The 57,094-nt window shown below is 53.1% G+C and carries 56 protein-coding genes, 4 tRNA genes, 1 pseudogene and 1 other annotated feature (2 of these 62 running past the window's edge); of the genes and pseudogenes, 24 read left to right on the top strand and 37 right to left on the bottom strand.

All coding sequences use genetic code 11. The features are described from left to right. Together F822_RS13980 and F822_RS13970 are read left to right on the top strand one after the other, a co-directional pair. Nucleotides 1–78 carry the end of an MMPL family transporter gene (locus tag F822_RS13980; RefSeq protein ID WP_025040105.1) on the top strand. It extends 2,610 nt beyond the left edge of the window, so 78 of the gene's 2,688 nt are visible here — the last part of the coding sequence; its start codon lies beyond the left edge, outside the window; the stop codon is at nt 76–78. Between the two features lie 634 nt (nt 79–712). After that, entirely contained in the window at nt 713–1,351 is a 639-nt protein-coding gene (locus tag F822_RS13970) for a pentapeptide repeat-containing protein (protein WP_036574765.1), read from the top strand. Between the two features lie 65 nt (nt 1,352–1,416). Here F822_RS13970 and F822_RS13965 read toward each other — a convergent pair whose 3' ends face one another. The 4 genes from F822_RS13965 to F822_RS13950 all read right to left on the bottom strand — a co-directional run bounded on the left by F822_RS13965 (nt 1,417) and on the right by F822_RS13950 (nt 6,845). Further along, nucleotides 1,417–3,798 carry a Tex family protein gene (locus F822_RS13965; protein WP_025040108.1) on the bottom strand — a complete coding sequence of 794 codons (2,382 nt, stop codon included), beginning with the start codon at nt 3,796–3,798 and terminating at the stop codon, nt 1,417–1,419. 359 nt (nt 3,799–4,157) lie between these two features. Beyond that, nucleotides 4,158–4,673: an NlpC/P60 family protein gene (locus F822_RS13960; RefSeq protein WP_025040109.1), complete on the bottom strand. Its 516-nt coding sequence runs from the start codon at nt 4,671–4,673 to the stop codon at nt 4,158–4,160. 477 nt (nt 4,674–5,150) lie between these two features. After that, entirely contained in the window at nt 5,151–6,503 is a 1,353-nt protein-coding gene (gene astB / locus F822_RS13955) for an N-succinylarginine dihydrolase (protein WP_025040110.1), read from the bottom strand. A gap of 39 nt (nt 6,504–6,542) precedes the next feature. Further along, nucleotides 6,543–6,845: a hypothetical protein gene (locus F822_RS13950; RefSeq protein ID WP_025040111.1), complete on the bottom strand. Its 303-nt coding sequence runs from the start codon at nt 6,843–6,845 to the stop codon at nt 6,543–6,545. Nucleotides 6,846–7,171: 326 nt separating this feature from the next. On the opposite strand from F822_RS13950, the gene F822_RS13945 reads away from it, so the two are divergent. After that, complete coding sequence (locus F822_RS13945; RefSeq protein WP_156304434.1) at nt 7,172–7,933, top strand: hypothetical protein; 762 nt, start codon at nt 7,172–7,174, stop codon at nt 7,931–7,933. Nucleotides 7,934–8,068: 135 nt separating this feature from the next. On the opposite strand, the gene F822_RS13940 is transcribed toward F822_RS13945, so the two are convergent. The 4 genes from F822_RS13940 to F822_RS13930 all read right to left on the bottom strand — a co-directional run bounded on the left by F822_RS13940 (nt 8,069) and on the right by F822_RS13930 (nt 11,186). Further along, nucleotides 8,069–8,443 carry a VOC family protein gene (locus tag F822_RS13940; protein ID WP_025040113.1) on the bottom strand — a complete coding sequence of 125 codons (375 nt, stop codon included), beginning with the start codon at nt 8,441–8,443 and terminating at the stop codon, nt 8,069–8,071. 75 nt (nt 8,444–8,518) lie between these two features. Then, complete coding sequence (locus F822_RS13935) at nt 8,519–10,303, bottom strand: ABC1 kinase family protein (protein WP_025040114.1); 1,785 nt, start codon at nt 10,301–10,303, stop codon at nt 8,519–8,521. A 134-nt stretch (nt 10,304–10,437) separates the two neighbouring features. Further along, nucleotides 10,438–10,653 carry a hypothetical protein gene (locus F822_RS15495; RefSeq protein WP_156304433.1) on the bottom strand — a complete coding sequence of 72 codons (216 nt, stop codon included), beginning with the start codon at nt 10,651–10,653 and terminating at the stop codon, nt 10,438–10,440. A 14-nt stretch (nt 10,654–10,667) separates the two neighbouring features. After that, nucleotides 10,668–11,186 carry an HNH endonuclease gene (locus tag F822_RS13930; protein ID WP_231623525.1) on the bottom strand — a complete coding sequence of 173 codons (519 nt, stop codon included), beginning with the start codon at nt 11,184–11,186 and terminating at the stop codon, nt 10,668–10,670. Nucleotides 11,187–11,880: 694 nt separating this feature from the next. On the opposite strand from F822_RS13930, the gene F822_RS15490 reads away from it, so the two are divergent. Beyond that, nucleotides 11,881–12,312: a hypothetical protein gene (locus tag F822_RS15490; RefSeq protein WP_156304432.1), complete on the top strand. Its 432-nt coding sequence runs from the start codon at nt 11,881–11,883 to the stop codon at nt 12,310–12,312. A gap of 567 nt (nt 12,313–12,879) precedes the next feature. Here F822_RS15490 and F822_RS13915 read toward each other — a convergent pair. The 3 genes from F822_RS13915 to gltX form a co-directional block, all read right to left on the bottom strand. Continuing rightward, a tRNA-Glu gene (locus tag F822_RS13915) sits at nt 12,880–12,955 on the bottom strand. Nucleotides 12,956–13,003: 48 nt separating this feature from the next. Further along, nucleotides 13,004–13,079 (bottom strand) — tRNA-Ala (locus tag F822_RS13910). Between the two features lie 131 nt (nt 13,080–13,210). Next, entirely contained in the window at nt 13,211–14,608 is a 1,398-nt protein-coding gene (gene gltX, locus F822_RS13905) for a glutamate--tRNA ligase (RefSeq protein ID WP_025040117.1), read from the bottom strand. A gap of 181 nt (nt 14,609–14,789) precedes the next feature. Between gltX and F822_RS13900 the strand changes: the two genes are divergently transcribed. From F822_RS13900 to F822_RS15650, 3 genes are all read left to right on the top strand, one after another. Next, nucleotides 14,790–14,864 (top strand) — tRNA-Val (locus F822_RS13900). Between the two features lie 359 nt (nt 14,865–15,223). Continuing rightward, on the top strand, nt 15,224–15,751 hold the full coding sequence (locus F822_RS15655; RefSeq protein ID WP_197272834.1) for a Fic family protein: 528 nt from the start codon (nt 15,224–15,226) through the stop codon (nt 15,749–15,751). A gap of 10 nt (nt 15,752–15,761) precedes the next feature. After that, nucleotides 15,762–16,271: a Fic family protein gene (locus tag F822_RS15650; protein WP_197272833.1), complete on the top strand. Its 510-nt coding sequence runs from the start codon at nt 15,762–15,764 to the stop codon at nt 16,269–16,271. 481 nt (nt 16,272–16,752) lie between these two features. Here the strand turns inward: F822_RS15650 and F822_RS13890 are convergent. Further along, nucleotides 16,753–17,362, bottom strand: a pseudogene (locus tag F822_RS13890) (DUF932 domain-containing protein). Nucleotides 17,363–17,976: 614 nt separating this feature from the next. Between F822_RS13890 and F822_RS16075 the strand changes: the two are divergent. Beyond that, complete coding sequence (locus tag F822_RS16075) at nt 17,977–18,183, top strand: AAA family ATPase (protein WP_082204657.1); 207 nt, start codon at nt 17,977–17,979, stop codon at nt 18,181–18,183. Here F822_RS16075 and F822_RS13885 read toward each other — a convergent pair. Continuing rightward, complete coding sequence (locus F822_RS13885; RefSeq protein ID WP_025040119.1) at nt 18,144–19,895, bottom strand: UvrD-helicase domain-containing protein; 1,752 nt, start codon at nt 19,893–19,895, stop codon at nt 18,144–18,146. The genes F822_RS16075 and F822_RS13885 overlap by 40 nt on opposite strands. Beyond that, the gene (locus F822_RS13880) at nt 19,888–21,714 is read right to left on the bottom strand and encodes an ATP-dependent nuclease (RefSeq protein WP_082204720.1); all 1,827 of its coding nucleotides are present in this window, start codon (nt 21,712–21,714) and stop codon (nt 19,888–19,890) included. The genes F822_RS13885 and F822_RS13880 overlap by 8 nt, the downstream gene beginning before the upstream one ends. Before the next feature lie 400 nt (nt 21,715–22,114). Here F822_RS13880 and F822_RS15900 point away from each other — a divergent pair, with 400 nt between their 5' ends. Beyond that, nucleotides 22,115–22,237 carry a hypothetical protein gene (locus tag F822_RS15900; protein ID WP_269430515.1) on the top strand — a complete coding sequence of 41 codons (123 nt, stop codon included), beginning with the start codon at nt 22,115–22,117 and terminating at the stop codon, nt 22,235–22,237. Between the two features lie 120 nt (nt 22,238–22,357). Here the strand turns inward: F822_RS15900 and F822_RS16070 are convergent, their stop codons facing one another. The 4 genes from F822_RS16070 to F822_RS13855 all read right to left on the bottom strand — a co-directional run bounded on the left by F822_RS16070 (nt 22,358) and on the right by F822_RS13855 (nt 24,767). Then, nucleotides 22,358–22,654, bottom strand: coding sequence for an abortive infection family protein (locus F822_RS16070; protein WP_051536582.1), 297 nt, complete (start codon nt 22,652–22,654; stop codon nt 22,358–22,360). 478 nt (nt 22,655–23,132) lie between these two features. Beyond that, a complete protein-coding gene (locus tag F822_RS13865; protein ID WP_025040121.1) occupies nt 23,133–23,471 on the bottom strand; it encodes a type II toxin-antitoxin system PemK/MazF family toxin in 339 nt (112 codons plus the stop codon). Next, on the bottom strand, nt 23,456–23,698 hold the full coding sequence (locus F822_RS13860; RefSeq protein WP_025040122.1) for a ribbon-helix-helix domain-containing protein: 243 nt from the start codon (nt 23,696–23,698) through the stop codon (nt 23,456–23,458). The genes F822_RS13865 and F822_RS13860 overlap by 16 nt, the downstream gene beginning before the upstream one ends. Nucleotides 23,699–23,948: 250 nt before the next feature. After that, a complete protein-coding gene (locus tag F822_RS13855) occupies nt 23,949–24,767 on the bottom strand; it encodes a lipase family protein (protein ID WP_025040123.1) in 819 nt (272 codons plus the stop codon). Nucleotides 24,768–25,028: 261 nt separating this feature from the next. Between F822_RS13855 and F822_RS13850 the strand changes: the two genes are divergently transcribed. Then, on the top strand, nt 25,029–25,259 hold the full coding sequence (locus F822_RS13850; RefSeq protein ID WP_025040124.1) for an NUDIX hydrolase: 231 nt from the start codon (nt 25,029–25,031) through the stop codon (nt 25,257–25,259). A 300-nt stretch (nt 25,260–25,559) separates the two neighbouring features. Here the strand turns inward: F822_RS13850 and F822_RS13845 are convergent, their stop codons facing one another. Both F822_RS13845 and F822_RS13840 read right to left on the bottom strand, forming a co-directional pair. Then, nucleotides 25,560–25,973 (bottom strand): pyridoxamine 5'-phosphate oxidase family protein, encoded by a 414-nt coding sequence (locus tag F822_RS13845; protein ID WP_197272832.1) that lies wholly within the window; start codon nt 25,971–25,973, stop codon nt 25,560–25,562. 531 nt (nt 25,974–26,504) lie between these two features. Next, nucleotides 26,505–28,196: an SWIM zinc finger family protein gene (locus F822_RS13840; RefSeq protein ID WP_197272831.1), complete on the bottom strand. Its 1,692-nt coding sequence runs from the start codon at nt 28,194–28,196 to the stop codon at nt 26,505–26,507. 378 nt (nt 28,197–28,574) lie between these two features. Here F822_RS13840 and F822_RS13835 point away from each other — a divergent pair, with 378 nt between their 5' ends. Both F822_RS13835 and F822_RS13830 read left to right on the top strand, forming a co-directional pair. Continuing rightward, the gene (locus tag F822_RS13835) at nt 28,575–29,444 is read left to right on the top strand and encodes a c-type cytochrome (RefSeq protein WP_025040126.1); all 870 of its coding nucleotides are present in this window, start codon (nt 28,575–28,577) and stop codon (nt 29,442–29,444) included. Between the two features lie 222 nt (nt 29,445–29,666). Continuing rightward, on the top strand, nt 29,667–30,056 hold the full coding sequence (locus F822_RS13830) for a LapA family protein (RefSeq protein ID WP_025040127.1): 390 nt from the start codon (nt 29,667–29,669) through the stop codon (nt 30,054–30,056). A 401-nt stretch (nt 30,057–30,457) separates the two neighbouring features. Here F822_RS13830 and F822_RS13825 read toward each other — a convergent pair whose 3' ends face one another. Then, the gene (locus tag F822_RS13825; protein ID WP_025040128.1) at nt 30,458–30,964 is read right to left on the bottom strand and encodes an REP-associated tyrosine transposase; all 507 of its coding nucleotides are present in this window, start codon (nt 30,962–30,964) and stop codon (nt 30,458–30,460) included. 297 nt (nt 30,965–31,261) lie between these two features. Here F822_RS13825 and F822_RS13820 point away from each other — a divergent pair, with 297 nt between their 5' ends. Continuing rightward, nucleotides 31,262–32,548 carry a PA0069 family radical SAM protein gene (locus F822_RS13820; protein ID WP_025040129.1) on the top strand — a complete coding sequence of 429 codons (1,287 nt, stop codon included), beginning with the start codon at nt 31,262–31,264 and terminating at the stop codon, nt 32,546–32,548. Between the two features lie 104 nt (nt 32,549–32,652). Here F822_RS13820 and dnaQ read toward each other — a convergent pair whose 3' ends face one another. The 3 genes from dnaQ to F822_RS13805 are packed head-to-tail and all read right to left on the bottom strand — an operon-like array spanning nt 32,653 to nt 34,728. Further along, nucleotides 32,653–33,399, bottom strand: coding sequence for a DNA polymerase III subunit epsilon (dnaQ, locus tag F822_RS13815; protein ID WP_025040130.1), 747 nt, complete (start codon nt 33,397–33,399; stop codon nt 32,653–32,655). Between the two features lie 46 nt (nt 33,400–33,445). After that, the gene (rnhA, locus tag F822_RS13810) at nt 33,446–33,958 is read right to left on the bottom strand and encodes a ribonuclease HI (protein ID WP_025040131.1); all 513 of its coding nucleotides are present in this window, start codon (nt 33,956–33,958) and stop codon (nt 33,446–33,448) included. Next, nucleotides 33,955–34,728: a class I SAM-dependent methyltransferase gene (locus F822_RS13805; RefSeq protein ID WP_025040132.1), complete on the bottom strand. Its 774-nt coding sequence runs from the start codon at nt 34,726–34,728 to the stop codon at nt 33,955–33,957. The genes rnhA and F822_RS13805 overlap by 4 nt, the downstream gene beginning before the upstream one ends. A gap of 155 nt (nt 34,729–34,883) precedes the next feature. Between F822_RS13805 and gloB the strand changes: the two genes are divergently transcribed. The 7 genes from gloB (at nt 34,884) to pgl (ending at nt 41,368) form a co-directional block, all read left to right on the top strand. Next, nucleotides 34,884–35,675 (top strand): hydroxyacylglutathione hydrolase, encoded by a 792-nt coding sequence (gloB, locus tag F822_RS13800; protein WP_025040133.1) that lies wholly within the window; start codon nt 34,884–34,886, stop codon nt 35,673–35,675. A 441-nt stretch (nt 35,676–36,116) separates the two neighbouring features. After that, entirely contained in the window at nt 36,117–37,247 is a 1,131-nt protein-coding gene (tal, locus tag F822_RS13795; protein ID WP_025040134.1) for a transaldolase, read from the top strand. 47 nt (nt 37,248–37,294) lie between these two features. Further along, on the top strand, nt 37,295–38,200 hold the full coding sequence (gene gnd / locus F822_RS13790; protein ID WP_025040135.1) for a phosphogluconate dehydrogenase (NAD(+)-dependent, decarboxylating): 906 nt from the start codon (nt 37,295–37,297) through the stop codon (nt 38,198–38,200). Nucleotides 38,201–38,730: 530 nt separating this feature from the next. Next, nucleotides 38,731–39,171, top strand: a complete 441-nt coding sequence (locus tag F822_RS13785; protein ID WP_082204655.1) for a hypothetical protein — start codon at nt 38,731–38,733, stop codon at nt 39,169–39,171. A 392-nt stretch (nt 39,172–39,563) separates the two neighbouring features. Continuing rightward, nucleotides 39,564–40,028 carry a hypothetical protein gene (locus tag F822_RS13775; RefSeq protein WP_025040138.1) on the top strand — a complete coding sequence of 155 codons (465 nt, stop codon included), beginning with the start codon at nt 39,564–39,566 and terminating at the stop codon, nt 40,026–40,028. Between the two features lie 139 nt (nt 40,029–40,167). Next, on the top strand, nt 40,168–40,572 hold the full coding sequence (locus tag F822_RS13770) for a DoxX family protein (RefSeq protein ID WP_025040139.1): 405 nt from the start codon (nt 40,168–40,170) through the stop codon (nt 40,570–40,572). 73 nt (nt 40,573–40,645) lie between these two features. Then, nucleotides 40,646–41,368 carry a 6-phosphogluconolactonase gene (pgl, locus tag F822_RS13765; protein ID WP_025040140.1) on the top strand — a complete coding sequence of 241 codons (723 nt, stop codon included), beginning with the start codon at nt 40,646–40,648 and terminating at the stop codon, nt 41,366–41,368. A gap of 44 nt (nt 41,369–41,412) precedes the next feature. On the opposite strand, the gene F822_RS13760 is transcribed toward pgl, so the two are convergent. Continuing rightward, nucleotides 41,413–42,054: a helix-turn-helix transcriptional regulator gene (locus F822_RS13760; RefSeq protein WP_025040141.1), complete on the bottom strand. Its 642-nt coding sequence runs from the start codon at nt 42,052–42,054 to the stop codon at nt 41,413–41,415. 214 nt (nt 42,055–42,268) lie between these two features. Between F822_RS13760 and F822_RS13755 the strand changes: the two genes are divergently transcribed. After that, complete coding sequence (locus F822_RS13755; RefSeq protein ID WP_025040142.1) at nt 42,269–42,697, top strand: hypothetical protein; 429 nt, start codon at nt 42,269–42,271, stop codon at nt 42,695–42,697. 59 nt (nt 42,698–42,756) lie between these two features. Here the strand turns inward: F822_RS13755 and F822_RS13750 are convergent, their stop codons facing one another. Continuing rightward, nucleotides 42,757–43,539 carry an N-acyl homoserine lactonase family protein gene (locus F822_RS13750; protein ID WP_025040143.1) on the bottom strand — a complete coding sequence of 261 codons (783 nt, stop codon included), beginning with the start codon at nt 43,537–43,539 and terminating at the stop codon, nt 42,757–42,759. A 57-nt stretch (nt 43,540–43,596) separates the two neighbouring features. Further along, on the bottom strand, nt 43,597–43,908 hold the full coding sequence (locus tag F822_RS13745; RefSeq protein ID WP_025040144.1) for a hypothetical protein: 312 nt from the start codon (nt 43,906–43,908) through the stop codon (nt 43,597–43,599). A gap of 418 nt (nt 43,909–44,326) precedes the next feature. Here F822_RS13745 and F822_RS13740 point away from each other — a divergent pair, with 418 nt between their 5' ends. Further along, complete coding sequence (locus F822_RS13740) at nt 44,327–44,737, top strand: nitrosocyanin (RefSeq protein ID WP_025040145.1); 411 nt, start codon at nt 44,327–44,329, stop codon at nt 44,735–44,737. A 637-nt stretch (nt 44,738–45,374) separates the two neighbouring features. On the opposite strand, the gene F822_RS13730 is transcribed toward F822_RS13740, so the two are convergent. The 9 genes from F822_RS13730 to F822_RS13700 all read right to left on the bottom strand — a co-directional run bounded on the left by F822_RS13730 (nt 45,375) and on the right by F822_RS13700 (nt 52,109). Continuing rightward, a complete protein-coding gene (locus F822_RS13730) occupies nt 45,375–45,881 on the bottom strand; it encodes a nucleoside deaminase (protein ID WP_197272830.1) in 507 nt (168 codons plus the stop codon). Between the two features lie 195 nt (nt 45,882–46,076). Further along, entirely contained in the window at nt 46,077–46,475 is a 399-nt protein-coding gene (locus F822_RS13725; protein ID WP_025040148.1) for a transposase, read from the bottom strand. A 19-nt stretch (nt 46,476–46,494) separates the two neighbouring features. Next, the gene (locus tag F822_RS16115; RefSeq protein WP_503487519.1) at nt 46,495–46,782 is read right to left on the bottom strand and encodes an integrase core domain-containing protein; all 288 of its coding nucleotides are present in this window, start codon (nt 46,780–46,782) and stop codon (nt 46,495–46,497) included. Then, complete coding sequence (locus tag F822_RS16110; protein WP_503487518.1) at nt 46,748–46,945, bottom strand: DDE-type integrase/transposase/recombinase; 198 nt, start codon at nt 46,943–46,945, stop codon at nt 46,748–46,750. The genes F822_RS16115 and F822_RS16110 overlap by 35 nt, the downstream gene beginning before the upstream one ends. A 51-nt stretch (nt 46,946–46,996) precedes the next feature. Beyond that, the gene (locus F822_RS16105) at nt 46,997–47,392 is read right to left on the bottom strand and encodes an IS3 family transposase (protein WP_503487517.1); all 396 of its coding nucleotides are present in this window, start codon (nt 47,390–47,392) and stop codon (nt 46,997–46,999) included. After that, nucleotides 47,318–47,434: a sequence feature (AL1L pseudoknot), on the bottom strand. It overlaps the preceding gene by 75 nt. A 734-nt stretch (nt 47,435–48,168) precedes the next feature. Beyond that, on the bottom strand, nt 48,169–49,785 hold the full coding sequence (locus F822_RS13715; RefSeq protein WP_025040149.1) for a dihydroxyacetone kinase subunit DhaK: 1,617 nt from the start codon (nt 49,783–49,785) through the stop codon (nt 48,169–48,171). Nucleotides 49,786–50,160: 375 nt separating this feature from the next. Next, nucleotides 50,161–50,236: transfer RNA gene (locus tag F822_RS13710), tRNA-Asn, on the bottom strand. A gap of 311 nt (nt 50,237–50,547) precedes the next feature. Then, entirely contained in the window at nt 50,548–50,703 is a 156-nt protein-coding gene (locus tag F822_RS15480; RefSeq protein ID WP_156304431.1) for a hypothetical protein, read from the bottom strand. A 242-nt stretch (nt 50,704–50,945) separates the two neighbouring features. Continuing rightward, nucleotides 50,946–52,109 (bottom strand): PEP-CTERM sorting domain-containing protein, encoded by a 1,164-nt coding sequence (locus F822_RS13700; protein ID WP_025040151.1) that lies wholly within the window; start codon nt 52,107–52,109, stop codon nt 50,946–50,948. Between the two features lie 299 nt (nt 52,110–52,408). On the opposite strand from F822_RS13700, the gene F822_RS13690 reads away from it, so the two are divergent. Then, nucleotides 52,409–55,111 carry a tetratricopeptide repeat protein gene (locus F822_RS13690; RefSeq protein WP_025040153.1) on the top strand — a complete coding sequence of 901 codons (2,703 nt, stop codon included), beginning with the start codon at nt 52,409–52,411 and terminating at the stop codon, nt 55,109–55,111. A 481-nt stretch (nt 55,112–55,592) separates the two neighbouring features. Here the strand turns inward: F822_RS13690 and F822_RS13685 are convergent, their stop codons facing one another. Continuing rightward, on the bottom strand, nt 55,593–55,820 hold the full coding sequence (locus F822_RS13685) for a hypothetical protein (protein WP_025040154.1): 228 nt from the start codon (nt 55,818–55,820) through the stop codon (nt 55,593–55,595). A gap of 274 nt (nt 55,821–56,094) precedes the next feature. On the opposite strand from F822_RS13685, the gene F822_RS13680 reads away from it, so the two are divergent. Continuing rightward, a protein-coding gene (locus F822_RS13680) for a vanadium-dependent haloperoxidase (protein ID WP_025040155.1) crosses the window boundary here: on the top strand, nt 56,095–57,094 show its 5' portion. 239 nt of this gene lie beyond the right edge of the window; the window shows 1,000 of its 1,239 coding nt (coding positions 1–1,000); it begins with the start codon at nt 56,095–56,097; its stop codon lies off the right edge, out of view.

The following is a 57,094-nucleotide window of genomic DNA, read 5'->3' as shown; positions in this document are numbered from 1 at the left end:
ATTCTTCCTGCGCTTAGTAAGCTGATATTAAGGAAGGTAACCAGCGGCGATGTACTGGATAAAACAGTCGCACCCTAGTCCTGCTCCCCTGAAAGGCGACCGCCAGCAGGCTTACCCACAGACTCAGCCTCTTCGCATGATCCTGAATCCGGTAGTTGACCGCTCATTTGCCACCTCATTTGTCAACTAAGCGCTATCACTGAAAAGATGATAGTGGGTTACCGCACAGAACAGAAACGCCAGCAGTGCCACGCTTCATATCAGGATGTGTCAAAAAATATAATGAAAAGATCCACACCGCCGGCCTTACCAGGGACCACGACCTGTTTCTCGAGGGCTCAACGATGAAAAGGCAAGTGTACATTGCGATGGCGGCAGGGGTGCTCTCAGCATTGATGCTGACCGGTGGTTGCAGCAATCGCAGAGTCGAAGATGAAGTCTGGTCCGTTGACTGATACGCAACCCCCAACTGTATCAACGCAAGCCGCGTGGAAAACGGTTTGAAATCCGCAACCGTCTGGGGTGAAGGGAAAGAAGAAGTGAGGACATCGGCATCGGCGGACGACTAGCGTCACGATGTTATTGGAGGCAGGCCGAACCGTAAGAACGTACAGCCCATGGTTGCGCTGTCTTCCGTGGGTGCCGGATGCAGGGAAATGTTGCCTCACTCCATGCAACGTCTGCTCAAAATTTTATCGAGACGGAGGAATCCATGATTTGCCGCCTGATTATACTTGCTGTTTTATTCACCGTACGCACAGTAGCGGCTGCGGAAATTAATGGTTGTACCATCACGTCAGCTACGCTTTGTACGGAAATGGATCTTAGCGGCGCGAATCTGCGCAATGCCGATCTCGCTCGAGCAGCGCTTCGCCAGTCCGATTTTACCGGCGCCGACATGCGGAGCGCGAATTTGTTCAACGCCGACATGGTGCTGGTCAATCTCAACAGCGCAAATCTCGGTGGAGCCATGCTGAATGAGGCGGATATGAGAAACGCTACCCTGATAGGCACCCGGCTCACTGGGGCGCGATTGAATGGCGCCAGTCTTAAAAGTGCCGATTTGACGGGAGCGGACTTTACCAGCGCAGAGCTTAAAGGCGCCAATTTGAACGGTGCAAATCTCACCAGGGCGAAATTTGGCAATGCCGAGCTTCAACGGGCAGATTTATCAGGTTCCGTGATGAATGGAGCAGACTTCCGTGGCGCCAACATGGCCGGGGTAAACCTGAACAATGCATCGTTGCAGGGCGCCGATCTCAGGGGAGCCACTCTCAACGATGTCGATTTTTCCAATGCGGACACGAGCGGCTGTAATGGATGCCCGCGTGTCAAGAAAACCAGCCAATGACGTAACCGGCGTCATGTGTAATACAGGGCGTTATTCCGACATCCTCAGATTGGATGGGTATAGCCCTATCTCTTCAGCTTTGCAAACGCTGCAGCCATGGCTGTATTTGCCAAGGGTTCCCGCTTCTGTTCGTTTTTCTGCCCATTTTTCTGCGCACCTTTCTGCTGAGCCCGGGCTGAATTGTCTTTCGGGTTGATTCTTTGTTCCCGCATTCCGTCGCGGCTGGCTGGTTGTGCCGCGTTATCCGTCAGGCGCATGGTCAGCGCAATCCGCTTGCGCTTTTCATCGATCTCCACCACCTTGACCTTGACAATCTGGCCTACCTTGACCACGGTATGCGGATCTTTCACGAATTTGTCGGCAAGTGCGGAAATATGCACCAGCCCATCCTGATGCACGCCAACGTCGACGAACGCTCCGAACGCGGCGACATTGGTCACCACACCCTCCAGGATCATATCCGGGCGCAGGTCCTTCATTTCGTTCACGCCCTCTTTGAATGTCGCGGTAGTAAACTCCGGACGGGGGTCGCGGCCCGGCTTTTCGAGCTCACCCAGAATATCGCTGATGGTGGGTATGCCGTATTTCTCGTCCGTATACCTGGCCGGATTCAATGATTTCAGCAGGTCGCCATTACCGATGAGCGACTTGATATCCTGCTTGAGGTCGGCAATGATCTTTTCCACGAGCGGATATGCCTCGGGATGCACGGCGGAGGCATCCAGCGGATTGTCGCCGTTCATGATACGGAGAAAACCTGCCGCCTGTTCAAAGGTTTTGTCACCCAGGCGCGGCACGTTGCGCAAAGCCCCGCGCGAGGTGAACACGCCTTTCATGTCGCGATACGCGACAATGCTTTGCGCCACGGTACTGTTAAGCCCGGAGACGCGTTCCAGAAGAAGTGATGAGGCCGTGTTGACGTCCACGCCAACCGCGTTGACGCAGTCTTCCACCACTGCGTCGAGCGAACGCGCCAGTTGGGTTTGTGCAACATCGTGCTGGTATTGGCCGACGCCGATGGATTTGGGGTCGACCTTCACCAGTTCTGCCAACGGGTCCTGCAAACGGCGTGCAATGGATACCGCGCCGCGCAACGATACATCCATGTCGGGCAGTTCGCGCGAGGCGAATTCCGAAGCGGAATAGACCGATGCGCCCGCTTCCGACACGACGATGGAGGTCAGCTTGAGTTCCGGGCGCAGCTTGATCAGGTCTCTTGCCAGCTTGTCGGTTTCACGCGATGCTGTGCCATTGCCAATGGAAATCAGCGATACCTGGTATTTTTCAGCCAGCTTTTCCAGAACATGAAGCGAGCCCTCCCAATCGTTCCTGGGCTGGTGCGGATAAATAACGGCGGTATCCATGACCTTGCCGGTCGCATCCACCACCGCGACCTTTACCCCGGTACGTACGCCGGGATCGAGGCCCATCGTGACACGCGGCCCGGCGGGTGCGGCCAGTAGCAGTGCTTTCAGATTACGCGCAAAGACATCGATCGCCTCGGCTTCGGCGCGCTTGCGCAGCGCCCCCATCAGTTCGGTTTCAAGATGGAGGAAACTTTTCACCCGCCAGGTCCAGCGTACAGTGTCGCTCAGCCATGCGTCAGCCGCGCGATTCTGGTTCCTGATACCAAACTGCATGGCAATGCGGGCTTCGCAGGGGTTATGCGGCGCATCCCATTTCGGCCTTTCCGCTTCGGAATCCAGCCGCAAGGCAACGTGCAGGATTTCTTCGCGGCGGCCCCGGAACATAGCCAGAGCGCGATGCGAGGGGATGGTGTTGATCGCTTCGGAATAGTCGAAATAATCGGCGTACTTGGCGCCCGCCTCCTCCTTTCCCTTGACGATTCGGGACTCGACCATGCCATGCGCCAGCAGATATTCCCGCAGCCACTGGAGCAGCACTGCGTCTTCGGCAAAACGCTCCATGAGGATTTGCCGTGCGCCCTCGAGTGCTGCCTTGGTATCTTCCACACCGGGATTGTCGCCTTGCTCAGTGGCGAAAGCGGGCTTCAGGTATTTTCCGGCCTCTTCCTCGGGTTGCAGCGTCGGGTTGGCCAGCAATGCATCCGCCAGCGGCTCAAGCCCGGCCTCCAGCGCGATTTGCGCCTTGGTGCGCCGCTTCTTCCGGAAAGGCAGATAAAGATCTTCCAGCCGCGTCTTGTCTTCCGCCTGCATGATTGAAGCCAGCAAGGCCGGCGTCATCTTGCCCTGCTCTTCAATGGACGTGACGATAGCAGCGCGCCTGTCTTCCAGCTCGCGGAGGTAACCCAGCCGCTCTTCCAGCAGCCGTAACTGGGTATCGGTCAGCCCGCCCGTGGCTTCCTTGCGATACCGTGAAATAAAAGGAACGGTCGCGCCTTCATCCAGAAGGGCGATAGCAGCGGCAATCTGGGGTGGCTTGGCGACGAGTTCAAGGGACAGGCGTTGTTCGATGGATGGCAGCATAGCGGCGAAGCATACCATGCCTGTGCCGGAGGGAACTACCTGGCTGTCGATTCCCATGCGCCGGCATTATCGCCAGGTTCTGTAGTCGTAAGGAAAACAGGGTGGTCGGATTATGCTCGACGACACAACCGAGAATGGCTCAAGGATATATTATCGCGATGCCGCTCACAGGGGCATCACTTCTGTAGTGATGGGTGGAGCAAGGCGCAATCCTACTTAAACTAAAGCAGGCGGGATGAATCTGATTAGCCCGATAGTCAAAAGAATGTCAGGCATAGCCTGACCTACAAACCCAGAGATTTTTCCGCAATCAACGTACGGTGTGGTTGGCTCTTATCCAATGATCCTATGGGCGGTTATCACATTTCCAGCCGCTTCGCTTTCCAATAGGCCGATTTCCAGTAGGCGCTGTTCAAACTTGAAATGGCGACACCCTGCCTGGTCGAGGCATGCAGGAATCTGCCGCGTTCCAGATAGACCCCCACGTGCCTGAGCGATTTGCCCGTCTTGAAAAAGACCAGATCGCCCGTACGCAGCTCATCTTTATCGATATGCACTCCCAGCTCTACCAGCGAATCGGTTGATCTTGGCAGTACAATGCCCAGCTTCGATTTGAACGTTAAATGAACGAACCCCGAGCAGTCTATGCTGTCCCTGCTCAAGCCGCCGATCTGGTGCGGCGTGCCCTTCCATTCCTCATACTGGGCGTAGAGAATCGCTTTCAGCGATTTCGAATCGCTCAGGTTGACGTCCCTGGTTGCGCTCGTTTCCATCTGCGGGTATTCCGCCCTTGCCATGCCTCTTTCAGGCACGTGAGTGCAACCCATGAGGGTCATGATTACGAACCAGCCGACGAACCAAAGTTTATTTTTCACAAGCGATCTCTCATCTGGAATAAGCTGTCCTTATCCAGCAAACGGAGGGGTAACGGTATTCAATCTGACGTATTTGGGTGCGTTTCGCCAGGAAGTTTACTGCCTGCAATCTTCTATCGCAATAAATCAGCAGAATCATTATGAGGCTGATTTCGCTTTTCAAGCGCATCAGACGAATTCTAATCCAGCATGGCTAGCTCAGCAATAAGAGATGTTCTGAGAATTGCCAGAGGCGAAATGACCCAGGCAGATAAGTAGTGGCGGCCCTACCCTACGGCATATTCAATTCGTAGGATGGATGAAGCAAAGCGCAACCCATCAAGGCAAAAATGATGGGTTACGGCTTGCCGCCTTCACCCATCCTGCTATTTCGTGAAACTCCAGTCGGATCGGATTAACCCAAGTGTAGGGTAACCCGGCAATAAAACTGAAGCTGCGACAGACCTGTCGCAAGGAACAAGTCTGATCGCCGCAACGCTACACCTTCTGAAAATCGTATATCGGCCCAAGCGACAAGATATGTGTAAGCTCATCGAGCGCAGTACGGCTTTCATGCACTAGCGCGGGATCTCCCAGATCATTCGGCGAAATGCGCTCGCGATAATGCTTCTCGATCCACGCCTTCAGCTCGTCGTAAAGGCTCTGGTCGAGAATGGTGCGGCTATCCCTCGCAACAGCGTCGAATTGCGGTTCGGTAAGGACAACACGTAGCCGCAGGCAAGCCGGGCCGCCGCCGTTTCTCATGCTCTGGCGCAAATTCACGTATTCGATACGTGAGATAGGATTAGACGCGTCGCTGGCAATACGTTCGAGAAAAGTCCGTGCAGGGTCGGAATTCCGGCATTCGGAAGGCGCCAGAAGCATCATTCCTCCACCGGGAAGACTGATCAACTGACTGTTGAACAGGTAAGTGCTTACTGCCTCGGCAAGCGGGAAATCCGATTCGCCGGCTCTTATGAAGTGAACCGGGCAACTGGAAAAATTGAATGCTTCAACCATGGCTTTTTCGGTTTCCCGCCAATCAAGGAATGCGGCTTCGTGATAGAGCAGGACATTGCAATTTGACACCGCGACCACGTCATTGTGAAACGCGCCGGCGTCGATAGCCGCCGGGTTCTGCTGGACAAACAACTGTCTTCCGGGCTCGATCTTGTGAAGCCTGGATATCGCCTCACACGCGTCCAATGATTGGCGCGCGGGAAACTTCAGCGGTTGCGGCGCATCACGCCTTGCAGATCGGCCGAATACGAAAACCTCCAGCCCGGGCTCACCGTGATCCGAACACAACCGCATATGGTTGGCCGCGCCTTCATCTGCGCAATACAGGTTCGGTGGGAGTGGGTCATGATGCTCGAAAAACCGCCCATCGCTGAAGACCCGTTTCAGGATTACCGATGTGGCTGCCGCCTCGATGCTCCGGTGGAATTGAGAGGGCAAATTAGCCGGAGTGATGTGGACCTTGGCGTCTTCCGTATCCGCGCTCGGGGAAACCGTGGCAGCATTCGCCACCCACATGCTCGATGCCGAGCAGCACGCCCGCAGCAATCCCGGCGCCACCGCAGCGGCCTGGCGGATAACCGAAGCATCATTACCCGAAAAACCCAATTTCCTGAGCGGGCCGACCGCCGGACGATCTTGTGGAGGCAATACGCCTTGCCGTATTCCCAGATCGGCGAGGCGCTTCATTTTCTCCAGCCCTTGAAGCGCCGCTTGCCTTGGATTGGATTCGGTCAGCGCGTTCTCTGCCGCGGCAATGTTACCTGTAGCCAATCCGCTGTAATTATGCGTTAAGCCCACCAGACCATCGAAATTGACTTCGTATGCGCTCATGCATGCAGACCAAGGGGACGATTATGCGTTACGGGAGATTTATCCCTGCGATGGCTCATGACCATGGGTTTTACCTGGAAAGAGAGTTGCGTTGGCGGCTGCGTTTTCGAGCCGACGGGCCTTTTTCTCCAATCCGCCAATCACCAGTTTCTGGATGCGCTTATGGGGAAGTGCCTCGCCCGCCGCCCAGCGTGAAACCGTTGACGGCGCAAATTCGAATTCATCCGCGATAGCGCGCTGCGAGAACCCCACGATGTCGCCATGCTGGACCAGCCATGAGAATTCCTCGGGGTCGCCCGTCCACTTCGCGCAAATCCACCGGTACTGCTCTATGGTAACCATGGCCTTATCTCATTTCCATTCAAGCATATCTCTCTCAGCAATATAGTTGAATAATGCAATTATTTATATTCCAATCCTATTTTAATGTCAACGTAGTATATCGAAAAATGCAATTTCTTATAAAGACCGACAACTAAGCATATGCCATCGAAAGAAATTTCATTGGATTGATCCTTGCCTTGGCGCCCTTATATAGCGCAGCTCATCAAGGAACGAAGAGGTTATTCAGATGTCCTACGCATCTGAATCCGCCCGCAGGGGGTTGCAACGGCGAAATAGCAACAGTAATCATGTGAGACACAGCAGCGCGACAGGAGGGCAATACAGTGATGATAATCCATGCGGTTGTCCGCGCGGCGGGTCTTGGTGATGTTGGGCACATATTGGCGGAGTATCGCGAAGCGATTAAAAATCTGCCGCCGGAAGAATCGGCTAACCTCCTGTCGCGGCCCTACGATGAATTCAAGGCAGCCGTTGAAAACGGGCTATTTTTTGTTATAGAGAACACCGTCGGCAATTTCATGGCTGGCGCAGGCGTATTCGATCTTGCAAACCCAACCGAGAAAGAACTGGGGATGTGCTATGTGAAAAAAGAGTGGAGAGGCTTCGGATTGCAAACGCTTCTTTTACAAGTCAGGGTTTGCGCCGCGACACTCGGCCAAGTTCCTGAGAAAAACGGGAGTCACAGCACGAACAAAAACTATGCAGCGTTAATTGCTGGCGTCAAACCGGCAAATGCGCACTCAGCCGCAAACACGACGGAACTCGGATTTGAACCGGTCGCCGTACCCTCGGCTGCGCTGTTCGCCGCATGCGCATCCTGCCGAACTCCGCCAGCCTCGAGTTCAGGAAGGAAATGCTGTTGTGATTTCTTCTATCTTTCCGATGACAGGCGAGCTGAAGCCATAGAGAAGAGCTTGCAAATGGAAAACTGGAGCAGGACAAGGAACGGCAATCAACTCATCGTCATATTGAAAATTCGCCATTTACAGGATCCGGACTTCCGAAACGCGTTGCAGGATATTGTGCATGAGCTACGGCATGAGATAACCGACGAAGGGATGTTGATGGCCAATCATCAACAATAAATACTGTCGGGGCTCGTCGCTTCTATACGATGACCTTGAGGGTACACTTGCGAGCGACGATCGGCAAAGTGTACGGCGACCGATTAGCAAAGCGCATTGCCCGTATGGAAGCGGAAGCGCCTTCAATCCTTCTGATCACATCGCGTAATCAACGGTCAGCATCTCCAGGAGGTGGCCGCTGGGATCACGGAAATAAACGCCGCGCCCGCCATCATTGTGATTGATGCTCATGTTTTCCGGCTCAAAGGGACCACTGCCATACTTGATATTCTCGGCTTTGATGCGTCCGAATATCTCGTCGAATTCCTGCTCGCTAACCTTGAATGCATAATGATGAGATTCGAATTTCTCCCTGTTGTCGAAATCCAGGGATAACGTATCGTTCACCTTCACAACAACGAAGTGCGAGAACTCGCCAAAATAGTCGAAGCCAAATATTCTCGAATAGAACCTGGCCGACTCAGTCTTGTTATGCGAAGGCACAATGGTATGATTAAGCGTGATTGCCATTTGTAAGATCCCCCATTCAATAGGCGATACAAAAACCTCACCTTACCCGCATCCATTGCGGGTATCAAGCAAGCCTCAGGGCCTTCTCTCCCGATCCGCCTTGTTGCTGCGCGAAACGGAAAACAGCAACCAGATTCCGCCGACCGACGCGAACAGGTAACCGAGCAGTCCAAAGAAAGGCAACCCCAACAACGTCGGACCACCTGATACAGTCATGACGATGGACGAACCGACGATGATCGCCGCCACGACGATACCGACCGTGAGCCGGCTGGCGGCGCCGTCCAGCTGGGCACCCAGATGCTTGAGAGGCAAAACGTCAACCTGGATATCCAGTTTGCCGCGGCGTGCGGTGCGCAGCAGTCGGGAAAGCTCTCGAGGCATATCCGCTATCAGGCTGGCTATCTGCGCGGCCGTCCGCATGCTCCGTTTCGCCACTGCCGATGGAGCGTAGTGGGCACTTATCGCGTCGCGAAGAACGGGCAGCGCTTCGCTGGCCATATCCAGATCCGGATCGAGCTCGCGCCCCATGCCTTCGAGCGTAATGAAGGCCTTGACGAAGAGTGCCAGATCCGGCGGTAGATGAAGCTGATGCCCCCGCAGGATGCCCACCAGATCGGACAGCATGAAGCCAAGCCTGAGCTGTTTCAATGGCACGCCGAGGTATTGATCTACAAACGCTTGAATTTCGGCTGTCAGCGTTTTTTCATTGACCTCTCCGTCCACTGCCCAGTCGAGCAGCACATCGGCGACTTGCGCGGGCTCATGCTGCACCAGACCCAGCAAAAGCTGGATCAACTGGCCCCTTCGATCCTCCGTAAGCCTCCCAGTCATGCCGAAGTCGATCAGAGCGAGGCGATTGCCCGGTAAATAAAACACGTTGCCCGGATGCGGGTCGGCGTGGAACAACCCATCCAGGACAATCATCTTTACCACTGCGGCGACACCACGCCGGGCAAGAATCTTTCGGTCAAGGCCGGCACGATCGACAGCGGCGAGATCACGGCCGGGTATGCCTTCGATGTAATCCTGCACGCACACCCGCTCACCCGTCCATTGCCAATAGACTTTGGGAATAACAACGATGGGAAGCGGAGGATGGAGCCCGGCCAAGGCTTCCGTAGCAGCGTACTCGTCCGGGAGACCGTCATCGCGCGGGTGACCAGGCCCGGTGTAGTCCACGAAATTGGACGCGATGCGCTCTGCGCTACGACACTCAGCCGCGAAATCAAGCTCTGCCCGGAGGGATTGGGTGAATTGCCGGACAATCTCCTGCCCGCGAAAATGGCGCAACTCGGAGTTCCCCGTTTCGATCAATTCGGCCAGCCTGGAGAGCCAGCGCAGGTCAGCCTCGATGACCGCCCGGATGCCGGGCCGGCGCACCTTCACTATCACCTCGCTGCCATCTTCCAAGCGGGCACGGTGCACTTGCGCAATCGACCCCGTTGCCAAGGGCTGTGGATCGAACGCGACAAATACCTCCTCGGGCGCGGCGCCAAGGTCTTCGGTAAGCTGCCGATGAACCTCTGGATAAGGAGAGGCCGGCGAGCTGTCCTGCAACTTGCTGAATTCGGCGATCCACTCGGGATCAAAGAGATCGACACGGGTCGCGAGAATCTGGCCCAGTTTGACGAAAGTGGGCCCCATCTCCTCCAGCGCCCGGCGCACGCGAGCATGGGGTTCGAGCTGAGCCAATTCACTCGCTTCGTTCCAGCGCAATACGCGGCCGGTGCGCTCCAGCGCATTGGCAAGCCCCAATCGCCGCACCATATCCCCGAAGCCGTAACGGATGAGTATAGATGCGATCTCGTGCAAACGTCCGAGATCCCGTGCCGCCATTATTGCTTGCCAAAAAAGCATCAGTGATCCTTCCAATACATTTGTTTCATATATTTACCATAGTCTCATAAAGGTTATTTCATTTTGCTGAGTATTGGTAGCCTCACTGCTGGTGATACACGCAGGATGGGTGGAGCAAAGCGCGGCCTATCATTTCATCCGCTTATCCTATCCCTTGAATCAGCCGCTAAGCCGAATGGTAAATAATCATACCGATATTTCTTCTGGTGCTGCCCAGCATCTTGATGGGATGCGCTCCAATCCATCCGCCCTGCATCAGCCATGCCGGTGCATTCATCTATCATATATTGATATGTTGTATTAATATTATTCAGCAAACATTTTTGCGGCACGGCAAAAACACGAATCATTCCTCTTTACCGGCCTAGTCTCGCAACAGCCTGGCGACGTTATCGTACAGCCACGCCGTGAGTGCCTGAGCGTTTGCGCCATGATGTATTTCGCGATGACAATTGGGACAGAGCGCAACCGCATTCGATACCGTATCCGCTCCACCCTCCGCCAGTTGCCGAACATAATGCAATTCCAGGTAAGGCAAACCGTCGGCACCATTGAACGGAGCGGGTTGCTCGCAGCATTCGCAAATTTCCCCTGCTTGCCGTAAAACCCAAGCCTTGACTGCGGTATCCCGCTGAAATTGTGTGATCGCTATACGTCTGGCCTTCGGGCTGGGATTACCATTCGGCTTGGGGAGATTTTTTTGCCGGGCCCCTTCTCGCACAGCGATCTCGAAGGCAGCCACGGCCACCGCCTTTTGACCGTCGAGTTGGGTAAATAATTTTTCGATCCGGTCCGCAACGTCAGCATCGACATTTTTTGCAGGCTTGAGGCCGGTCAACCAGCTGCGCCCCATGAGCGAGAGGATGTATGAAATGTTTTGCATCCGGTGTTCGAATGCTTTTTCACTTCGGCCGAACCTCTGCGCCAGCTTCCTATAGTATTGTTTCTTTGCGATAGGCTGGCCTGCACGCTCCTTGCGCTGCATTTCGACATAGCATTCAACTGACGCCGTCAGTTCTTCTTGGCTCCAACCGTCACTCATGCACGTACGTATTGAACATAATAATATCTTTACTGGTTTACAGGTCGGCGTTTCAGCGCTTCTTGCTGCGCTACGCAAATGTACACTGACCAGGCAGGTATCGGTAAATTCCCGGGTTTTAAAAATTGCGGCCCAGGAGAGTTATGCTGATGCTATGCCGGTGCTCGGGCGTCACTACGCCGGCGCTTGGACGATCAATCGTATCAATCGACCGATATCTTACACAACTTGGCACACGTGAGAACGCCCCGCGGTCCCTCGATACCCATCACTTGCTTATCCTGTGTCTGATACTGGCCTCGCATTTCGCCACAAATGCTTTCCGGGTCGCCATTCATTTACCGATGTGTCTGTGCAAATTACCTCTGCAAAAAGTGCGGCACCGCACAGAACCGGGCAGCTCCATATTCGCAAAATTAGTGTGAATTTCTATCTTGTTTTCGATACCCGGATAAAAAATAACAGGCAGCGGTTTTAGCAGAAAGAGGGAGATTTCTAGCTGATGCTATTATTCTCTTACTTGAATGGAGCTACCATGAAACGTTATCGGATATTTAATTTAACTGCCAGATTCATAGCGGCGCTTGGCTTGACTATTGGTTTAGGTGGCGCTGTTCATGCACAGGATGGGGCATCTGGACCGGACGCTTCCGCTCCGCACGGGAAATCCGCCACCGGTCAAAAAAAACATTTGCCCTGTGGCGGACCCAGCGTAATCCAATGCCCGCAGGGCCTGTCGTGTGTTGATGATCCCGCGGATAAGTGCGACCCCACCAGAGACGGCCTTGAGTGTCCCGGAAAATGTGTGGCCGGTTCCGGGGAAAAGAGCAAATTCAAACAGCCTTGCGGTGGACCCAGCCGGATTAACTGCATCGGCGGCATGGTTTGCGTGGATGACCCCGCCGACAACTGCGATCCCACCAGAGATGGTCTTGACTGCAAGGGGATGTGTGTGACCAAGCCGTAGCAAGCCCATCCGGTATCGGTTGCGGCATACGATGCAACACAGGGATGAGATCAACTGGTATGAGTGGTCTCATCCGTCCTCGAAGCGTTTTGTTGATCGCTACGAGAAATTGTTGTGGAAGGCTGGTAGTTCAACCAGCCGGCAAACCAGTAGTACAAAGGGAAAACTTGAATGCACCCACTTTAACCATATACAGGGAGCCAAGCAAAATGGCCACAAAATGTATCACCTATGTACGGACTAAAGAAGGCAATATCGAACGTAAACCCGGTCTTGTCGTAACCTGTTCAGAGGACTCGATGGATCCATATTACTTTGAAGCCAAACTTACCGGATTTCCAGAATCAAAAGTCTACTGGGCAAGCGAAATAGGACCAAGCGTAGGGATAGCGCCAATAAACGGCTGAGTGCCGGTAAAGTCTCCGGCAATTATCAGGCTGTTCTATTTTATGCGCTCTACAGTGGTAGCTTGCGCCCGAATATCATTCGGGACCACATGAATCCAGCCTGACTCGGCGCGTCACATCGTATCGCTTGAAAAACAAGCGACGAATAGAGGATTTTTCTTGGCGTCCCCAAGGGGATTCGAACCCCTGTACTCACCGTGAAAGGGTGATGTCCTAGGCCACTAGACGATGGGGACTGAAGGACTTTAAACAAATTGCAGTCAGTTTGCGATATTGCCGGAAACTGGTGGAGGTAAGCGGGATCGAACCGCTGACCTCTTGCATGCCATGCAAGCGCTCTCCCAGCTGAGCTATACCCCCGACAAAATGAACGCGAATTATACTGAGCCGCACAATTCCAGTCAATGTAAAGCGGCAGTATAGTGCAAAGCAGATCAACGATATGTCGTATTTTGCCCAACGATATACTGCATTTTGCTGCCCGCGCCGGATCAGGCAGGAAAACCTGCCAGCTGGTTATCCATGCGCTTGAGCGTTTCTTCCCTACCGAGTATTTCGAGCACTGCGTTTATTGAAGGTGTCTGCGCGACACCTGCCACCATTACGCGCAGCGGCATGGCCACCTTGGGCATTTTCACGCCATGGCCCTTGGCGGCGGTCTTGATAGCGTCATTAATGGCATCGCTTTCCCACTCGATAACAGCCAGTTTCTGCCTCAGGTCGAGAATGACCGGTTTTACCTCGGCGGTAAAATGCTGTGCCTTGAGTTCCTCGGCGGGTTCCAGCGCGCGAAAGAAATAGACTGCCGCATCGGCTAGCTCCGCCACGGTATTGACCCGTTCCTTGAGCAGATTCGCCACGCTTGGGAGATTTGGCATACCCTGCCCTGCCGTGTTGCAACCGTCCGCTTCAAGAAAAGGCCGAACCAGTTCCGCCAACCGCACATTGTCGACAGTCTTGAGATATTGCTGGTTGAGCCACTGCAATTTTTCCGGATTGAACTTGGCCGGAGAACGGTTGATTGCCGAAAAATCGAACCATTCAACCAGTCGTTCGCGGCTGAATATTTCCTCGTCACCATGCGACCAGCCCAGTCGCGCCAGATAATTTATCAGCGCCTCGGGCAGATAACCATCTTCGCGGTACTGAATCACTGAAACCGCGCCATGGCGTTTGGACAACCGCTCGCCATCCGGCCCCAGTATCATCGGTACATGGGCGTATTGGGGCAATGGCGCGCCAAGTGCTTTTAAGATATTGATCTGGCGCGGCGTATTGTTGACGTGATCGTCGCCACGGATCACATGGGTGATATTCATATCCAGGTCATCAATCATCACGCCAAAGTTGTAAGTCGGAACCCCGTCGGCGCGCAGTAATACCAGATCGTCCAGTTCACTGTTGGCTACGGTAATCTGACCCTTGACCAGGTCATTGAATGTCACCTCTCCTTCCAGCGGATTCTTCAGCCGTACCACCGGTTTCACCCCTGCGGGCGGGGCTTGCTTTGAATCGCGCCAGCGTCCGTCGTACCGCGGTTTCATCCCCGCCGCACGCTGCTGCTCGCGCATCGCGTCCAATTCCTCCCTGCTGCAATAGCAGTGGTATGCCTTCCCCGCACGCAACAACTGTTCCGCCACTTCATGATAGCGAGCCAAACGCTGCATCTGGTAAAACGGCCCCTCGTCATAATCGAGCCCCAGCCAGGCCATGCCGTCAAGTATCGCCTGAGTGGATTGCGCAGTAGAGCGTTCGAGATCGGTATCTTCTATGCGCAAAATGAATTTACCGCCGTGCCTGCGGGCATAAGCCCAGGAAAACAGCGCGGTGCGTGCACCGCCAATGTGGAGATAACCGGTGGGACTGGGAGCGAAACGGGTACGGATCATGAGGGGATAGACTTTGACGAGGTGAAAGCCGGCTATTTTACGTGAAATACCAGGTCAGCCGTGACTTACGTCGATCGCCGTGAGATTGCGTGGCTTGTAACGAGCGCGAGCGCGTTGACCAAAAGCGCGGGTTCATGCTCTAATTGCGCCTCCCCAACCGGTTATCTGTCGGTTAACCAATGGGCGGTTAACTCAGCGGTAGAGTGCCACCTTCACACGGTGGAAGCCACTGGTTCGATCCCAGTACCGCCCACCACTTCTATAAAGATTTTCCCGGTACGCTGGTACAAGCAAAGAAAAGTATTCCGGCCTCTTTTGTCAAAATGCATAAGTTTCGGACTCCGCCGCTGACCCGCTCCAGATCATAAAGCTACACACCGCAAGGATTGGGGATGGCATAAGATAACCTATGCAAATACAATAAGATTTATATGCGGGGCAATTTGTCGCTTTTGACCCTTGATATATTTCTGAAGAAATGCAGGCACTCTACTTGATTCTGACAGCTTTTCGAATTTACGCGTCATAGGAAGGATATAAAGGATCCTATGCTTGATGAACACAGTGTAACAGTCCACTTCTTACGGTATGTTAATCAATCGCTGCGGATAAATCATGACCAGCACTCTGCGTCTCTTCGCTACTCGTCAATACCCCATTCATCCAACCACCGTCTGGTACCTCTCCGATCTCGGCGAATACCGCGGCAAGCAGGAGCTCTATACGCGTCAATCGCCGCAGCGGCTCAAAGCCCTGCGCGAACATGCGTTGATCGAAAGTGCCGTATCGTCCAACCGGATCGAGGGCGTCTCTGTTGAGCCTTCTCGTGTTCGCGACGTACTCATCTCGCCACACCCCCTATTCCGTGATCGCGACGAGGAAGAAGTGCGGGGCTACCGGGACGCACTCACGTGGATATACGGGAACGCTGTAGCCATACCAATTTCTGAAGAAACCATTTCGCGTCTTCACATCATGGCGCTCGGCGAAATCTGGGACGCGGGAAAATACAAGAATGAAGATAGCGATATTATCGAGCGTTACCCGGACGGAACAGAGCGTGTTCGCTTCCGGACGGTGCCGATGCGCGACGTGCCAGTCGCGATGACCGCACTGGTAAGCGGACTGGCAGCGTTGCCTTGACGAGCCCTGGGTGCCTTCACTCTTAGCGCTGGCGGCATTCAATCTCGATTTCCTGTGCATTCATCCATTTCGTGACGGAAATGGCCGAATGTCGCGCCTGCTGTGGTTGCTGCAAAGCTGCATACTGGGTTATGAGGTCGGGCATTACATCAGCCTTGAGCGCTTGGTCGAGCAGAACAAGGAAAGATACTATGAGACGCTGGAGCAGAGTTCTCAAGGCTGGCACGAAGGCAGCCACGACCCGTGGCCTTACATCAACTATGTGTTGTCGATCCTGAAAACCGCCTATCGCGAATTTGCCGAACGTGTAGGCGAGGTAAGGCGCCACGCGGTGCGAAGCGGGACCAAGTGCTGGCCGGGATTGGGCGGCTGGCTGCAGCGACTACGGGATTTCCCATCAGCGAACTGGAGCAGGCTTGTCCGGGCGTCAGCCGCGATATGGTACGGCGGGTATTACGCGAACAGCAGGCAAAGGGCATTGTCGAGCGTCAGGGGCGAAGTCCGGGAGCGACATGGATAAAAAAGGGGTAATTGCCCTTATTAAGGGGTAATAAAAAATGACCGCTGTCAAGTATTTATTTTTGTGGCGCAATGAGAAAAGCGCAGTTAAAATAATAGCTTATCGCGTTTCTCGCAACTTGAGTTCACTGTGGGTTTGTGGGCTGAGGGCTACATAGGAGTCTTGCGAATGCGGATCTCTGCGTACCAGGGCGGGCAACGCGGATACTGCCGTCGGCTTCTCCCTCACCTGGATGATTGAGTGGGCTTCGCGTCGATCGACATGGGTCTTGTCGTCGCTTTTACTGTTAGAACGCAGATCTTCTGCTGGCGCGGCGGATGGAGCGATCTGCCGAGCGACAGATCTTTCAATACCATTATCAACCAGCGTCGAGCGTAGCCTCAGCCACCACGCTGCATAGTGTGTCGTCCACCGTGGCGCGATCAGCCTTGCGTTGCTGGCGCAGCTCTTTCAACCGCTCAGAGTTGGCCATTAACGGCGTTCATGGTGATAACTCCTTGCGGTTAGGGATGCAGCAGCGAAAGAAGCGGCAAGGGCTGCTGAGGGCCAGCGCGGCGCGGGCGAACACTTCGGATTCGCCATCGTTCAAGGTGATGGCGCGCATGGCATCGCGGGATTCCTTCACCCGGTCGAAGCCGCTCAACACTTCGTAAGCGCCTTCGATAACGTGTCCGGCCACGTCGCCTTTGTGGGGCACGCGCACATCCGCCACCGTGTCGCCGCACGAACCGGAATATCCCGGCCAGCATCTGATAGCTGCTCGTGCCGTCATGGGAGTTCAGCAGCACGATTTCGTTGGCTTCCGCGCCGTTGATCTGGCTGGCATGGCGCAGGCGCAGCATGTGTTTGGTGTATTCGCGGCGGTCGTCGTGCCGCACGCGCGTTTGCGCTGCCATGAAGGGTTCAAACCCTTCCTTGCGCAGTTCCGCCAGCACGGCGGCGGTGGGGATGTAGGCGTACCGTTCGGAGCGGCTTTCATGCGGGGTGTCCGCGAAGATGGACGGGGCCACGCGGCGGATTTGGTCGTCGGACAGCGGGTAATCGCTGCGCAGCGTCGGGGAATGGGAAGCGAAACGGGATGCGAGTTGCATGGTCTTTCTCCTGACAAAGAAGGGTTTGCTGTTCAAACCGCACCGGATTCCAAGATTCGGAGCCCAGCCTTTCGGCTGTTCGGTGCGGTCGGCACGAAAAACCCGGTTGGCCTCGTTGCCACCGTCTTTCCTAAGTTCATCGCCCGCGACGGTCAGGAGCGCGCGGACGGGGGCCGTCAAGGAGAGAAGCGCAGGGTTGGTGCGGCCCGCAGCGCAGCGAGGACACGGCCCTGCGCGCCTTGACGGCACACGGCCGCGGGCTACAGTCGCGAGCAAGGTGATGAAGTCAGGGGAGACGACTGGACAAGGCAACGGCCGCCTTGATGTGTCGACCGCACGCAAGCGAAGCGCGCAGGCCCGAAGCTGGAAGCTGGGCCGTAGGCGTTAGCGATGTGGAAGGCTGGCGAAGGCCAGTCCCATCAGGGATGAGCGAATAGCGAACCTGGAGCAGCGCGGTCCGCGAAGCGGAGACGCACTGATGTATTTCGCTTATCATTCTTATGAATGAGTTAGCTGCTTTGGCTAGAGTTGGATATTGGCAAGACGCGAACACTCCGCCATTTTTCGGCGAATATTGCTTCTTATAAATTCTAAAAAATTAGCGGAGGATTTTCGTGCATCTTCACTCGTATCGCCTCAGAAACTTTCGACGCTTGAAGGATGCTCATATTGAGCTGGCTGACGACATATCAATATTCGTAGGATCGAATAACAGTGGAAAAACGTCGGCAACTCAGGCCATCCATGCGTTCGTCACGGGTGGAAGGGACCGTTTCAGTCTCTATGATTTCAGTTCTTTAAGGCCGAGGTATTTTTCGTAGGAGAACTGGAAGTGGGTACTTTCGGCATCGTCCAGGACGACAAGTACCCTATCGAACTCGGCCCCTTTGATGCCTTGCTGAGTCCAAAAAGGTGAACGTTCCGAGATGTAGGTCTGGTATGCCAATAGTTGGCTAGCAGGGCACGCTAGAAAAGCATCCATTGAAGCCAACTCCTTGCCGGATTCATCGTCTTCTTGAACGTCGTCATCATTTTCCGCTCCTTCTTCGGGCTCGGGCTGCACAGGCACAGCTGCATTCGGATCCAAATACGATACCAGCCGAGGGTCGAGGATCAGTAAGTCAGAGGCATGCACCTGTCTCAGAAGGTCGCCGATCGTTACGCCGGAATTCCCCACTATGCCTGCTGCGATCGAAGCAACAAGATCTCCAAGTGCCTTAAGACGCTCAGCTACGCTCACCTCGACAAGGGAGTCTTTATCGAGAAGAAGTGAATACTCCCGGATCAGTCGCATCACTTCAAGCTGTCGGCCATGGGTGTGAGCAATAGCGATCGGGATCAAAAACTTTACACACGGCGAAATAGGCCACGCAGAGCCATCTAAAAAACCATCTTTGAACGCTGACGGCGCCTTGGAGTTGAGCGCAGCGTAGAGGTCTCCGAATCCTAAGCGCCTTGCGGCCATCTGGTGAACAATGACGAGAAGCTTTACCCGCTCTTGGTCATCATCACCTGCTTGCCAATGATCATCACCGGTTCGTGTCGCCATCCATTCGCGCACCCTAACCAGATTGGAGTCCCGCGTATCGTCCGCAGGCAAAATGAAAAGGTGGGCCGAACCTTCAGGGGTTGGAACGATGCCATCAGGACCTAGACGTTGGCCCGGGGTTTGAACGAGGTCATCGCCATCACGACGAATCGCGTTCGCGAGATTCAGAATCCTGGTTGAGCACCGAAAATTTTCAGGTTTCGGAATGTCGGCCCAAGTGGGCTGCGCTTCAGCCTGTCCAGTCCCAGTAGCGTAAATTCTTTGCATCGGATCGCCAAAGAAGCCGAGACAAAGCGTAACGCCGGGTTCACGCTCGACGGTCTTCAAAGCTTCCACGACCTCTGTAGTCGTGTCTTGGCTTTCGTCCACAAATACGAACGGGAACTGGCGCGCGAGAAGGGTTCGGAAGAGAGGGCGTTCGGCAATGAAGTGGGGCACGAGCTTCAGAATGTCATCGTGACCCAGAATTCCTTTTGCGTAGTTGCTACCTGTTCCGTATCGGAAACCTTTGACTGCGGCGATCCGCCCCGACTGCCGACGGAGGCGCTCTAGGTCTCGGGTGTCCTTATCCTTCGTGCGCTGCTGAACCCTGGGGCCATAGGCTGCCTGCTTTTCTTCAAGTGCCTCAATTTTTTCCACGATGCGTCCAGACACCCAGACGCGAATGTCGTTCTGGAACGGCTTAGCTAGCAGCCACATGAAGCTGTGGATCGTCGAGACGTGAACTAGGGGGTCACTGCCGACGTCCCTCCAAATCTCTCCGGCTGCAATCTCTGTGTAGGTAATGCAGGCAACGCGCTGACGGGTCTTCCTAAGCTTATCTCCGTGCATTCGGATGACCGATGACAGGCCCTTAATGAGAGAAGTGGTTTTTCCGGAACCGGCACCGGCCTTCATTATGAAGCTGCGTGGTGGAACGTTTCCAAGGCAGTTTCGCAGGTCGATGTCGGCCTGTGTGTCCGGCTTATTCGCCCGGCTACTCATGCTCGCCTCCAATCGCGACATCTTCGGCGATGAGAACGGCGTCGGGCAGCACGGTCTCAAGTTCGATCCGTACTTCGTCCTTCAGCCAGAAAAGCCCATCACGGATGTAGGCAGGTACATGCCAAGCATTCTCGTCTTCAGTAAGGACGGCGAGCGCAAACTTCGTTTTATCGAAACTCTTCCGCGAAACCTTCTCATGAAGGCCTTTGGCAAGAGCGGCAGGACCAGCGGCTCCACCCTTTACTATCAAGCCCAGAGGCTTCCTCGCCGTGGCTTGGGACCACTCCGGGTTTTCAAGGCCAAAATCCTCCTCTAGCGTGCGCCCGCAGAGGGTTTCAGTGGCTCCATTCCAAGTGATAGCCCGCTCAGTCTGATAGGCCACACGAACCTTTGCATCGTCTTCGAGCACATGAGTTTTGTCAGCTTCAGAGGCGTTACGCAAGTCTTCGATTGTGAGCTTCCCCGGAAGCCATTTGATGAGGGTTTGATTCGAGGTCGCAGCGTCCGGTTCACTGGGCAAACAAGCCTTGCCGTATTTCTTCTTAGGCGCTGGGGCAACTGGCTCACCGACTGGATCTTGACCATTGTCCGGGGCCTGCACTGCGACGTTTTCTTCCGCGTCGGCTGGAACCTCGAACTCCTCGACTTCCTCGTCATCCACGGCATCGGCGGCCGCCGGAGCTACAAGGGCGACGCTATCAATATCGGTGATGATCAGCGTTGTCAGACCGAGAAACTCGATAAGCGACTGGAAGCGGTGCCCAAAAGCACCGCCGACCTCCAAAATGCATAGACAAGCTGATCGGAGAGTCTTCGCGACCTTCCGAATCATGACGGGCAGGAGCAGTCTCTCAACATTGCCTTCAACGAGAATAGCGGCATCTGAGAAAAATAGATCGCAGTGAGTCAGTTTTAAGTATCGTTCTAGAAAATCACGATCGCCTGGCTGAGCTTGGTAGAACGCCGACAGATTTAGAACTTCTGTCAACTGTTCCTTGCCGACTTTCTTGCGTCGGAAGTAGCGAATCGGCTTGAAACCTCGCTCGTAAAGAATGTGCGGCGAGTGGGTCGTGATGACCATCTGACTGCCAAAAATACTTCCGTCGTCGCCCTCTATGTTCAGAAGCTCAAGAACATTTCGGATGAAGACCTGTTGGAGTTGGGCGTGTAGATGGGCCTCTGGTTCCTCCACGAAAATCAGGTGCAATGGAGGGCGATTGTCCATCGACGCCCACCTAACTTGGGCGTCGAGAATCTCCACGACCATGTAGATCAAATTTTTGAATCCAAGCCCGTTATAACTGTCAGGAAGGGTGGCAGTATCTTCACCATCTCCGATCTGATAGTGGACTCGCGCGTCCTGGCTCATGACGTGGGCTGGGTCTAGCGCCGACATAATCTTCAATCGCGGGTTATTAATGCCCGGATAGCCAAGTTTGGCAAGCCGATCAAGCGTCGGCTTGAATACCCCATCTAAGTGAATGTTAAGCGCTTGCTCAGAGTCGAACAGCGCCCTAAGTGCTGTGTGATCGTCTTGCCTCTGATTAAGGTTGCGCTTGTAGAAACGGCTTAAACGCTTTGATAGGTCTTCCGATCTACTACCAGCTTCCGGATTAGGATCAGCAAGGTGTCGCTGCGCCCCCAGGTTGTCGATATGGATAAGCGATTTTAGAATTGTTCCGCCGCCTGGCTCTCCACCTAGCTCATCTGGAACATAGGCGCCGATTTCGCGGAAGTTTTCATCGAATTGCGTGCGGTCCAAGATGAAGTAGCGCAGCTCATATTCGTTCTTGAACTCGCGCTGGAGATAGTCCGTCATGGAGCGAGGCCAGGGAACATATTGCGACTCTGGCGGCAGTTCCGCAGCCTGTCCAGTACCTTTGGCCTTAGCTTCTTGGTAGTTTTGAATGAGGCTAATGGAGCTTCGAGCGGTCAGCGAAACTCGTATACCGACCTTGGTTCCCTCCCATGCCGTGCTCGGAAGCAAGGGAATTACTAGATAGAGGTCTGGCGCTGCAACCTCGAACCAGAGATCAAGGTCTATGCTTGGAAGTGAGAAACCCTCGGGAATCGGGTCGGCCAGATTGACATTCTCAGCTTCATCGAAAGTTTTCCAGCACGAAGAACTCTCAGATAGCGACCGAAAACACATTGATGCTGGCGAGGAAACAACTGTGGATCGAACGCGCCGTCTTTTCTATGTGAGCTGCACGAGGGCCTTGAAAGACCTAGCGGTCGTTCTCTTCACGGCCGATCCTGAGCAGGCAGAGGCGCACCTGCGTCAGCTTGATCTTTTTGAAGATGAGGCAATCCACACTGGGGCCGTCTTCGTGGCAGCCTAAGTGATTCCCGCTCGAATGATTGCGCAAGGAAATGGCCGCCGCCGCGTTCAGACTTTTACTGCGAGCAAGCCGTGATACGAGATCTGGGCGGCATTAGTATGCAAACCTACACGCCCACACTTATGAACGAATCTTCTGGCTCAGATAGTGGAAGATCGTTCGGACGGCATTAACCACCAATGCACCCTCAGCAAGCCCGACGATATTCTCGTTAGGATGGGCAACGCTCCCATGGTTGCGAAGGGTATTGAGCGCATCGAGAACAGAAGCAAATGATGCCAAAATTCTTCCTATCTCGCCGTCATGCTCGCCCAATGATTGCAGTGCTGGATGTTGGATACGAAGGGCCTTATATGCCTGCGTAAGAGTTGCGTCATCGGCGAGCGATATCGCACTTTCCTTGCAAACGGACTTCAAGTATCCGGCATGGCCGTGTGAAGCCTGTCGATCGCACTTGGTGCTCCTGAAGTGGCAAGCAAGTTATCAGAGTCTGCCAGAGCACGACGCACGACATCAGAAGCCGAGATCGCGGGCAGCACAAGCGTGTGCGTATCGCTTTTGAGGAGCGAGCAATTGACAGCTCGATCTTGTGGCAAGCGGTTTTAGCTGATCGGGTCACATTATTTGTGGCACCACACAGCGATATTCCTACCCAAATTGATGCGGAGCGCCGGTGGCTGATCTCACCCGTCAGCGACACGGATCTCCCAGCCTTGACCCGCGCGGACTTCATCCGACTTACCGGATTATTGGCGCCTGCTGATTCGCCAAAGCTAATACTCGATATACTTTGAAGTACCTCTTCGTGGACAATGTGCAGGAATCTACACCGTAGAGCGCAAGGATTATTCCCGAGAAGTCCAGAAGCTCAGACACCCAGCACATCGCCGCTGTGTCATGCCCCTATAATTTCGTTCAGCCCCTCAACTATCTGCAAAAGTTGCTCAGGAGACGCTTTACCTATTTTCTTTCCGACGCGTTCCACCGCAAGTGTCCTGATCTGGCTGATCTTGACCCACGAACGCTTTCCAACCTCAATGTCGTGCAGCTCAAAGGTTAGCGGAAATCCCGCTCGCTGAGCCTGAGTGGTAAGCGCCATAGCAATAACGGTACCTGAACGTTCATTGAAAACATCCTGACTAAGAACAAGAACGGGCCTTAGCCCTGCTTGTTCCCGGCCTCGCACCGGATTTAGATCAGCCCAGCGGATCTCGCCTCTTAATATTCTGGCCATGCCGCCAGATCCTCGGACAAACCTTCCTCAGCAAGCATCCGCTCGAAGGCTGGGTCCAGCTTGGCACACTCCGTCGCCAAGCGATTCTTCTCAAGGCGTTCAAGTTTTTCCTCAACTGCTTCCTGAATAACGCGGCTCCGGTTCGGAAAAACGTGCAACCCAACGAGGCGGTCGACCTTTTCCAGGGTTTCTTCTTCAAGGGTAATCGCTATTTTTGCTTTACTCATGGCATCATCACTCTTTAGTATGACTATACATCATACCTAGGATGCCCTAAATTGACTAGCGGTTGCATGATAAGCCCCATGGACATCCGTCTGTATTAGTTGTGCTGCATTTCACCCCATCCTTGGCTATTCTATCTTGCCATGTTCGCCAAGCGCATCAGTATTGCCGGTGGTAAGTCATCCAACCTGTTTGGAAACCAGGGTTTTTACAAAAACAGGTGCTACTACTGAACGTTTTTTCAGGGAAAATTCATATTCTGTCGACATAATTAACCGGTGCATGATCTGCCAATGGCCTTGGGGGTTCTCCAAAGACCTTTAGCGGTGCAAAAAAGGAGTTTTCTTTGGCTTCGGTTTGTGGCTCCATAAGCAATTGTAATAAACCAACATGGCGAAATCCCAATACTTCAGGCGGAAGCAGCGCTGCTGCATCTTTATTGTCAACAACGCGATGGATTGGTAGTGTTTGCAGGGACGTAACAAATGCTTCGTTTCCCACCCGCGGTGATCCAAATGTATAAACCGCCCGCGGTTTATATCGCGATGCCGCTAAAGTGGCTAGCGCTCCGCCTAAACTATGACCCGTATAGAAGATCGGGCAGACAAGCGGGGAGAGCTCCTTCTCAATCTTATCCCACACCGAGTCAAGCGCCTTTTTAAAACCCTTGTGAATCCCTACTTCGTTTCGGTCCCATGGAAGTATTCCACATTCAAAGTCGGTAACATAATCCCTGTTGCTATCGGTACCTCTGAATACCAGAATTGCAAAGGAAGGTGAAACCATGGGTTCAACGAGCATTGCGTGAGTATCCATTTCCGGTGAAGCAAAAAAGGCACGCTGTTTCAATCCCGCCTTTTCCAAAAAGCGAGCTCGGGTCGGCCGCGGAGCCGTTATCACTTCCTCGATATCTTGTCGATAAATCAATCGGCTGAGCTCCGCGAGCCACAGCGCATTGGCGCGACTGTACTCATGGGCTGCCTCTGGTTCGAATGGTGGGAATTCCCTGCGAGAAAAGAAGTCAGTCGCTCCTCCCGGGTTCAGGAGGTCTTGCCATGTTGTCGTTAACATCGATCAAACCTGGGAGTAGAAATTTCTATCGACATTAAGGTGGGGATGTACTTCACCATCTGATTATTCCATACAACCTTGCATGTTTAAGTCTTGGGTTCCCTATGGGGGTAATGGGTTGGATCAGGCAAGACCCCGCGCTTGGGATTTTCATGCAACCCGCGTAATCCCATCTATTTTGTCCCCCTGCGCCCAGGTTCCCCGGCATATTGTTGGTGATTTAATTGATACACTGTTGATTTCGAGGCAAGAGGAGGTGGCATGAACATTTATCTCATTTCTCAGTATGAGAATACGGGTTTTAACACCTACGATACCGCTGTTGTCATTGCTGAATCCGAGGAGGCGGCACAGCTTACTCATCCCTCTGGCGAAGAGGAGTGGATTGACGAATCCTGGGCGGATCCGGAAGACATTGAAGTAGAACTATTAGGGGAGGCGGTGGAGGGCTCGCGTGCTGGCGTAGTGTGCGCCAGTTTTCACGCTGGCTAAAATAACTCTGAGCCCTGTATTAGCCCGGATGTTTCATAAATTGATGCGCGCCCTTGCTGGTCTTTTGTTTCGTATGAAAATTTCGTTCAGTCGGGCGTATGAATAACTACGCCACTCTTTCACAAAATCCCCCTGCAAAACAAAATCCTGCACAATCATCACGCGAATTTATGAAACATCCGGGCTAGTTGTGCTGCCTTCCGCCCCATCCTTGGCTATTCTATCTTGCGACTTTCGCCAAGCACGTCGGTATTTCCGGTAATAAGAGCTTTGGCCAGCCCCATAGTACGCTCTACCGTGCTATCGGGGCCCATCCCAGTATTCCGCTTCCACAATGCTGACCTTGAGCAAGGTCAAGTCCGGATCGTCCAGCCCGTTTGGAAACCAGGGCTTTATCTCTGGCGTCCACAAGTCTTTCATTTTCTCGTTGTCATGGACGAATTGCGCGCTGCCGGATATGGAAAGGTAATCCTGCTTATCCGTGCGGACATAGCAAAGGTTGACTTGCCACTGCCGCTGCCCTTCCACAAACTTTAATGACGACTGCGACGTAAAAAACCAAAGGTTGCCGTCAGCATCAAGTTGCATCGTCGACATGGGGCGACTGCGCAAGGTGCCATCTCTCTCCATGATGGTCAGCATGGCAAATTTTGTGTCTCCTACCATTTCAGCCACTTTTTTTAATGCGGCATCGTGTTGCTCTTCGATTTGCATCAATGGCTCCTATTTGTATTGAATGAGTGAGGTTTGATAAATCAGGATTTTATTTTCCTGAACGCTTCAGGTTGCTGTATAGCCACCAGGACCGGGCACTTTACACCGGTGCTGTGGCGACGGGTCATGCCAGCAACTCTAATTCTATAACCTTTATATTCGTGCGCGTTCGGTACATTACTATGCCGTGTCGCACCTCGTGAAAATTCTCACTTCCAACTCGAGGGTATTCCATAAAACTCAATACCGGCAGCGAGGACAACGCGGGCAGCGCAATGTGCGTTACTCTTAAAAAATATAGTTTTCCGCCCGGCGATCATCAGAAATGGCTTTCTCCCGGTTCTCGATAGCGGCGGGAGTTTGGTATTGTTATTTGTCTGTTGGATTGGCAGCCATCCGGCGGGTAGAACCCGCCCTACTCTGAAATGGCCTCATTTTGGCGGGGTAGAATCCTTTTAACAAGTATGGCACCCATGTCAAGGCAAGGTTCGGGAGCAACATATAAAGAAAAAATAACGAGTGGCAGTGGCATTAGCGAAGCTGGTCCAGCATTTTCATGAAATTACGTTTGGCTTTGAATATGATACGCAGCTCGGCGAGGTAGTCGCTCACGCTTGACGCACCGCTAACACGTATCATGAGCGGTTTGATTTTCTTGATCAGTTCGATGGCTTCTTCGTAAGAATGATTGTTGGTCTGTTGCACCAGGCGCGCAATCTGGCGCCGATAAACTGTTATGGCGTCTTGGGGATGTTCTTTCGCGCGAAGCTCTGCGAGCTTGACCCATAATTTTTCGTGGCAAATTCCTGACTGGGCTTCCTGCCATGCCGCTTCGGCATTCTTTTCCCAGAGGAAAATTTCTACCAGGGGCGATTGATCCGGCGCTTCCACTCCACCAAAACGAGATTTGCCTCTTTCAGCAAACGCGCGAGCGATTCTATTCCGAAGATATGCCAATGCCTTGTCACGCCAGGTCGGCCAATTATTCAGCTTGGTTGTGACATTGTTCAGTTTTATGTAGTTTTCCAGACATGGATCTTCTTCAAACTGGATCCATGCAAGACCCATGGCTTTTTCTCCTGTGCCACGATGCAAATATTCCTCGATCAGGAAATCCCGCAAGCGCGAATCGGTGTTTACGGGGAACGCCGCCAATCCGCGTTGCGCCCATTCGAATGCCATTTCTCCCTTTTTTGCGTCCCGGTAAATTTCGGCGATTTCGAGAAAATGCCACGCCAGTGAAAGGTCACGGGATTTTACCGCCACCAGTTCTTCCACGTTGCCGCTTTGCTTCGCCAATGTTTCCATAATTCGCGTGATGCGATAGCGATTCCCATCCCATCGATCAGACTGCGAGGATCCCGGGGGTAATGGTTGAATTTTCTGCCATTCCAGCTCGGCCAGACGACGATACTCCGCCAATCCCTTTTCCCCCAGTACATCAGCATAGCGTGCCGCGGCATCGGTGAAAGTATCCAGCTCATCGCCCAGCTCATGCCCCAGCAACCGGCCAGCCAGCGCCTCCGGATCAGGGCGCGCCACCCGGCAGGCCGCCAGGTGAACCTGGCCGATGCTGTCCAGAAGATCACCCAATTCCCCGTTGGAATCGTCGCATTCACCAACCAGTTTTTCCACCTTGCTTGCCGCGTATTCCGCCAGGTCAATGGCTTGGGCTGCCCGCCCACCTGAAACCCAGTCTCCCAGCCCATCGATAATTTCCTGAATACCCGCCGCGAAGGAATGCATTTCATGATAATCAATAAATCTGCGTGTAACCGTGGCGCGATTTAACGCATCCTTCCATGCCTTGACTGCCGATTTGGAATTTCCGCGTCCCCGCGCCACCAGCAGGAACCTCTCGCGCAAGCGCTTGTCATGTTTGCAGGCATGCGTAATGATGCCCATCAACGCGTCCGCTTCCAGCGTCTCCAGATAGTTGCGAATGTTATCCATGGCGGAGTGCTGCTTCTTTCCCACGCGCTTTGCGAGCAGCGCAAGACCGGTTGCAACGCAATGCTTGCAGAAATCGCCATCCTGCCCCACCGGGCAACTGCACTCGTACATTAGCTCATCGTCTTCCTGCCATAGCCGCACTTCATAATCATATGTGCCTGCAACGCAAGCGATGATGTCGCTGTCATTCTCATCGATCAATTTCACCAGGCCTTGTTCGAAATAGGTGGTGCCTCTGGCGTGATATACCGCGCCAGCAAGTCTCTTCATATCTCTGGAAATCAGTTCACGCAGCATTTTCAATTATTGCTATGGATATATGTCATTGGGAATCTCTGAACAAATCTTCCGCAACGTGCTTGGCTGGCGGTTAAGCTGGTAAAATTGAAAACACACAGCGCATGACGAAGGTCGCGGCTCGCGATTTTACGTGGTGCAACTCATCATTTGGTTATGCTAACGCCCTACTAAAGCAACATCGCTGATATTCGGTTGTGGTTAAGGTGTGTGTTGCGTAGTTTTGATGGGTTGCGCTACGCTCCACCCATCCTACCCAAGCTACCCAAGCTGTACATCCGTCAAACCGAGAACGGTACATAGGCATATTGTAAAATAATGGATACGTACCGTGGGAGGAGCCGCATGAGTATGAGCGTCTCAAGAATTCTGCAATATCTCCTGCTCTTGCTCGGCAGCTTTTGCGCCCATGCGTTCCCGCTTGTGCCCGCATCGGCACAAAGCGCCATTAGTATCGAGTTCAAGGACAACGGCCAAACCGTCAAGGCTCTGTCCCTGGATGAGCTTCGCGCTATCGCACCCGTGGCTTCGATAAAGGTTTTTGAGGTGCACGAAAATGCGGAGCGTATTTATCGCGCTTTGCCAGCTCGACCTGTATTTGATAAGGTATTCGGGAAGGGTTGGGAAAAGGCGCGGGAGATCATCTTCACGTCCATTGACGGGTATCAGCCCAGCATTCCGGTGATGAAGTTACTCGCACATGACGCCTATTTCGCCTTCGCGCATGAGGATGGCACGCCGTTTACATTGACTAATAGGCTGCAAAACAATGAAATCGTGCAACTCGGGCCGCTCTACCTGGTCTGGGACAATACCAAGTCAAAAGAATTGCTCGATGCCGGCGCATCGGACATGCCCTACCAGATCAAGCGCATCGAGCTTAAATTCATGCCGCCTTTTCCAAATATGACGCCCCCTGCAAGATCATCAGCGGAGGCGCAGCGCGGATTCATGCATTTTCGACAGCACTGCATGGCATGCCACACTATCAACGGTGAAGGCGGAGGTAAGGCGCCAGAACTCAATTACCCGATAAGCGTGACCGAATATATCAAACCCGAGTATCTGAAGCGCTGGATTATGAGCCCGCAGAGTATCCGGTACAACACAACGATGCCGGGGCTTACCGGCGCGATCCTCGACCGTGAAACGGCCACTGAAGAGCTCATTGCCTATCTCAAGGCGATGAGCAATGCCAAGCGCGTTCCGGCGAATCCATGAGAGGATTTTTATTTCTAAATCCGAAAATCCTGCTCTTTGACGATTTATGCTCTCACGAGATAATAAACCCATCAATTATTGGGCAGTTATTACTTTACCGACCTGTTAGTGGTTGAATCCCTTATCCCATCACCCCTTTCGGCCGTTTACGACTGAGTGCATACTAATGTTGTCTGCGAAGGTGCTTCCTTTCGTAAAAAATTAATAGCAAAGGAGACAGTCATGCAGCTTTTGTTAATAGTCGGTATTGCCGCCGCCATCGCTGCTGTGGCGTTTGCTCTGCAGAACAGTACATCGGTGACGGTCACCCTGGGTTTATGGACCTTCGATAGCTCTCTAGCCATGGTATTGCTGCTGGCAATCGGCATCGGCGCCGTTATTGCGCTATTGGTATCCTGGCCGGGCATAATCAAGAATGTCTGGAAAGGTTCGCAACTACGCCGCCGGGTCAATAAACTGGAAGATGACAAAGCCGCACTGGAGCGGCGTGTCACTCAACTGGAAGGAGAGCTGATGAGAATAAGCCCGGAGCCCATACCGGAAGAGCCCACGCGTTTTCTCGGACTGAAATCGATATTATTAGGCAGCGAAGTCGAAAAACCGAAGGAGTAAGGGGGCTCAACCACAATTTTTCATGCATTGATGCGAAACGGGTGTTCCGTGCGCACTGCTTATATTGCCGCAGGCACGCAATACGTGTCACTCTGAGTAAATATAGTTTTCCACCTGGCGGTCATTCGGTCATCACGGTGAAGAAGTGGCTTTCTCCCGGTTCTTTGGTGGGAGCGGTAATTTGGCATCGTTATTTGTCTGTTGGATTGGCAGCCATTCGGCTGGTAGAACCCGCCCTACTAAATATGATGTTGGAATAGCGGCAATAATGGGTTCCTGCCGATGGGGCTCACCGATATCAGAGACCAACTGGTAGGTCGGGCTCCGCCCGACATCGTTTCTTAATCGTCGGGCGTAGCCCGACCTACCCGTCAAATGTTCATTCGGGATGGTCAAATTCCTCAATCGCCGAATAGTTTTCCATCAATTTCACTTTCGGCAATGCCCCAGTCTGGTGGATAAACACCAGCTGTCACAAAACGATGAAATGTGGAATAAGGCCAGTCTGCGGCACATTTGGCTAGTCCGTGTTTCACGGGGTTCCAGTGGATGTAGTCCAGATGGCGGATCAAGTCATTGTCATTGCGGATGAAGTGTTCCCAATATCGGGGTTGCCAGAATCTTGTATTAGGGGTCAAGCCCAGATTGTGCCGCGTCGCCCGTTTTATCTTTGCCCATCGTAACGGATAATCAGCATCATCTTCGGGCAAACTCCAAATGCAATGCAAATGGTCGGGGAGCAATACCCACGCTTTAATGTGAAATGGATGCTCCTTGCGCACTGCTTGTATTGCCGCATGCAGCGCAATGCGTGCAACCTCCTGAGTAAATATGGGTTCTCGCCCGGCGACCACCACGGTAAAGAAATAGGTTCCTCCTGGTTCTTGATGGCGGCGGTAGTTTGGCATGGTTGTTTGTTGGTTAGATTGGGAGTGATGGGGTCATCCGGCGGGTAGAACCCGCCCTACTCATGCTGTCGATGAGACGCATTGGTAGGGCGGGCTCCGCCCGACATCGTTTTGTCACCGCAAATCCGATCTGCTTGCTGAAAAAAAATTGTACAGTGATTGATATTGCACGTGAACTGACTGACGACCAGGCTTTCAAAGGGATATCCTTTATCTCGTATTTAACCCACCAGCGCCGATTGCCAGCTAAAGTGCTTTTACCCTTCCTTCACAGATCAGGAATATTGGGACTGCATAATGTCTGACTCCGATATCTCTGCCGAGGATGAGCCGCTATTCATACAACCCCCCTTGAAAGCAAAAAAAGGCCGGGGTGCGGTTTCCAATTTGCAGGGACGTTATGAGCTGCTGACGCGCGAAGCTATTGATGATGGCTGGTCTCAGGGTGATGCTGGAGGGTGCTCGGGAGCCGATGCTGGAGCGAATTGCCCGACGGATGGCAGCATCGATGTCGATACGGGGACAGATCCTGTCCCAAGCTGGAAGACTCAGGTGATCGAGGAACGAGCCAAAACGATCTTGAGCCGCAATCAATCCCCGGATGTTCCATTCAGCATCTCGCTGAACCCTTATCGCGGCTGCGAGCACGGCTGTATTTACTGCTTCGCGCGTCCCACGCACAGCTATCTTGGCTTGTCACCTGGGCTGGATTTCGAGAGCAAGATTTTCGCCAAGGTCAATGCGCCTGAATTGCTGAGGCGTGAGCTGGCCAAAGCGTCTTATATACCGGAGCCGATTGCGCTTGGTGTCAATACAGATGCATACCAGCCCTGCGAGCGCGAACTGCGGCTGACGAGGCGCGTGCTGGAGGTGCTGCATGAGTGCCAACATCCGGTGGCGCTGATCACGAAATCGTCATTGATTGAACGCGACATCGATTTACTGGCGGATATGGCATCCCGCCGGCAAGCGATGGCGGCAGTAACCATCACCACGCTCGACCCGACTATTGCCCGTACACTGGAACCGCGCGCTGCGGCTCCTGCACGTCGCTTGCGTACCATTCGCACGTTGACCGATGCCGGGATTCCGGTAGGGGTCAGCGTCGCGCCGATAATTCCCTTTGTTACCGAACCTGATCTTGAGCGCATATTGGCTGCGGCAGCGGAAGCGGGAGCCATCAATGCGGGTTATGTCATGCTGCGCCTGCCGTGGGAGGTGAGTCCGCTATTCCGCCAATGGCTTGAAGCCCACTTTCCTGATCGGGCTGCCCGTGTGATGAACCGCGTGCGGGATATGCGCGGCGGGAAGGATTATGACGCTAGTTTCGGCAAGCGCATGCATGGGGAAGGCATCTGGGCTGACGTGATTCGTCAGCGCTTCGAAAAAACGGTTGCGCGCTTGGGCATGGGTGTCCGTTCAGGCCGCTTCAAGGGGTTGGATAGCTCCCGTTTTCATCCACCTTCGGTTGCCTCGGCAGTTGCGCCACCGGTTGAGGTTACCGCCAAGATTGGCGCTTCAGGGGCAAAAAATATGAGGGAGGCAAAAAAAGGCAAATCGGACGGGCAGCGTGAGCTTTTTTAGGAAACCTATCCCAGGTCAGCTCTTGAGTCGCGTCGATACTTTTTGATGGGTTGCGCTTCGCTCCACCCATCCTACTAAGCTCGCCGTCCTTATGGATTATCTTCCTACGCTATTGGCTCCAGGGGCTGCATTTCCGCGGACGGCTGTGTCGGCCCGGCGGATTCCAGCCTTATCCACAAGCATTTACCTTTGCTTTCGCGCTCGATGCTTTCCAATTGCTGTGCGTGGGCTTCCAGTTCTTCCGGGGTAGGTGGCAGCACCGTCAATTGAAGCTCACTCAGACTGATCGCAAAATCCAGCGCGGAGGGGTCTTCCAGATCCATCAGCAGGCTGTCTTGCCCACGTGTCATGGCGAGGTAGACTTCTGCCAACAGCTCCGCATCCAGCAGTGCGCCATGCAACGAGCGCCTGGTGTTATCGACGGCGTAGCGTTCGCATAGCGCATCCAAGTTGTTTCTTTTGCCGGGATACAACTCCTTGGCCATTTTCAAGGTATCTGTGACCGAATGGCAACATTTACCCAGAGGTTGCAGCTCGGCCAGCCCCAATTCATGATCGATGAATGCAACGTCGAAAGAGGCGTTGTGCATGATCAGCTCTGCACCATCGATGAACTCAAGCAGCTCATGGACTACGTCACAAAATTTCGGCTTGTCCTGGAGAAATTCCGTCGTCAATCCGTGTACCTGCAAAGCGCCCGGCTCGCTATCACGTTCGGGATTCAGGTAATAGTGGAAGCGGCGGCCCGTCAGCCTCCGGCTCAGCATTTCCAACGCCCCGATTTCGATAATACGGTGGCCGAGCCTCGGTTCCAAGCCGGTAGTTTCAGTGTCGATAAAAATCTGGCGCATAGAGGGTTAAATCTGTGCCTTTCCCGCAAAAAGCGTTAAAAGCAAACTATTCATTGAAATTTCCGTTAACTTCGCACTTCTCCGCAGCGCTGAGCGAGCCCGCCGGATTTTCAAGCACACACTGCACCCCTCGGTTGGCAAGCTGATCCGCCTGTTCGTTGCCCTCATGTCCGGAGTGGCCGCGCACCCATAACCACTCGATGTTATGGCGTTGTGTGAGTAGATCGAGCTCCTTCCACAGATCGTCATTTTTTACCGGCTTCTTGCTCGCGGTACGCCAATTGCGCTTTTTCCAGGAATGTATCCATTCGCTGATGCCCTTCTGCACATATTGGGAATCGGTATGCAAACGCACGTTACATCTCTGTTTCAGTGCTTCCAGCGAGCGGATCACCGCAAGCAGTTCCATCCGGTTGTTGGTCGTCAGTTTTTCACCGCCGAACAGCTCACGCCTATGTCCGTTGTATTGCAGCAATGCACCCCAACCGCCGACACCCGGGTTACCCTTGCAGGCGCCATCGGTAAATATGTCGACCACACCTGCACGATCCGGCTTCACTCCCTGCCTTGCACTGATGTCTTGTTGCGCGCGGCCCTGCGTGGTTCGCTCCCTGTAGTGCCTTTGATCTTCTGCGCAACCGGGGCCATGCTTTTTCTTCTTGCTCGGACTTCTTTCCACTCGGGCTTGATGACACGCATACCATGGACGCGCTTGACGGCATTCAGAAAATACACGCCTCCGGAAAATCGCCACCAGCGGCTACCCGCAGTCTCCATGAAATAAAAACGCGTCAACCATTTTTCCTGGCTGAACGGTGGCGCATAACAGCATAGCCGATCTTCGGTAATCTCGAAATCCAGTAGCGTCAACCAATCCTTGAGCCGTGGCAGCGCAATAAAATTGCCGCGCCAGGGAAAATTATCCCGAGGCGTTCTGAAGAGTCCGCGCACGCCCCACAGACTGCGGGGATTGAAACCGCAGACAATGACCTGCCCTTCAGGCATCAATACCCGGTGCACCTCACGCAGGATCTGATGGGGATTGGAGCTGAATTCGAGCACATGTGGAATCACCACCAGATCGATGCTGTTCGTTTCAATCGGCAAAAAATCAGGTGCTGCCAGTACTTCGGCGCCCCCTTCCGTTGCCGCGCAAAACTGGAGCGGTATACGGTTGGTGCGCAAAAAGTCATATTGCGGAAATCCGATTTGCATGGCATTGTATCCGAACACATTTGCCACGGCCTTGTCGAAATAGCTTTGCTCCCGTTCCAACAGATATTGGCCCAGGCAGGTTTCAAACCATTCCTGTGTATTTTTTAGAGGCATAAATAATGTCTAGAACGGCCGAAGCTCAACAGTTAAACGATATGGGACTCTATCGCAGGTAGACCGGCAGGATTATTGGCTAGCCTATTACCTTATCTTTGAACGCGACGCCGAGCTATCGATTTTCCCTACCTGGCTCAACCGCCCGAACTATCATGACTACGCCATATATCGTTCCGATCCGTGCATTCACCGATAATTACATCTGGGTCATTCGCGACCATTGCCACGCTGCCGTGGTCGATCCGGGCGATGCCTCCCCGGTGCTGGATTACTTGAGGCGCGAAAAACTGAAACTCATCGCGATTCTCAATACCCACCACCACAAGGACCATACAGGAGGAAACGCAGCGTTGCTGCAGGAATTTACGGTACCGGTTTACGGCCCCGAGAAGGAATCAATCCCCACACTGACTCATCGCCTCAAAGAATACACCGAAAAAGAAAAGGAAGAGGGTAACGTCTACCTTTCGGAATTCTCGCTCAGCCTCAAGGTCCTGGACATCCCCGGTCATACTGCCGGGCATATTGCGTATTATGGCGCAAACCTGCTGTTTTGTGGAGACACGTTATTCGGTTGCGGCTGTGGACGCTTATTCGAGGGCACCGCCCGGCAAATGGTCGATTCCCTGGAAAAACTGTCCGATTTGCCCAAAGAAACACTGATCTATTGCGGTCACGAATATACACTCAATAATATTCGCTTCGCCAGGGCGGTCGAACCAGGCAACCAGGCGTTGATCGAACGCAAAGCGGCCGTTGTAAAATTACGTGGGCAAAATCTTCCGACCCTCCCCTGCACGATCGCATTGGAAAAGGCCACCAATCCATTCCTGCGCTGCAATGAACCGGAAGTTATCCGGAATGCCAGCAACTATGCCGGCACACCGTTAACCGACCGTGTCAGCGTGTTTGCTGCAATCCGGGAGTGGAAGAATCATTTTTAGCGCTGGACAGCAAATGATCGGCAGAGTGGAGCCTGTACATACCCAACCCTCATGTTGCCTTACTCCGCTGACGGCGAGCCCACGTGATCAATGGAAAATCATATATACACTCAAGCACTTGCGCGCGTGTAGCCGGACAGGCGAAGCAACTGGCATAACGAAAATAACGAAAACCCGTAGCGAAACTCCATGTGGCTCCCGGCCTAAAAACGCGATAAGGGCAGGAAGCAACGAGCAACGTGATGAACGATCGCGTGATCGCATTGTCTTATTGTTGTGCTTTATTCCCCTGATGGGCAAATAAACATCTCCCGCGATATAAGGCACAGCCATCCGACGCCGTTGTGAAACGCCGAAGCAGTCGCGTGAAGCAGGCAAATTGCGCGAATCGTTCACAGCAGCCATTTGCAACAGTGCCATCGCTAAAGGAGAACAAATCCTATGAAACCCCTTGAACAGTTACTGCAATGCGGCCAATCTATCTGGCTGGACTCGATCAGTCGTGACCTCATCAATAGCGGAGAACTGCAACGGCTCGTAACTGAAGACAAGCTGCGCGGCCTGACCAGCAATCCAACCATTTTTGAGCAAGCCATTACTCGCGGCAATAGTTACGATGATGCGCTGGGCAAACTGCTCAAAGCCAACGATAAACAAACCGACAAAGCACTGTTTGAGGCGGTAGCCATCGAAGATATCCGCATGGCGGCCGATGTGCTGCGGCCCGTGTATGATGAAACGAACGGCGGAGACGGCTATGTCAGCCTTGAAGTCTCGCCGCAACTCGCTCACGATACCACGGGCAGCATCGCGGAAGCGCGACGGCTGTGGCAGGCCGTGCAGCGCCCCAATTTGATGATCAAGATTCCCGCCACGCCCGAGGGCATTCCCGCGATCGAGCAGTTGACCAGCGAAGGTATCAATGTCAATGTCACCCTGATGTTTTCGCTGAAGCATTACGAAGTGGTGGCACGAGCGTATATTGCCGGGCTCGAGCGCCGGACGGCATCCCCTGGCGTAACAAAACCCTTGCCGGTTTCGGTCGCGTCCTTTTTTGTCAGCCGGGTGGATACCGTGGTCGATGCCTTGCTGGAAAAAATGGGTACGCCCGAGGCGCTCAATTTGCGCGGCAAGATTGCCATCGCCAACGCCAAGCTTGCCTATCAGCGCTTTCGCGAAGTATTTTATGGTGAATCGTTTGCCGCTCTGCGCGGTAAAGGCGCACGTGTGCAACGGCCATTATGGGGCAGTACCGGAACCAAGAATCCGGCCTATTCAGATGTACTCTACCTGGAAAAATTGATCGGGCCCGATACCGTCAACACCGTACCACCCAAAACCCTCCAGGCATTCTGCGATCACGGCCGCGTGCATGCGACGCTGCAAGAGGATATGGCGCAAGCGAAAGCGAATATTGCACAACTGGCGCATCTGGGAGTCGATCTTGATGCCATCACCGAAAAGCTTCAGAATGACGGCGTGGCCGCTTTCGCCGCTTCATATGACAAACTGCTTGGCGCGATAAAGGAAAAACGGCAAGATATCCTTGCCGCCTGCAATCACGCGGCCTGAACCACTGCTGTAGGCAGTCTGCATAACTGAGAACTGGGCGGAAACTAATGGATGTTGGAATGATCGGATTGGGGCGCATGGGCGGCCCCATGTCACAACGGCTACTGCGGGATGGTCATCGCGTAGCCGGTTTCGCCCGCAGCGCGGATACCCGCAAGCAGTTGGGGGAAAAAGGCATAACGGCGGCAGCGTCGCTCGAAGACCTCGTGGATAAACTGAAGTCGCCGCGCGTCGTATGGTTGATGATTCCTGCCGGTGCGCCGGTAGATGAAACGATAGCTACGCTGTTACCGCTGCTGGAACCCGATGACATTATTATCGATGGCGGCAATTCGAATTATAAGGATACGCAACGCCGCGCCCAGATGCTGAAGGCAAACCGAATCCACTATGTGGATGTCGGCACCAGCGGCGGCGTATGGGGTCTGGAGAATGGCTACAGCATCATGGTAGGCGGCGATGACAATGTCGTCGCTCAGTTGCGTCCTATTTTCGAGACACTTGCTCCGGCGCCTGATAAAGGTTGGGGGCACGTGGGCCCCAGCGGTGCCGGGCACTTCACCAAGATGATTCACAACGGCATCGAGTATGGCCTGATGCAAGCCTATGGTGAAGGGTTTACACTTATGAGCCGCAAGACCGAATTCAACCTGGACTTGCACCAGGTGGCGGAGATATGGCGCGACGGCAGCGTGGTCCGGTCATGGTTGCTCGACCTGACCGCTGCGGCGCTTGCAAAAAATCCCGATCTGGATGGTATCGCCGCCTATGTGCCTGACTCAGGCGAGGGACGCTGGACTGTCGCGGAGGCAATCGATCTCGATGTCGCCGCACCGGTAATCACGCTGTCGCTATTGCAGCGGCTGCAGTCGCGCGATCCCGAGTCGTTCTCCAACAAATTGCTGTCGGCGTTGCGCAACCAGTTCGGCGGACATGATATAAAAAAGGAATAATTGCACAATCCTCGAATGCGCCCTGCTGTTTACCCTCCTTCGTTGGCTTACGCTGCGCTAACCCCATAAGTAGGTCGGGCTACGCCCGACATCAATTTTACGATCGTCGGGTAGCCCGACCTACCTCGCGATATTGACGCCTCCCTAATATTGGCCTTACCAAAATCAATCAGCCGTTGTCTTCAGGATAGCGAATGCGCTCTGCCATTTGCATGTCTTCATCGGTTCACGCTGCACTCATCCGGCCCAGGATAACGCCGGCAGGGCGAGCTCTGCCGGCCATCGTCTCTTCGATCGTCGGGCGCAGCCCGACTACTTCTCAATTGTAGGAATAGACAGGCTGAGGCACCTGCGCGAGCCTAGCCCGAAAGCGCTTGCGCATTATCAATGCTTGAAGTTGACAGGTGGGATCAATCCTAATGATACTTTCAACATAAATAAGTTGACAAAGATTTATCCTTCACATATTCTTCACACCATGAGCATGAGAAATTAACGCCCGCTTTGCAATGCGAAGAATAGGAGGTGTGATGATGAATGCGAAACAAATCGTTACTACTTTATCTCTACTCAGCCTTTTTTCCTTGTTGAGCCCCGCTGCATCCGCCGCAGAAGATATTGATATCACCGCCGCTGCCCAGAATGCTACAACTCGAAGCGACCATGAGGCTGTGGCAGCCTATTACGAAGACTCAGCCCGAGAAATACAGGCAAAAGCGCAGGAACAAAAACAATTACTTGAAGAATATGAAAGCAAAAGCTACCTATACGGTAGACAGACCCAGGACCTGCAATCCCACACCTATGCGTTAGTGCGTAAGTATGAGAAAGAGGCAAAAACCAATATAAAAGAAGCCGCCCTGCATCGGCAGATGGCAGCAAGCGCTGAAGAGAACGGCTACTCTGTACCTCAATTGGAGAAACTGAGTATTGTGCATGAGCTTCGCCAGGCTACTGTTTCTAAAAAATAGCAGTAGAGCAATGAATTAAAACTTAGCGTATGGCATTACAGTAGCTTCAAATTGTATTTTGACTTTCTCTCATTTTCATAGGCAGCTTCGCTACCGTAGCGTAATCTCGAAGGTGCCCCATAAACCCTTCTCGCGACACCTCCACGACTCTTTCCGCTACGATAAGCTCCGAGTTTTCCCTCTTAATCTGCTTCAGTCTGCGCTCAATTCTTGGCCCCATCTTATGGTCCGTCCATAACATCGGCATATCTGCAAAGTCTGGTGCTTTAAACATACCGAAGTTGACGAAGCCATAGCCATCAGGTAGGCTTCGAGTCAAGGAATATTCTGGCGTAAATTTTGTCGAAACTTCAGTTCTGACGTCCGTGAAAAACGGATTCGAACGCCTCGAAATGAAAACGATAAATACTTTTGCCGCGTTGTCCCTGCTTGGCTTGCTGGCCTCACTGAGTTCGCCTGTAACAGCAACCGTCGATGATTCCGAAATCCCGTCCGGGCAGGATCCCCCCGCCGGGAGCGACCACGAAGCTATAGCAAGATACTATGAAGATGAAGCAAGGAAGCGACATGAGATTGTGGCCAAATACTACGAAGATGAGGCAGGGAAGGCACAGGCAAAGACGAGGGAACTGAAACTGTTGCTTGAGCATTACGAGGAAAAAAGCTATCTCTACGGAAAAAAAGCTCAGGATCTGCAAGCGCATACCGCGGCGTTAGTACGCAAGTATGAACAAGCCGCGAAGGCGGATGCGAAGGAAGCTGCCACTCACCGGCAAATCGCCTTGAAATTTAAAGAAAAAAATCACGCCACTGCGTCCAGTGCGCAGAGATTCAGTGTCGTAAATAAATCTCACTAGCGAATTCAACTGAATAACTAAGGTTTTCCCATTAGGCCGAGCGAGCAAGTTCGGCTAGCGTAGCGCGCAATGCATCGGTTGTCTCCTGCCCTATTCCGCCCCTTGAAATGGCGAACCTGAAATTACCGGAGACATGATAGTGTCCAATCCGTTTCACAATGATAACCTCGGTAAACTGATCCTCCGTGTTACCGTTGGAATGCTGATACTGTTCCATGGGGCACATAAAATACTCAATCCAGGTTCTCTCGACTTCATCAGCAAGCAACTCAGCAACAATGGTCTACCTCAGGCTCTGGCTTATGGCGTTTATCTGGGTGAGGTTATCGCACCGTTAATGATAATCCTGGGAATTTTTTCACGCCTTGGCGGTTTGCTCGTTTTCGGTAATATGGTGTTTGCACTTTTTCTGGCACACCGCAGCCAGCTGTTTACCTTGACGACTTCAGGTGGCTGGGCACTCGAATTGCAGGGTTTTTATTTATTTTCCGGCCTCGCAGTATTATTCCTGGGCAGCGGCCGAATGGCAATCAGACCGGATTAGTGTGTTAGCATAGCCAGCTCTACTGTTCAGTTTAAGTTATTTACAAGACCAATCAGCACAGGTAACTACAGCCATGAGCATCGTCAATTCGGAAAAATACCGCTGGCACGGATTCGCCGATCTGCCAGCTTTACAGGAAGCAGCACTGGGCGCCATTCTCGACGGGGCGTCGATGGCGATACAGGAACGCGGACGTTTCAATCTCGTGCTGGCTGGGGGTGAATCACCGCGCGGAATTTATCAGCGGCTGCGATCGGCTCCCACGGACTGGACTGCCTGGCACATCTATTTTGGCGATGAGCGCTGCATGCCGCCCACGGTGGAAGAGTTGAATTTTCGTATGGCTGGGGAAGCATGGCTCGATCATGTGTCTATTCCCCCAAACCAGATACATGCAATACCGAGCGAGATTCGCGCGGATAAAGCAGCTAATGAATATGCACAAACCCTACAGGGCGTTGACATGTTCGATCTGACCTTGCTTGGGCTCGGGGAAGACGGCCATACTGCAAGCCTGTTCCCCGGTAATGAGTGGGGAACCGCTTCGGATTCCCCCGATACACTGGCGATTTTCAATTCGCCCAAACGGCCACCTCAGCGCGTATCGCTCAGCGCCGCGCGGCTAAGCCGTTCGCGTCAGATAATTTTTCTGGTGAGCGGCGCATCGAAGCATAAAGCAGTGGCAAGGTGGCGCGCGGGAGAAAATATCCCCGCGCGAGCGATAATGGGTGAAACGGGTGTCGATGTGCTGGTAGAGTCTGCTTTATTGCAGCCGCTTGCAGGGATAACGCACTAGGTCCGCGCCAGAAGAGAAAGAAAGGCAAAAAAAAGGAGTAGAAACTACTCCTTTTTAGGCAAAAACCTGAATCGACAAAGATCTCCGCCACGAGCCATGCATTCGTGTTGCTCGACCTTGGTATCGGTAAACGTTTCCATCAGGCCCTTATCCAGATGGCAGATTTCCAGGTCTTTTACCGCCATTTGGTGAAAGACACAGTTATCGGCTTCAATAACTGCCTCGCCACCCGGCAATGTCGCATTTCTCGCATTGTAACCAAGCTGATCCATTACCTCGGCGAGCTTTTGGACCTTTTCCTGTTGCGTGGTCAATTCCGGGTACTGGCTTCGTATCTGCCGAGCTATGCCGGCACCGATACCGTTCAGCCGCTTACGCATGTTTTCCGCGCCTTCCTCACGCTGAACCGAGGCCACCACCAGTTGCGCAAGCCACGAATATTGACGTGGAAAACTTTCCTGGCCGAGCTCGGTGAGTACGTAAAGTTGCTGAGGGCGGCCTCCGCCAGATGGACGCGTGACACCTGCCGCAATTAATCCTGCCGCTTCCAGGGACGCGAGGTGCTGTCGCACGGCATTTCGGGTAATTTCAAGCCCTTTCGAAAGCTCATCCACACTCATGCCGCTTCTGTTCCCACGCAATAGCTTGAGTAGTTGCTTTTGGCGTGCACCCATTTTATTAACCATTTGGTTGTACCTCCTTCCCCCCCGTCTGTATCAGGAAATCGAAAAGCGTGTTATAGCACATTTACCACTATACGCTATCTTAATACACTTTACACATAAAATAGTTGACAAATTCACGCTCATCCCTTTACAATTTTTTCACAAACGATAATTTGTTGTAGCCCTTGCTTCGCGTCTTTTGGAGCAGTCGCTCGATTCTAAAGGAGCGCGCGGCATGAGAACAAGAAATTTATTCACAGCCTTATCCTTCAGCGTATTGGCCGCCTGCGCTCAGCTAAGCCATCACGAAGCCCTTCAGAACACCAATATCAGAAAAGCTTCCCAGAACGCCAGAACACGCAGCGATCATGATGCCTTGACGCAGTATTTTGAAAATACAGCGAGAGAAATGCAGACGAAGGCAAAGGAGCAAAAGAAATTACTTGAGCACTATGAAGATAAAGGATATCTCTATGGCCGGCGAGCTCAGGATTTGAAATCACATACTTATGCTTTGGTTCGTAAATATGAAGCAAATGCGGAAGAGAGTATAAAAAAAGCCGCGATGCATCGGCGAATGGCAACAGAACAGGCACAACGCGAATTTGCCGCCCGTAAAGGGCAAATTGTAGACGCCGCCACGCTAAATCCTAACTCCAATTAGGCTCCAGCCACCTCTCCACGAAATCGCCACGAAACATGCCGGGCTGGCAGCCCGGTGCTTCAGTCTCTCCATGCCGGAAATCTCGGCAAGCCCAGGAAAAAATTCATATCGTGGTTAGGCCAAAGCTGCGCGTTCTCGGTGCGGGCGAGCGCCTTTAGCTTACGAATGCTCGCTAGGGCCAGTGCTTCGTTATCCTGCCAACAGTATCCCGGCGCAACCTCCTCGTCCAGGTTTTCAACCAGATCGGCTGCATCCCCACACAAGATGACGGGCTGCCCTTTTTGCAGCTCGATGAATAGCGACATATGTCCGGCCGTATGCCCTGGGCTGGCAACCGCCTGGACGCCGGGGGTCAACATATACTCATTCGTCATTACCTTCCATTGTCCCGCACTCTCCAGCTCATCGGCAAATACGCTGCCATCCTGTCCGGTACGCGCTGCCGCCACCTCCTCAGCCTGAACATGCACCTCGCAGCCGGGCAGGTCGCACAGGCCGCCTGCGTGGTCGAAATGTAAATGCCCGATAAACACGACATCGATATCGGATGGCTCGAGCCCCAACCGTGCCAGATAGTGAGGGATACGTTGGTCTTCCTCCATCGCAGGCGGTTCAAACGAATGACGCATGGGCTCGAAATATTTTGCGCGCAGCGCTGGGTCAGCAAGCTTGCGATAGTCGCAACCGACATCGTAGAGAATGCGTCCATTGGGCGTTTCAATCAAATAGGCAAGAATCGGCGCATCGATAAATCTGCCATGGCCGCGGTTGCGTGTCGAGATTGTCTTTTCGTAGCGATGCGTGCCTGTCAGCAGTGGCCAAATCTTCGTATCGCGAGGCATATTAAATTCCCATTGTTTCTAGACCTCGCCAATGCAGATTGACGTCCTCAGTTAACTTCAATGGTGTTCAGTCTCGAATGCCGAGTGTTCTGACTGTTCCGGGTGTTCCGGGTGTTCCGGGTGTTCCGGGTGTTCCGGGTGTTCGGCGGTTTCGTTAATACTTGAATGATTCATCTTGCCGAATATCAGATGAGCGGAAAAATTCAATCCCAAAGGCACCAGCAATGCAACCACCAGCAATGCCACCAGTGCGGTGTTAACGCTTACGTCGATTTCTCCGCGCGCTATTTTCCTGAGAACCCATATAGCCAGACAAAGCAATCCAGTCAGGACTACAACGCTAAAGATTATCAACCCGCTATCAGCCATGGTCTACCCGATTTTGATCGACAATATTACCGTAATTATTGGCTATGCCCAAAATTACGGTTTAGTGTGCCATGATAGGCTGAATACAACCAGAAAGCAGCAATGGCGAAGCCGGAAGCTCGAATGCCACGGCTTGATCTAATCGGCCAGAAAACCTATCTTAAACTTGGACTTGAGGGACGCTTGCGATTGACATCCGTGATTATCCCAATTAGAGTATTAGCTGGATTCGCGCGGGCGAATTCAGGATAAAACATACGCAGAATTACAATTCTAACGATGAGTAAAGCGCTCATGGTTAATGAGTACTATCCAGATGCTTGCCCTTGTTGATCAGGGCGTGGCAAGTTGTAAGTACCGTTAAACAAGAGCGGCTGCTATTTCATTAAAACGTAACGTATAGTAAAGGAAAGTAATTATGAAAAAAACCATAACGATGTTTGCAAGCCTTGCCTTGGGATTGTTATTAGTAGGAACCGCGCAAGCAGCCGAACAAAAATTCAAGGTAGTTATCAATGCTTATGACACTACTATTCCTGAGCTCAACGTGGAAGGTGTGACAGTCAAGAACATCCGCGCGTTTAACGTTATCAATGAGCCCGAAACCTTGACTGTGAAGAAAGGGACCAAAGTAAAGATTACCGTAGAGAACAAATCCCCTATCAGCGAGGGATTTACTATTGATGAATATGGAGTTCAAGAAGTACTCAAGGCGGGAGAAACAAAAGAGGTCTCTTTCGTAGCGAACAAGAGCGGTGCGTTTACCATTTGGTGCCAGCTCCATCCCAAGAACATCCATCTATCGGGTTCCTTGAACGTTATAGATTAAAGTCCCGTTACGGAGACTGTGAAGTAGCAGGATCGGCGGCGCAGTAGAAAAAGCGGAAGCAACGAAGCTAACATCGACAACAACAGATCGGCGTGCCGATCTGGTCAATGATAGCTTCGAAGCTGCCGAACGCCGAAGCAGAAGCGGCATGGCAGGGGCTCTCATAAAGCAAATTTAGATGCCACAGTTGATGAGGTGCATTTAATCTGCCATACCGCAGCTGTTCATAATAAGCGCTTGATACTGCTTAGGAGTGTGATGTAGTACTTCTACAGAGTGAGCAATGCTTATCTGGAACAATGAAACCCGCTACATAGCGGGTTTTTTATTTGTAATAATCTGCCCCTCGTAATTAGCCACATGATGGAATAAGATTTTGGTTTGAAAATTGATTCTGGGCTACAAATTCGGCTGACTGAGGTGTATCCGCCCAAGCGCGCTGTGCAGCCGCGTTAGTTGTAATCTTTTCGCCACGCTTTGTTGAGAACGCGCGCTCCATGCAACGTCGAGAACGAATGGCCATTCCCGCCATCGACCACAGAAGCTTCGATATAGGCATTCTGCGTGGATTTTCCCGGTTGAGTGAATACCTGTTTGACAATCCGCAGGAAACGACCTGCAAGCGGAAACCACTGGTCTACGAAGTGCGGTCCGCCTGCTTTGCCTGCCACTGCGCGTAAAGGCCCTCTTCGTCCGTAGGCTTCAACGGCCGTAGCACCACTTCCTGCTGCAAAGACGGGCGAGCCATCTGCGCATACACGTCAGCAGTTGAAAGCCCATACGGTTCGCCCTCATCGTTGGAATAGGCAAACCACGCCCGATGGATACCGCACAGGTGCATTGCGGCCAGGCACATGGGGCATGGGTGACCGCTGGCGTAGATTTCGCAGCCATCAAGATCGGGACGGCCCAGCACACGGCTAGCTTGGCGTATCGCCTGCATTTCAGCGTGACAGGTCGGGTCCTGTGTACTATGAATCTCATTTACCGCCCGGGCGATTACCTGCCCTTGGTATATCAGCACCGCACCGAAAGGCCGACCTCCAGCCTTGATATTGGCCCGTGCCAGCGCCAGGGCTTCTCGCATGTGCTGCTCGCTGCTCATGATTGTGCCTTCTTGTAACCCAAGGTCGGGTGTCGACATATCATATCGTACTCTTTCAGTGTGTCCTGGAAAACAAGACCGCCGTACTGACTTCCCCGATCCAAGAATATAAAAGGTCGGAATCGATTGATAAGAAGCGTTCCGACCGCTAGACCATACGTACTCAAATTTTTAAAGCAATCAATATGTCGCCTTTATGTTGATTCAATCGAGTCTGAGCCACTGCTGTCCCACTTAATTCCAAACACTACAAAAGCACCAATTGCTGACTTCGACATCCAATTTATCAGGCGGATCAAATAACGCCACCAATGACCGCCTGATAAACAAATTCACCCGAATCAACTGGATCATTTGCTGTAACGACTGCTTGAATTTCGAGGTGAACTTCAAATACGCCAGCATCAAATAAGCACACGTCGCCACCATGACCTGCGTAATGACTGCTTTGTCAGACAGTCCGACAAAGCTCTTCAACTTCTGGTTCTGTTTAATCCATTTAAAGAACAACTCCACTTGCCAACGCTGCTGGTAAATCTGCGCCACCAGCTTTGCCAGCCAATCAAAACGATTGGTAATGAACTCAAACTCACGGTCTCGTTCTGCATCGTGATTGACCGCCCCGGCTTTCATTGAGGCTGGTTGGTTTAAGTTAGACCTTTACCGTGGCCTTTTCTGCCTGCTGTCGATAATAATATTCCTCGGCCTCAGCCGGTGGAATATAACCGATGGGTTCGAGCAGACGTTGATGGTTGAACCACGATACCCATTCCAGGGTGGTCAGTTCCACCGCTGCCTTTGTCTTCCAGGGCGCACGTCGGTGTATCAATTCGGCTTTGTACAGGCCATTGATCGTTTCAGCCAAGGCGTTGTCGTAACTGTCTCCCCGGCTGCCCACCGAGGGTTCAATGCCTGCTTCGGCTAGACGCTCGGTATACATACCGGGAGCCTCTATCGCTGTGGTGGATCAAGCCATCGGAGAGCTTTGGCTGGCGAGCATGGAACGCCTGCTCCAGTGCATCGAGTACAAAGCCCGTCTGCATGGAACTGCTCACGCGCCAACCTGCGATACGCCGGGCAAATACGTCAATGACGAAGGCCACGTACAACCAGCCTTGCCAAGTCGAAACATGGGTAAAGTCCGAAACCCATAGCTAATTTGGGTGTTTCGCCTTGAATTGCCGATTGACCTTGTCCAGCGGGCATGGGACCGATGTGTCAGGAATCGTGGTGCGTACGGTTTTACCCCGTTGTACGCCTTGCAGCCCCATGCGCCGCATCAAGCGTTCAACCGTACAACGTGCCACGCGCTCATGCTCACGATTGAGCTGATGCCAGACTTTATCCGCGCCATAGACTCGCATACTGGCCTGCCAAACACGTTGAATTTCCGGCATCAGCATGTCATCACGCTTGACACGTGCGCAACGCAATTCTGGATTCCTTTGCTGCGCAGCGTAGCGCCGGTAGCCTGACGGGGCAATCTGCAACACCTTGCAAATCGGCTCGACCCCGTAGGTATCCCGATGCGCATCAATGAAGGCTCTCAAGACTTGAATCGGTGGTTGAGCTCCGCCTGGGCAAAAAACGCGCTGGCCAGTTTCAATATCTCGTTGGCTTTGCGCAGTTCTCGAACTTCGCGCTCTAGCGCTTTACCCGCTCTCGTTCAGCGCTCGTCATCCCATCGCGCATGCCGGTCTCGACCTCGTGCTTGCGCACCCATTCGTTCAATGTCTGTGGCACACCCCCAATCTTGGGGGCAATCGACTCAAATAGCCGCCCACATGGAGGAGTACTCGCCGCGGTGTTCGAGCACCATGCGTACCGCACGCTCACGTACCTCGGGGGAAAACTTGTTTGATTTTTTCATGGCTCCATTCTCTCAGATGTTGGAGCCTCCTCAAAACCCGGGGCGGTTCAAATTGTGTAATTTTCGCTGCTCAATTACACAGGAATTACACAGGAATTACACATACATTTAACCGCATCACAAGTCCAATATGCCACTCTTATTCTATGACAGGTGATCCTCTACTTACTCTAAGAAGGTTCGAAACCACCTATCTCAACAATGTTGACCTAGAGGAAGAACGTGTGTACGTCATATCCGATCAGAGTAGCTTGTTGTGGGACATACAACACTTCCTCCGTGCTAAAGGTTAAGGGGCGGGGGAGTGAAGCCGATGAAATACCCACGATAAAATACGTTATCATGGGTAAAAATAGCAAAAAGGGAGCGGCAATTTTCTTTGTGATCGCGGGAAAAATTATCCAGCTCAAAAAATCAGGGCGATTCAACAGGTGCTTATTTAATTACAATCTAAAACTAGGCCAAATGTTCAAACAGTCGCGCGACTGCTTCAGCACCTGGATCAGCGTGACCGACCAAATGCTTGGCATTGACATAGGAAGCGCGGCCCGCATTCGCCTTGCTCATGTGGGCAGTGCGATCGGCACCCGCACGCGCGGCTTTCGCCGCCTCGGGCAAGCTCTCTTCCAGGACATCAAGGGCCGGCGCAAGGGCATCGACCATGGTGCGGTCACCCGGACGTGCCCCGCCAATCTCCTGCATTCTCCGCAACCCGGCCTGCAACGCTTCGCACATTGGCAAGCCGCTTGAGGCGGCGTCGCCCGTTGCGGCGAAGAAGATCGCGAGGAGCACACCGAACGAGCCTCCCATGGTTTTGGAAAGCTCCAAGCCAATGGCGCGATAGAGCTGGGTATGGTCGGCAAGCGGCAATCGATCCATGGCGCTGATCAGGGCGCGTGCCGCGCCGGCCAGCGTGCTGCCAGTGTCGCCATCGCCTGACTTCGCGTCGAGCGCATTGAGGTCGTTCTCGGCGGCAATCAGAACCTCGCAGCAACTGGTCAGGAACTCCCTGGTCGGCTTGTGCATCGAGGGCATCGGAACGACAGGCGTGAGGCCGTCCGGCAGCGCCTGAATCGCGACCTGGCCTAGCCGGGAGACCCGCGGCCATGCTGCCAGCGGCGTGTGCTGCTTGAGCAGGGCGATCTCGGCATCGTCGGCAGGATAGGCTGAAATCGAGAAGCCATGCATGTCGAGAGATGTCATCATGGCCGCCGGCCCGATGACGTGGGTTATCCGCTCGCCAATCGCTGACCGCCGTATTTCGTTGAGGATGATCGACATCTCGATGACCGACGTGCCGCCGAGATTGTTGACCATAGCGACATGCGGCTTTTCTTCCATTGCAGCTGACAGGCGCTCGACCATGGCAGCGACAGCTTCGCTCGCGTCCTTGAACTCGACCTGCTCAACCCCGGCTTCACCGTGGATGCCGAGCCCAAGCTCGGCCATGCCGGGCGGGATGCGATCCTCCTTTGGCGAACCTGGGATGGTGCAGGTGTTTAGCGACATGCCGATGCTTTTTGTCTTTGACACGACCTTGCGCGCGGCCGCGGCGACGTGCGCCAAGTCGGCACCATTCTCGGCCAACGCGCCGGCTATCTTGTGCACGAAAAGGGTGCCGGCGACGCCACGGGCTTGGGGCAAGTCGGGCAACGCCACATCATCGTCGACGATGACTATCTCGACATTCAAGCCGAACTGGCGAGCGCGTTCGGCCGCCAGCCCGAAATTCAATCGGTCACCGGTATAATTCTTGACGATGAGCAGGCAGCCAGACGATCCCGTTACGGCAAGGATGCCTGCCAGTACCGCGTCGACTGTCGGCGAGGCGAAGATGTCGCCGCACACCGCAGCCGTCAGCATCCCTTCCCCGACGAAACCCGCATGTGCCGGTTCGTGGCCCGATCCGCCTCCCGAGATCAACGCGACCTTGGACTTGTCCCAGTCATTACGTACGACCACCCGTATATGCGGATAGCCGTCGAGCCGCGCCAGCATACCGCCAGACGCCGCGACCAGACCATCGACGGCTTCGGTGACGATGTTTTCTTTCGTGTTGATGAACTGGGCCATATTTTCTCCTATCTGACTGAACTTTTGCTGGATCAAAAAGCTGCGCACGCAAAATCCATTGCTCAACCCGGGTATAAATGCGCTCGTGTCACTTGAAGATATCGTTTCGCTGGTCGCTGAAAGAACCGGGCGGTTGACAAGCTTATTTATTACCTAATGTTTTGCATTTTGCTGATGCTGTTTGCCAGGATCACCTATCTTGTACCAAACATCTCAGCCCCCTGGAAGAATTACAGGGGGAACATCAGACACAATCATCGAATCGGCAATGGATAAGCTGGGAGGCTGCTATCGCAATTCTAGCTGACGCAGTTACACAGGAATTAAACGAAAGGAGATAGGTTGCAGAGGTTAGCAGGGCTAACTTATTGATAATGGCTCCCCGACCAGGGCTCGAACCTGGGACCTGCGGATTAACAGTCCGTCGCTCTACCGACTGAGCTATCGGGGAATTGAAGAGGTGCATATACTAATAGCTTGGGCGAGGCGGGTCAATCAAAACCGCCTATCAGTAGTCGCTGACAACACCCGAATTCGGGCTCAAACGCTCTCCTCAGGCCGTTTTGAGCATATAGTGGACAAGTCAGGTAGCGTAACATATCCGACGACGAACCGGGGCGTAAAAGGAACTCGCATTCGAGCGAGCATGGCAGGCAGACGTGGATTAGTGAGAAATAGAATGGGAGGGACGACGATTACTCAACCGTTGACGCTTCCGTGACCTCACGGGAGCGCCAGCAGTTTGTTCACTGAAAACGCCTTTTAATAGTCCTTATCAGGAACGACAATAATCTTTTCCGTGGAGGTTCCAGGATCTCCCTTTGGACCTGGTGGTCCAGATTTGCTGGTATCTATCGATAGGCAGCCTGCAACTCCAGCAAGCATCACAATCACCGTAAATAGTTTTAATTTTTTCATTTCGATTATCCTTTTTAGTAAGGACGGCACTGGAAACCGCCGTGTATATAAGATAACCTGAAGCTCTAGCTCTAACTGTCTGTTACCGTACATATAGGCGTTGCTGCACGCACTTCTACCCGGTAAAAGAGGATTGGATTTTTCGTGTTTTCACCTCCATCAACTACTTTATTGATTGATCAGGTCAAGCTTCAGGTATCCGTGCTCTCTTCTTTGGCAAGACCGGTTCATCCGTTTCGGTATCATAAAATCCGGCTTCTGGAGCGAACGGCCTGGCATGCCTGCTTGCGGCGCACCATGAATCCTACCAGGACCAGGCCAGCAAGCATCAAGGCATAAGATTCTGGCTCCGGAACAGCGGCAATAAAGCCGCCTGCAATAACCTGCCCCAGATTGTTGACGCCATAGGACTCCGTCAAGGGATCGCCAGGAAGATTTACCAGTGAATTAAGGTCGGTCATGCCACTTCCATTTGGACCCGTGACAAAAGCATGAAAATCGCTGACCGATTCCTCAGGTAGCAGGGGAATTTGGGCTGCGCCCACCACTTGCCCGGCGTTGTTGACGCCGTAGGCCACACTTTCAAGTCCGCCCAGCGTGCCGAGGTCGGTCAAGCCCATGCCATTAGCGCCAGAAATAAAAGCATGGGAGTCCGACTGCCCTATTGCCCGCCCAGTGTCGTTAACACCATACCCAAAGGTATCTCCGCCCAGCGTGCCGAGGTCGGCCATGCTCCCACCATTAGCGCCCGTGATAAACGCACGTTGATCCCCGTTATTCGTAAATGAATCGCCCACTACCTGTCCGGCGCTGTTGATGCCATGGGCCGCGCTGTAACCTCCTCCCAGGGTACCCAGGTCAGTCATGTTTCCACCCTTCGCATCGGTAGTAAAAGCACGGAAGGATTTATCACCGCTCGTCAGGGAGATTCCGACAGCTTGCCCGGCGGTGTTGATGCCATAGGCCCAACTGGTGCTCCCCCCCAAGGTGCCGAGATCCGTCATGCCGACACCATTGGGACCGGTGATAAAAGCATGGTAAGCTTTATCCCCGGTCATGAGGGAACGTCCCACAACTTGTCCGGCAGCATTGATGCCATAGGCCCAGCTGTCGCTTCCACCCAAGGTACCAAGGTCTTTGATGCCTGCACCGTCGGAACCGGTAATGAAAGCGTGCGTATTTCCGCCAGACGTTCTGGACCAACCGACCACCTGTCCGGCATCGTTGATGCCGCGAGCAAACGCATCTATTCCGCCCAGGGTACCGATATCGACTACCGCTTTGCTGTTGGGGTCAACGATGAAGGAACGGAAGCCGGCAAAAGCAGTCGGTGCGAAACCCAGGCTGACGCCCAAGGCTGTGGCCAGAATCAAGTTTCCGACTTTACAGTTGTGGATAGCTTTCATGGTTTATGCACTCCAGTAAACGTTGCCGCTTGAAAATAAAATCTAATAACTTTTTAGAATAGACCATGTAATCAAAATTTCAAGGTGAAAAAATCAGCTGATGGCTTTGTTTACCGCCCCTGGCTTGAATCTACCGGCAGCATCATGCTATTGCCGGAACCCAAGGTATTGCAGGAGATATACATGGCCGTTTTGTTGGCGTTTTGTACGTCGCCAAATATTTGTATCGCGACTCCGGCTGGTGCTATCCAGTACCGGGTTTTCGTTTACGAATCGATTTATGAATTACGATTGAGCGCATGAAAAAGATTTCTCGCAATGACCCATGCCCATGCAATAGCGGCCGGAAGTACAAGCACTGCTGCCAGAAACACGAATCGGGAGCCTCATCCGCCCCCTCCGTTCAGTCCATTTCGGAATATCTCCAGGCAGGGATTCAGTATCATCAAGGGGGAGACCTGCCTCAGGCTCAGGCCATCTATCAGCGAATACTCCAGGTAGCGCCAGATCATCCCGGTGCGCTGCATTTCATGGGATTAATAGCGAGACAGATGGGAAAAACGGAGATCGCCATCGAGCTCATCGGCAAGGCGCTCGTATTCAAAGCGGACTATGCGGAAGCCCATGGTAATCTGGGAAACGCCCTGAGGCAGCAAGGCAGGATAGACGATGCGATTGCCAGTTATCGCACCGCACTCAGGCTCAAGCCGGACATGGTGGAGGTATACGTCAATCTGGGCAATGCGCTGAAGGAACAGGGCAATCTGGATGAAGCGATTGCCAGTTATCGAAAAGCGCTGACATTCAACCGGGATTTCACGGAGATACACACCAATCTTGGAAACGCGCTGAGAGAACAAGGTAAGCCGAATGAAGCGATCGCAAGCTATCGCAGAGCGCTCGCGCTCAAACCGGACTCGGCCGAAGCGCACAACAACCTGGGGAATATGCTGATCGAACGGGGCAATCTGGAAGACGCCGTCGCCAGTTTTAAAAAAGCGCTCATTCTCAGGCCGGACTTTGCCGAGGCGCACAGCAATCTGGGAAATGGGCTTAGAGAACTGGGCAGACTGAATGAGGCAGTTGCGAGCTATCGCAATGCACTCGCTCGCAAACCGGATTATGCCGAGGCATACAGTAATCTGGCAAATGCACTGAAAGAGCAAGGGAAGCTGGACGAGGCGGTATTCAATTATCAATGCGCACTACAGATTAGCGAAAACCCGGGAATAAAAAGCGGATTCGCGCAGTGCATAGAAAATGTTTACCTTACTCACGAGATTCCCGGTATTCGTGCTTTTGTCGCCAGAGCCCTATCCGAGGCATGGAGTCGCCCGGCTGATCTCGGAAACCCGGCTGTATCACTCATCAAGTTGAATCCAGGCATCAGGCAATGCATAGACCGGGCGAACAACGCCTGGCCCGACCTGCTTTCGCCGCAAGAGCTATTTGAAACCCACGGTTCAAATGGCTCAAGTGGGCACCTTGGATCCGATAGTCCGGATAGCGCAGATGGCCTGTCCGGCTTCGCCAACGTCTGCAGCGACGTCTTGCTTCAGTCCTTGCTGGAAACTACGCCGGTATGCGATATGGAACTCGAGCGGTTTTTAACCATGGCGAGATACACCATGTTGCATGCCGCCATCCACGAGCACGATCACAGCAGGATCACCGCTGATTCACCCGCCGTTTTTTCCGATGCTTTTCCCAATGCGCTGGAAGGGAAAGCGCTGGTTTTCTATTGTGCCCTGGCTCGACAGTGTTTTATCAACGAATACATCTTTGCCTGCTCAGGCAAAGAACTAGAACTGGCGCAAGGGTTGAAAGAGCGCCTTGCTGCAGCTTTGGCAGCCTCACTGCCGGTTTCCCCGTTATGGCTGGCAACCGTGGCGGCGTATTTCCCGCTGATCTCAGTGGTCTCCCCTGGGGTCCTTGTACAGTTGGCCCTTGTACAGCCGCTGCTGGATCGTCCCTTACCTGATGCCATGGCTACGTTGCTAGCACAACAGGTACGGGAACCGCTGGAAGAGCGGCGGCTTCGCTCGCTCATCCCCCAGCTGACGCCTATCGTTGGCGATACGTCCCGCCTGGTGCAGAAGCAGTATGAGGAAAACCCGTATCCAAGATGGGTCAAACTGCCCTCATGCCGCGAAACCATCTCGCTTAATCGCTATCTGCGCAACCGATTTCCTTTTTCGCAGTTCATCCCGATGAGCCGTCTCGATGAGGCAGATGCAGGAATCGATATTCTGATAGCCGGATGCGGAACGGGTCAACATTCGATCGCAACGGCCCAGCGACATGGCAATGCTAAAGTCCTTGCCGTGGACTTGAGTTTAACGAGCCTGTGTTATGCAAGGAGAAAGACCGAGGAACTGGGCTTGGGAAACATTGAATATGCACAGGCCGACATTACCAGCTTAAGCACGCTCAATTCGCCTGAAACGGGTGGCGGAATGTTCGACCTCATCGAATCGGTCGGCGTGCTTCATCATCTTGCAAATCCGCTGGCAGGATGGCGAGAACTGCTTGCTTTACTACGCCCCGGTGGATTCATGCGTTTGGGCTTCTACAGCGAATTCGCCCGGCAAAATGAAACTGATGCGAGGCTTTATATTGCCGAGAAGGGATATGCACCAAATGCGGAAGATATCCGGCGGTGCCGGCAGGACATGATGTCTCCCGAAAATGCGCTACGGTTCCAAAAAGTTTGGTCCGCAAGGGACTTTTATACGATGAGCGAGTGCCGTGATTTGCTGTTTCACGTTCAAGAGCATCACTATACGCTGCCTCTGCTTAAAGAAAACCTGCGGGAACTGGACCTCGCATTTCTCGGATTTTCACTTGAGCCCGACATTTCCAAACGATATAGAGAGCGTTTTCCCGAGGATATATCCCAAACCGACCTGGATAAATGGCACACCTTTGAGATCGAGAACCCCGACACGTTTAAGGGCATGTATCAGTTCTGGTTACAGAAACCAGTGAATACCCAGCATTGATGGAAGAAGCGAGTTGCAATTGACGACGATTCAGCTCCAGCAACTTTTTCAAGCAAGACCCTATCGACTCGATGGATGTTTCCCTTGACATTCTGAAGTAATCCACACCGTCATAATAATCACACAAATTCCCGAGATCATCCCCTGCAAACTCGCACGAGGCTTAGCTCTTGACATATCTGTATGATTATAAACCTTTATTCAAAAGTTCAAAAAATAGCCAAGTAAGAAAATACTGTTACAGGCACGTGACTTACCCACCCTGTGCAGAGGTTATCAACAAACTTATCCACAGCAATTGTGGACAATAAAACTCATCCTATCGCTACCAAAAAACATCCTCCCAAAGCAATTTGATCACAATTTGAGAGATTACATGGCTGAGCCTGAGTAACTCACGACAAAAGGTGTTGCGAGTTTCAAAGCCTTTTCTCTTTGCTCACGTCAATTACGTCGCCCGTGGTTAACTGGCTAACCCCAGTTATTTGTTTGTATCGGCAGGATTTTTATACTCCTCCATGCGAAGTGCGGTTTCCACGGCTTTTTTCGCTTCTTCAACCGTTTTGACACGCGAGAGATCAACGGCCGGATTAGGATAGCTGTGCCAGAACGAAAAACCTGCGGCCGTGATCCATAGGAGACCTCTGACATGCTGGTCTATAAATACCTCTTGATGATGTTCGTCAACTATTTTCCATTCCAAGTCCATAGCTCAAGCTCCTCAGCAGGTTATAATATAAAACAGTGAGATAACTGTTCCGCATCTCATCAATCCAATCGAGCGCTTGTATTCGAGGCCCGTCATGCGCGTCAGCGCACGTAAATTGTATTCCGGCTCTCGCTTGAGGCGAAAAATCAATATGCCATCGAACTTGTAGCGGTCGCACGAATGCTGACCTGTTCGAGTAAGAGGCTGGCCGAAGCCCAGTCTACCAAAATTATATGCATTGTTTAATTCACTTTAACTCATCTTGGAGAAAAATATGATTCGGAGTGTCAAGACATGCTGGAAGATTCTGTTACCGATTGCCATGGCCGTGATGCTCGCCGGTTCAATGGCAAAAGCCGATACGGTTACCGATTGGAATCGCAAGGCCGGTGATATTCTTGTCGATTCGGGGTTGGGACCGTTACCAGTTGATCGGGCGCTGGCTATCGTTCATGCTTCCGTATACGAAGCAGTGAACGCAATTACCCGGCGCTATCCCGTCAGCGACATCAAGCTTAAAGCGGCCCCAGGGGCCTCGGTGGACGCCGCTATCGCGGCGGCAAACCGAACTGCACTGGCGAAACTCGTACCGTCCCGATTGGCGGAAATCGACGTTGCTTACCAGGCAGCGCTGATTACCATCGTCGATGGCAGAGCCAAGACAGACGGTATTTCGGTAGGGAACGAAGCAGCGGCGGCGATTTTAGCCAGGCGCATTGATGATGGGTCGACGGCGGGTGAAACATACCGGCCTCGTACTTCTCCAGGCGTCTATGTACCTACCGTAATACCCGAGGCGCCCCAATGGGCAAAGATGAAACCATGGCTGATGACAAGTCCTGCACAGTTCCGTCCCGGCCCGCCACCACCGCTTGACAGCGCGCTATGGGCACGCGACTACAACGAGGTCAAGACTCTCGGCGGCAAGCACAGCAACCGCCGTACTACCGAGCAGACCAATATCGCCCTCTTCTGGGAAGAAGTGATGCCGCCAATTTATCATGGGGTTGTACGCTCCGTTGCCGAGGTTGACGGAAGAGAGATTACACAGAACGCACGCTTGTTCGCCGCTGTGACGCAAGCATCGCACGATGCGTTAATCGCCGTGTTTGATGCAAAGTATCATTATGGCTTCTGGCGGCCGGTCACGGCGATTCGTAACGGAGACATCGATGGAAACGACGCAACAGAAAGAAACCCGTCCTGGCTGCCTTTCATTGAGACGCCGATGCACCCCGAATATCCGTGCGCGCACTGCATTGTTGCCGCGGCGG

Source organism: Nitrosospira briensis C-128 (assembly GCF_000619905.2).
Taxonomy (GTDB): Bacteria; Pseudomonadota; Gammaproteobacteria; order Burkholderiales; family Nitrosomonadaceae; genus Nitrosospira; species Nitrosospira briensis.
Note: the sequence above shows the minus strand (reverse complement) of the source record. Positions and strands in the feature narration are given on the sequence as shown.

Excerpts from the sequence above, each read along its gene's own strand:
- F822_RS13970 (WP_036574765.1), top strand. The coding sequence starts at position 713 with ATGATTTGCCGCCTGATTATACTTGCTGTTTTATTCACCGTACGCACA.
- F822_RS13965 (WP_025040108.1), bottom strand. The coding sequence starts at position 3,798 with ATGCTGCCATCCATCGAACAACGCCTGTCCCTTGAACTCGTCGCCAAG.
- astB (WP_025040110.1), bottom strand. The coding sequence starts at position 6,503 with ATGAGCGCATACGAAGTCAATTTCGATGGTCTGGTGGGCTTAACGCAT.
- F822_RS13950 (WP_025040111.1), bottom strand. The coding sequence starts at position 6,845 with ATGGTTACCATAGAGCAGTACCGGTGGATTTGCGCGAAGTGGACGGGC.
- F822_RS13940 (WP_025040113.1), bottom strand. The coding sequence starts at position 8,443 with ATGGCAATCACGCTTAATCATACCATTGTGCCTTCGCATAACAAGACT.
- F822_RS13935 (WP_025040114.1), bottom strand. The coding sequence starts at position 10,303 with ATGCTTTTTTGGCAAGCAATAATGGCGGCACGGGATCTCGGACGTTTG.
- F822_RS15495 (WP_156304433.1), bottom strand. The coding sequence starts at position 10,653 with ATGATTCGTGTTTTTGCCGTGCCGCAAAAATGTTTGCTGAATAATATT.
- F822_RS13930 (WP_231623525.1), bottom strand. The coding sequence starts at position 11,186 with ATGCAAAACATTTCATACATCCTCTCGCTCATGGGGCGCAGCTGGTTG.
- F822_RS15490 (WP_156304432.1), top strand. The coding sequence starts at position 11,881 with ATGAAACGTTATCGGATATTTAATTTAACTGCCAGATTCATAGCGGCG.
- gltX (WP_025040117.1), bottom strand. The coding sequence starts at position 14,608 with ATGATCCGTACCCGTTTCGCTCCCAGTCCCACCGGTTATCTCCACATT.
- F822_RS15655 (WP_197272834.1), top strand. The coding sequence starts at position 15,224 with ATGACCAGCACTCTGCGTCTCTTCGCTACTCGTCAATACCCCATTCAT.
- F822_RS13885 (WP_025040119.1), bottom strand. The coding sequence starts at position 19,895 with ATGAGTAGCCGGGCGAATAAGCCGGACACACAGGCCGACATCGACCTG.
- F822_RS13880 (WP_082204720.1), bottom strand. The coding sequence starts at position 21,714 with ATGACGGACTATCTCCAGCGCGAGTTCAAGAACGAATATGAGCTGCGC.
- F822_RS13865 (WP_025040121.1), bottom strand. The coding sequence starts at position 23,471 with ATGGCCAGAATATTAAGAGGCGAGATCCGCTGGGCTGATCTAAATCCG.
- F822_RS13860 (WP_025040122.1), bottom strand. The coding sequence starts at position 23,698 with ATGAGTAAAGCAAAAATAGCGATTACCCTTGAAGAAGAAACCCTGGAA.
- F822_RS13855 (WP_025040123.1), bottom strand. The coding sequence starts at position 24,767 with ATGTTAACGACAACATGGCAAGACCTCCTGAACCCGGGAGGAGCGACT.
- F822_RS13850 (WP_025040124.1), top strand. The coding sequence starts at position 25,029 with ATGAACATTTATCTCATTTCTCAGTATGAGAATACGGGTTTTAACACC.
- F822_RS13845 (WP_197272832.1), bottom strand. The coding sequence starts at position 25,973 with ATGCAAATCGAAGAGCAACACGATGCCGCATTAAAAAAAGTGGCTGAA.
- F822_RS13840 (WP_197272831.1), bottom strand. The coding sequence starts at position 28,196 with ATGAAGAGACTTGCTGGCGCGGTATATCACGCCAGAGGCACCACCTAT.
- F822_RS13835 (WP_025040126.1), top strand. The coding sequence starts at position 28,575 with ATGAGCGTCTCAAGAATTCTGCAATATCTCCTGCTCTTGCTCGGCAGC.
- F822_RS13830 (WP_025040127.1), top strand. The coding sequence starts at position 29,667 with ATGCAGCTTTTGTTAATAGTCGGTATTGCCGCCGCCATCGCTGCTGTG.
- F822_RS13825 (WP_025040128.1), bottom strand. The coding sequence starts at position 30,964 with ATGCCAAACTACCGCCGCCATCAAGAACCAGGAGGAACCTATTTCTTT.
- F822_RS13820 (WP_025040129.1), top strand. The coding sequence starts at position 31,262 with ATGTCTGACTCCGATATCTCTGCCGAGGATGAGCCGCTATTCATACAA.
- dnaQ (WP_025040130.1), bottom strand. The coding sequence starts at position 33,399 with ATGCGCCAGATTTTTATCGACACTGAAACTACCGGCTTGGAACCGAGG.
- F822_RS13805 (WP_025040132.1), bottom strand. The coding sequence starts at position 34,728 with ATGCCTCTAAAAAATACACAGGAATGGTTTGAAACCTGCCTGGGCCAA.
- gloB (WP_025040133.1), top strand. The coding sequence starts at position 34,884 with ATGACTACGCCATATATCGTTCCGATCCGTGCATTCACCGATAATTAC.
- tal (WP_025040134.1), top strand. The coding sequence starts at position 36,117 with ATGAAACCCCTTGAACAGTTACTGCAATGCGGCCAATCTATCTGGCTG.
- gnd (WP_025040135.1), top strand. The coding sequence starts at position 37,295 with ATGGATGTTGGAATGATCGGATTGGGGCGCATGGGCGGCCCCATGTCA.
- F822_RS13785 (WP_082204655.1), top strand. The coding sequence starts at position 38,731 with ATGATGAATGCGAAACAAATCGTTACTACTTTATCTCTACTCAGCCTT.
- F822_RS13775 (WP_025040138.1), top strand. The coding sequence starts at position 39,564 with ATGAAAACGATAAATACTTTTGCCGCGTTGTCCCTGCTTGGCTTGCTG.
- pgl (WP_025040140.1), top strand. The coding sequence starts at position 40,646 with ATGAGCATCGTCAATTCGGAAAAATACCGCTGGCACGGATTCGCCGAT.
- F822_RS13760 (WP_025040141.1), bottom strand. The coding sequence starts at position 42,054 with ATGGTTAATAAAATGGGTGCACGCCAAAAGCAACTACTCAAGCTATTG.
- F822_RS13755 (WP_025040142.1), top strand. The coding sequence starts at position 42,269 with ATGAGAACAAGAAATTTATTCACAGCCTTATCCTTCAGCGTATTGGCC.
- F822_RS13750 (WP_025040143.1), bottom strand. The coding sequence starts at position 43,539 with ATGCCTCGCGATACGAAGATTTGGCCACTGCTGACAGGCACGCATCGC.
- F822_RS13745 (WP_025040144.1), bottom strand. The coding sequence starts at position 43,908 with ATGGCTGATAGCGGGTTGATAATCTTTAGCGTTGTAGTCCTGACTGGA.
- F822_RS13740 (WP_025040145.1), top strand. The coding sequence starts at position 44,327 with ATGAAAAAAACCATAACGATGTTTGCAAGCCTTGCCTTGGGATTGTTA.
- F822_RS13730 (WP_197272830.1), bottom strand. The coding sequence starts at position 45,881 with ATGTCGACACCCGACCTTGGGTTACAAGAAGGCACAATCATGAGCAGC.
- F822_RS13725 (WP_025040148.1), bottom strand. The coding sequence starts at position 46,475 with ATGAAAGCCGGGGCGGTCAATCACGATGCAGAACGAGACCGTGAGTTT.
- F822_RS16115 (WP_503487519.1), bottom strand. The coding sequence starts at position 46,782 with ATGTATACCGAGCGTCTAGCCGAAGCAGGCATTGAACCCTCGGTGGGC.
- F822_RS13715 (WP_025040149.1), bottom strand. The coding sequence starts at position 49,785 with ATGGCCCAGTTCATCAACACGAAAGAAAACATCGTCACCGAAGCCGTC.
- F822_RS15480 (WP_156304431.1), bottom strand. The coding sequence starts at position 50,703 with ATGAAAAAATTAAAACTATTTACGGTGATTGTGATGCTTGCTGGAGTT.
- F822_RS13700 (WP_025040151.1), bottom strand. The coding sequence starts at position 52,109 with ATGAAAGCTATCCACAACTGTAAAGTCGGAAACTTGATTCTGGCCACA.
- F822_RS13690 (WP_025040153.1), top strand. The coding sequence starts at position 52,409 with ATGAAAAAGATTTCTCGCAATGACCCATGCCCATGCAATAGCGGCCGG.
- F822_RS13685 (WP_025040154.1), bottom strand. The coding sequence starts at position 55,820 with ATGGACTTGGAATGGAAAATAGTTGACGAACATCATCAAGAGGTATTT.